Source organism: Fructilactobacillus florum DSM 22689 = JCM 16035, from assembly GCF_001436645.1.
GTDB classification, from domain to species: Bacteria; Bacillota; Bacilli; order Lactobacillales; family Lactobacillaceae; genus Fructilactobacillus; species Fructilactobacillus florum.
In genome coordinates this window covers 115,343-173,013 of the sequence record NZ_AYZI01000001.1, presented here as the reverse complement: position 1 = coordinate 173,013, position 57,671 = coordinate 115,343, and the positions used below count along the sequence as shown (strand labels likewise).

Sequence of the window (57,671 nt, the reverse complement as noted above, 5' to 3'; positions counted from 1 at the left end):
GATGCCCAGAATACTGATGAGATTTTGAAGCTGATGAATGACATTGCTAAGTCTGGCAAGTTAGTCATTGCGGTTACTCATTCACAAATCGTAGCCGACTATGGGACGCGAATTGTCCATCTGGCAAATGGAGTGATTGATAGTGATCATCAGCTAAAAGATCCATTCCCAGTTGTTCAAGAAAACAACTCATTCCATTCTAAGGTAGCTAGCTCATTCGCCATGTTCAGGATGGCCTGGGAACATTTTTGCTATAATCTGAAACGAAATATTTTGATTATGATTGGTGCAGCCATTGGTATTTTTAGTGTGATTATCATGTTGGGGCTGGGTAATGGAGCAAAGGGATATATTAACCATGAGATTTACTCGCAAATCAACCCTAACACGATTCAAGTGACTAAAAAAACGGGGGACGATCAGACAAAACAGATCAAACTAACCAACCAGGACCAGAAAAAATTAGAAAAAATTAAGCATGTAAAAAGTGTTTCAAAGGGTTATTTTGCAGTCACTGGTGGTCAGCTTCGCCAAGGCAACAAGAATATCCATCTGCAAACCATTCAAACTTACGATCACACCATCAAGACGAAGAATATCAAGACGGGGAAAATCCCCGGTAAAAATGAAATTCTCATTAGTAAGGGCGACGCCCAAAAAATCAACAAAAAGAATCCATACGCTGTTAAAGGAAACAAGCTGATGCTGTACATTAATGCAGGGGGCAGTCAGGCGCAACCTAAAATTTTACAGCAAGAAGTTACAATAAGTGGCGTTTCTGATAGCTTAAGTGGCACGCCAGCAGTGATTTCTTATGATACGTTGGCTTCGATGTATCGTGCCGGTGGGGTGGACTTTAGTCCAAACTTTTTGTCGGTTGATATTGCCGGCGGAGTAAAAAATGTGGAGCCGGTTCAAAATAAAATAAAAGCTTTACACAGTAGTACCGGCAAAGCTGATTTTCAAATTACTGGAGCTGGTAGCATTGTATCGACTTTGAATACGTATGTTAACATTGCAGTGGGAGTGTTGACTTCAATTGCTGCGATCTCATTATTAGTTTCTACCATTATGATCATTGTAGTTCTATATATCAGTGTTTCTGAACGAACCCAAGAAATTGGAATTTTACGGGCTTTGGGCTTTACTAAACGAAATATTCGGCACCTCTTTATTTTTGAGGCGGCCATCCTAGGATTTTTTGCATCACTTATCGCAGTGATTTTAGCCTATGTCTTAGAATTGGGGATTAATCATCTCACTAATTCTGGGATTCACTACTCACTAATGCAAATTAGTGTTGGAAATGTACTCTTTGGAGTAATTGTTTCGGTGGTAATTTGTTTACTGGCAGCGTTAGCACCTGCATTAAAGGCTGCGCGAGTTGACCCAGTGGTAAGCTTAAGTGCAGAATGATTTTAAAAAGGCTGAGATTAATCAGCCTTTTTTGTTTGGAAACAGTTTAACTAGAATAGACAACGATTTTAAAGTACAATTAGATTAGATTAATGATTGGACGGCAAAACAGATGACAGGGAAGCTTATCACATTTGAAGGTCTCGATGGCTCTGGAAAAACGACGGTAATGCAGCAGGTTGTTCAGGATCTAATTCCCCGATTGGGGGCGCAGCTGGTCACCACTCGGGAACCTGGCGGAGATCAACTGGCCGAACAGATTCGCTCTTTTATTTTTGATCACAATAACGCATTGGATCCACGGAGTACGGCACTCCTCTTTGCAGCAGCTCGCCGACAACACCTTACACGGCGGATTTTACCAGCGCTTCATAATAATCAACTGATTTTATGTGACCGATATCTCGATAGTTCACTAGCGTATCAAGGCGGTGGTCAGCAGCTGGGAATTGAAAATATCCTGGAAATGAATCAGTTCGCGACGGAGGGAGTGCTACCAACCTTGACTTTTTACTTAAAATTACCCGTTGCGGTGGCACTGGAACGCATTCAAACCCGAGAAACAAAGCAGCAAAATCAATTAGACCAGCAACAACGTGATTTTTATGTGCGGGTTCAGACAGCCTATGATAAAATTGCCGCTAATAATCCCCAGCGAATGGTTGTGATTGATGCCACGCAGCCAGTTGCAGTAGTAACTCAAAAAGTTTTAGCGGTAATTTCGCAACAGTTTGCATCCTATTTTTTGTAAAGGAGACGCTTATGAAACTTGTGGTAGCAATTGTTCAGGAAAAAGATTCTACCAAGCTACAAAATCAGCTTAACCACCAAAAAATCATTGCAACGCAGTTAGCAACTAAGGGTGGTTTTTTGAAGGCTAAAAATATCACGTATTTAATTGGAATTGAGGATCAACGGGTTAAGGAAGTCCTAGATACCATTAAGGAAGTTTGTCAGGCACGCTCACAGTACGTGACCCCACCGATTAACCTAGTCGGAAGTATTAGTGATACGTCATACCCGGTTGAAGTACAAGTTGGCGGAGCAACAGTCATGGTGCTGCCCATGGATAATTTTTATCATTTTTAGGAGACGAGACCATGAAAGCGGCTCAAGTGTTGACGGCAGTAGAAATGCAACAACCGGAGTTAGAGCATCACTTCTTACAAGTAATTGCTAAGCATGAGTTAAGTCATGCTTATTTGTTTAGCGGAACTAGTGGCGTCGGTAAAAAAAATTTAGCGTTGCTACTCACCATGCGACTATTTTGTAGTAATGTGCAAGCAACTGGGGTTCCTTGCGGTAAATGCAACGAATGTTTGCGAATTGCAGCCGGGGAGCATCCGGATGTTTTAATGGTGAAACCAACCGGGAGCAGTTTGAAAGTTGACCAGATTCGAGAGGTTCGCCGCGAATTTTCTAAGAGTGCGGTTGAAGGACAACAAAAGGTGTTTATTATTTCTGAAGCCGAAACCATGACGACGGAAGCGGCTAATAGTTTATTAAAGTCATTAGAAGAACCCCCCACGCACGTAACGGTCTTTTTGTTGACAAATAATTACCACCGCTTATTGCCAACCATTATTTCACGGACACAAGTAGTGGAATTAGCTGTTCAAGATCAAGCGGAGCTAAAAACTAAGTTAAAGCAGGGTCCCTTACCTCACAGTACAATCCAATTACTGTTAAACTTGACTAGTGATGCTCGACAAATTGAGCGACTCACAGAGGACGACTGGATTGTAAAGAGTAAGCAGGGGTTAGAGCGTTGGTTTCGCTGGCTGCTCCAGGGTGATTGGCAGGCTTTTTTAACGGTTCAAACCAATCTGGTGCCGCTGATGAGAGATCGTAATGATCAAGACGTTACAATTCAAATGATTTGTTTCCTCTTTCAAGAGGTCCTTCAAGTTAAATATCAAGGCACTGGTTCGGAACAGCTGGCTTTTGGTGATGATTACAAAATGATGCAGCAAGCAGCAAACTCCTTGTCTGATCAGCAACTAATCGCTATTATTGAAAATGTTTTAACCATTAGTCGTTTTCAGCAAAATAACGTTAGTTTTCAAAATATTTTAGAAGCAATTACGCTTAAAAGCCTTAGGGAATTTCAGTAATGTGAAAGGAATGACCAATTTTGCCGACTGAAAACACTGATGATTTAATAATGGAGTTCAAGCAGTTGACTGCCAATCTCGCAACCATGCAGCACCAGGTGGTGAAGATGTTGGCAGAAAATGAGGAGCTTCGGATTGAAAACCAGCACCTGCATGATTTATTGGATGCCCATGAAAAAAAGCATCAGGGTGTGCAAGTACTTTCCAAATCAAAGCAAAATTTAGAGAAACTTTATAATGACGGTTATCATATTTGTAATCAGTATTATGGTAAAAGCCGATTACAAAATGAAAGTTGTATCTTTTGTACGGAAATTATTTACGGGGAGCGATAGCTGATGACGCTTCAGACGCAATCTAGTTTTAAGTCCATGACGATGGGAACTTTATATTTAGTCCCCACTCCGATTGGCAACCTCGAAGACATTACCTTGCGGGCTTTACGGATTTTAAAATTAGTAGATTTAATTGCTGCAGAAGATACCCGCAACACGCAAAAGCTATTAAATCATTTTGAGATTAAAACTAAACAAATTAGTTTTCATGAGCATAACGCAACCACACGAACTCCAGAATTAATCCAAAAATTGAAAATGGGGCAGACGATTGCCCAAGTTAGTGATGCAGGAATGCCCTCAATCAGTGATCCAGGGCAGGATTTGGTGCAGCAATGTCTAACGCACCAAATCCCAGTGGTGAGCCTGCCAGGAGCAAATGCTGGATTAACGAGTTTAATTGCTTCCGGGTTGCCGGCGCAACCGTTTATGTTTTATGGTTTTTTAAAACGGAAACCCCGAGAGCAACGAACCGAGTTACAACACTTACAGTCGATTACAGCAACTTTGATTTTTTATGAGGCTCCCCATCGACTTAAGCAAACATTAAAGCAACTTCTGCAGGTTCTGGGAGATCGGGATGCAGCGTTGGGACGTGAACTTACTAAGCGGCACGAAGAATACGTGCGGGGAACCTTAAGTGAGCTCGTGGTCTGGAGTGAAGCGACTAACATTCGGGGTGAGTTTGTGATTTTGGTTGCAGGTAATTCTAATCAAGAACCGGATCAGCCGGTTAACCCGATGGCTAAACTGACCTTGAGAGCACAAGTGCAAGCATTAATTAACCACGGAGCAAAACCAAATGAAGCCATTAAGCAAGTAGCAAAGTTAAACCAGGTAGTTCGACAAGATGTATACAATGAATATCATCAGCTTACTTAGGAGCGTTAATGTATTATGGTAGCAAAAATTTTTTCAGAACCGGTTCAGGTTGCAAATTTTGAAACAGATCTTCATGGTGATATTAATCTGCAGTATTTAATTGATACCATTGTGCAAGTTTCTGAGGATCAGTCTAATGATTTGGCAGTTGGAATTAATCGAGTCCAACAAGCGGGGGCTACCTGGGTTGTAATTCAATACGACGTCACTATTATGCGCTTGCCACGCGCCAATGAACGCCTGGAAGTTTCAACCCAAGGCTCTGAATATACCAATAATTTTGCGCGGCGTAATTTTTGGGCTCGTACTACTGATGGTCAGTTGTTAGTTTCAGTTACTAGCCTTTGGGTAACGATGGATTTAAAAACTCGCAAGATGGTAAAAATAAATCCGGAGATGGTGACGCCATACGGCAGTGAACGAGTTCATCGAATTGGGCGGATGCAAAAGATCCAAAAATTACCTTCAGAAGAGGTTATTAGTACTAATTATCCGGTTCGATTTTCGGATATTGACTTTAATGGACATGTTAGTAATACTCATTATATTGGTTGGATGGTCGATACCCTACCGTTTTCATTTTTAAAAGCGCACCGGGCGGTCGGATTTAGCATTAAGTTTGCTGATGAAGTTCGTTATGGTGACGCGGTTACCAGCCGAGCAACAGTCCTTCCTGCTGAAACTGGTTATGATTGGTCGGTTCACCAAATACTAGTCCAAGAACAAGTTTCTGCGACAGCCCAAATTAAATGGGAAAACTTAGAATAAGAAGTGATAATGATGAAAGTATTGGCACTGGACACCTCCAACCGCCCGCTAACCGCGGCGGTGTTGGACGGCAACCAGCTATTAGCAACGACGACTATTACAACGGAACGAAAACATGCCGCATTTGCCTTGCCCTTAGTAGCAGAGTTGTTAGAGCGGGCGCACTTGCAGCCAACCGACCTTGATCGAGTCGTCGTAGCTAATGGACCGGGTTCATATACCGGTCTGCGGGTTGCAGTTACGATTGGGAAAGTACTAGCGACCACCCTTAAGATTCAATTAGTTGGAATTTCTAGTTTAGCCACTTTAGCGCTGAACTTTAGTGATACTAATCGTTTGATTGTTCCATTATTTGATGCGCGTAATGACTTGGTATTTTCGGGAGTTTACCAAACCGAACCAGCTGGTTTGAAAACGGTACTCCCTGATCGACATGTGGCATTCTCGCGGTGGATTTTAGAACTACAAAAATTCCATGATAACTTGTTGTTTGTCGGTCAAGATACGCTACATTTTGTGGATCAGATTAAGGAATCTTTTCCTACGGCAGTAGTAGTATCAGGACCAAAAGCCCTTCCCCAAGCTGGAGAATTGGGATTAGCCGGGCAGAAACAAGCAGTGGTTACCGATGTAGATCATTTTGTGCCAAGATACTTGCGATTGACCCAGGCGGAAGCAGATTGGCAACGAGAACATCCAGGAGAGGAACAGCACAATTATGTGGAGCACCTTTAAAGAATGGTATCGTAAAAACGTTAACGATCGTTTGGAAAACAAGATTGATAATGCGCTAGTTTTTAAAAATCGTCAGGTTGAAATCTGTGGGAATCATTATTTTTTAGGGAAAGGAACGCTAACGGATCTTCCAGACATTGTTAAGGTTAGTCGGGCAGCTGGCCGAGGACGTTTCAAATGGAGTCGCAAACGGTTTCAACTTGGATTACGTAACGATCATGATCGCTTTTATTTCATCTTACGGTATCATGATGAATTGGTAGGCTTTATCGATGCTGTGATCAAACGGGACCAACGGCTTTGTATCATTGATTCGTTGGCAATCTTACCAGAGTTCCAGCACCATGGCTTAGGTTACTTTTTAATTACCACTTGCATTGAACGCGCGCGTGAAATGGAGTTACAACAAGTTTTAGTTTGTTGTTCAGATGATGATGACAAAACTCAGGGTATTTTGACTGATTTGGGCTTTGTGACCAAGGAAGAAGCTAAACAGGATCGGGCTGAAACTGGGCTGACTGAATTTCAGTTGAACTTGGAAAAACGGAATGTTTTAGCTTCTAAAAATTTTGGTAGATAATGATTGTGAGTTGAAAATGAAGAGCAAAACAAGTTTAATTCTCGCCTTTGAAACAAGTTGTGATGAAACCAGCGTGGCCGTAATTCGTGATGGTCGAAAAGTGCTTGCTAACGAAGTGGCAACGCAGATTAAAAGCCATCAACGATTTGGTGGAGTAGTTCCAGAGGTCGCTAGCAGACATCACATCGAACAGATTACAATTTGTCTAGAGCAGGCGTTGCAAACGGCTCAGGTAGACTATGCGGATTTGAGTGCGGTTGCAGTTACATACGGACCGGGATTAGTGGGATCTTTGCTGGTGGGAGTTACAGCAGCTAAAACGGTGGCTTGGGCGCACCATCTACCACTTTTACCGGTAAATCACATTGCTGGGCATATTTATGCAGCTCAGTTTGTGCAACCAATTAAATTTCCTGCCATGGCGTTGGTGGTTTCTGGTGGGCATACGGAATTAGTATGGATGCCAACCGAGAACCAGTTTGAAATCATTGGTGAAACCAGAGACGATGCAGTTGGCGAGACCTATGACAAGGTTGGTCGGACGATGGGGTTGGCTTATCCAGCCGGACCCCAAGTCGATCAACTGGCACAGCAAGGTCATGATACTTTTGCTTTTCCGAGAGCAATGCAGGATGAAGCTGGCTATGATTTTAGCTTTAGTGGGCTGAAAAGCTCCTTTATTAACCGAGTTCATCATGCAGAACAGGTACACGAACAGCTTTCTCAAGTCGATTTGGCAGCTAGTTTCCAAGCAGCTGCAGTGGATGTCTTGGTTGATAAAACTGTCCGCGCACTCCATGAATATCCAGCACAGCAGTTGATCCTGGCTGGGGGAGTTGCGGCTAATCACGAATTACGTCAACGTCTCGCTAGCGCGGTAGCCAACCAAGTCCGATTGGTAATGGCGCCAGCACAGTTTTGTGGTGATAATGCTGCCATGATTGGTGCCGCTGGTTGGATGTTAGAAAAGCATCAGGTGCGAGCTGATCTAGACTTAAATGCTAATCCTAGCTTAGAATTTGAACGAATCCAATTAAAAAAACACTAGTCCAGCGGCTAGTGTTTTTCTTACGGAGGTTCAGAACGGCAGTAATTTTTTGAAAATATTTTCACAAAGAATTGTTTTATGTTAAAATAATTCTTATCAGGCTTTCGATAATAGTCAGGTGGAGGAAATTAAATGACAGAAACAAAGATTCCGCGTGCAACAGCCAAGCGGTTACCATTGTACTATCGCTACCTTAATATTTTGCATGATGGTGGGAAAACAAGGGTCTCATCGAATGAATTAGCAGATGCAATTCGAGTTGACTCAGCAACCATTCGGCGCGATTTTTCGTATTTTGGGGCTTTGGGCAAGCGCGGTTATGGTTATGATGTTGATAACTTGCTGGCATTTTTTAAGGATATTCTCGATCAGGATCGACTAACCAATGTTGCACTCGTCGGGGTTGGTAATCTGGGTCATGCTCTACTTAACTTTAGCTTTCATCAGGATAGTAACATCCGCATTTCGGCCGCTTTTGACATTAATTCTCAGGAGATTAATACGGTTCAGAGCGGGGTTCCTATCTATCCCATTGAGCAACTAGTGACGCAGTTACAGGATCAGCAAATTACGGTTGCAATTCTCACAGTTCCTTCGCGAGTAGCACAGGAGGTGGCGAATCAAGTCGCTGAAACTGGGGTGAAGGGGATTTTGAATTTCACGTCGATCCGGTTGTCAGTTCCAGATCGAATTCGCGTCCACAACGTTGATTTAACGAACGAGCTCCAAACTTTAATCTACTTTATTGACCACTACGATCAGAAATAAAAGGCGAACTGTCAGAGACAATTCGCCTTTTTTACTGAACAAAGTTCTTGCAATTTTAAGAAAAGCAGACTATATTAGAAAATGTAATTAGCACTTGAATAGTTTGAGTGCCAAAATTAATTTGTTGGAGGGATTAGCATGTTACAGCCAATTGGAGATCGAATTATTATTAAGGTTCAGGAACCAGAAAACCAACAAGTTGGTGGGATTGTTTTGGCAGATAATGCCAAAGAAAAACCGACGGAAGGCGAAGTAGTTGCAGTCGGAGCTGGAAAAGTCCTTGATGATGGGAAGACCGTTGCACCAGTTGTTAAAACTGGTGATCGGGTAATGTTTGACAAGTATGCAGGGACTAACGTCGACTATCAAGGGGAATCATACTTGGTAATGCATGAGAATGACTTGTTGGCAATTTTAAAATAGATTAAATCAGACTCAAAATAAATTTTTATGAGGTGAATTAAAATGGCTAAAGAAATTAAATTTTCTGATGACGCACGTAGCAAGATGCTAGATGGTGTTGATCAGTTAGCAGATACGGTTAAAACCACGATGGGACCAAAGGGTCGAAACGTAGTTTTAGAGGAAGCAGCTGGGGATCCAACGATTACTAATGATGGAGTAACGATTGCAAAAGCAATTGAACTTCCAGATCATTTCGAAAACATGGGAGCTAAGTTAGTTTCCGAAGTTGCTTCTAAAACTAACGATGTTGCCGGTGACGGAACTACGACAGCGACGGTGCTAACGCAGGCAATTGTTAAGGAAGGTATGAAAAACGTTACTGCCGGTGCGAACCCCGTTGGCGTTCGTCGTGGAATTGAAAAAGCAACTGAAGCAGCTGTGGCTGGATTACACAAAATGAGCCATCAAGTTGCTAGCAAGGATGATATTGCACAGATTGCTTCGATTTCATCTGCTAACGAACGAGTTGGTAGTTTGATTGCGGATGCAATGGAAAAAGTTGGTAACGATGGAGTTATCACGATTGAAGACTCCAAAGGTGTTGAGACCAGTCTTGATGTTGTTGAGGGAATGGAATTTGATCGTGGCTACATGTCACAATACATGGTAACCGACCAAGAAAAAATGGAAGCAAACCTTGATAATCCATACATTTTATTGACTGACAAAAAGATCAATAATATGCAAGACATCATGCCATTATTGCAGTCAGTTGTTGAACAAGGTCGTTCACTTTTGCTCATTGCTGATGATATTGGTGGTGAAGTATTGCCTACCTTAGTTTTGAATAAAATGCGGGGAACTTTCAACGTTGTTGCGGTTAAAGCACCTGGTTTTGGTGATCGTCGCAAAGCGCAACTAGATGATATTGCTGTTTTGACTGGCGGAACAGTAATTAGCGATGATTTGGGTCTAGATCTAAAAGACACGACCATTGATCAGCTTGGTCAGGCTAACAAAGTTAACGTGACGAAGGATAACACGACCATCGTTGAAGGCAAAGGTGGTCAGGATGCTGTTCAACAGCGTGTATCAGAAATCAAGAATCAGATTGCCGCTTCTAGCTCAGACTTTGATAAGGAAAAATTACAGGAACGGGTTGCTAAATTAGCTGGTGGCGTTGCTGTCATCAAAGTGGGAGCAGCTACTGAAACTGAATTGAAAGAACGTAAATACCGCATCGAAGATGCTTTGAACGCTACTCGAGCTGCCGTAGAAGAAGGCTTTGTTCCTGGTGGTGGGACTTCCTTCATTAACATCTTGGCAGATGTTGCAAACCTTGATGCTACTGGCGATGAGCAAACTGGAATCAACATTGTGCTGCGAGCTTTGGAAGCACCAGTTAAACAAATTGCAGAAAATGCTGGTGTTGATGGGGCAGTCGTGGTTGATCACCTGAAGAAAGAACAAGCAGGGATTGGTTACAATGCTGCCACTGGTAAATATGAAGATATGATTAAAGCCGGAGTGGTTGACCCTACCAAGGTTAGTCGTTCGGCACTACAAAATGCTGCTTCTGTTTCATCATTATTATTAACAACGGAAGCGGTAGTTGCTGACAAACCAGAAGAAAAAGCAGATGCCGGTGCTCCCGGACAAATGCCACAAGGAATGCCAGGAATGATGTAATTTAAATTAAGAAAAGCTCGCAATGGCGGGCTTTTTTTATTTTCTAAGCTTGTTGCCGCAAAATGAACGTAGTATAGTACAATGGAAAACAGGGATTAACCCAATTTAAAGCTAAAGTTATGGGAGTAAGGTTCATGTGGCGATATTTAAAAAGACTTATTATTGGTAGACCGCTCAAAAGTAGTGATGTTTCGGGACAATCACTAACTAAATTCAAAGGATTAGCATTATTATCATCTGATGCGCTATCTTCGGTGGCCTATGGAACTGAACAGATTACGGCGGTGCTGATTACGCTTTCAACTGCAGCATTGATGTATCAGATGTGGGTTGCTTTGCTGGTGCTCATCTTGTTAGCCGCCATTACCCTTTCTTATCGACAGATTATCTATGCCTATCCTTCTGGGGGTGGTGCATATGTGGTTGCTCGGACGAACTGGGGTGAGGGGGCTGGATTGGTAGCCGGCGGTTCATTGCTAGTTGACTATATGTTGACGGTTGCTGTGTCAACGACTTCTGGGACGGAAGCAATTACCTCGGCGATTCCGTCGTTGTATGCTTACCAGGTTCCCATTGCCATTTTTATTGTGCTCTTTATTATGGTCTTAAATCTTCGTGGAATGAGCGATTCAGCCTCTTTTCTAGTGATTCCAGTGTATCTATTTATTTTAATGATCCTGGTAATGATTGTTTGGGGTGGTTACAACATTCTGAGTGGAAATATTACTTATCGGGCAACTGCACCAGTTACTTCATCTGTCCAGGGAATGAGTTTACTACTCTTTTTTAAAGCATTTTCATCGGGGTCAGCTTCGTTAACTGGGGTGGAAGCGATTAGTAATGCGGTTCCCAATTTTAAGGATCCAAAGCGAAAAAATGCTGCCAATACGTTGGCGTTGATGGCAATTATTTTGGCGCTTTTCTTTGCTGGAATTACGTTTTTGAGTTATTACATGGGGATTGTACCAAGTGCGAAAGATACAGTTTTATCTCAAATTGGGATGGGCGTTTTTGGACACGGCTTTTTCTACTATGTATTGCAAATGGCAACTGCTTTGATCTTGGCAGTTGCTGCGAACACTGGTTTTTCGGCCTTTCCAATCCTGGCTTTTAACATGGCAAAGGACAAATATCTTCCACACGCATACCTTGATAAGGGTGATCGGTTGGGCTATTCCAACGGAATCATTTCTTTAGCAATTGGTGCGATTGTACTGATTTTAATCTTCAATGGGAAAACTAATTTATTGATTCCGTTGTATGCGGTCGGAGTCTTTGTTCCATTTACTTTGTCACAATCGGGAATGATTGTTCATTGGTTGCATCATCGAGATGGTTTTTGGCCCGGGAAAGCTCTGATTAATTTAGTCGGAGCTGCCATCTCGGCAATTTTAGTAGTCTTCTTGTTTATTCTTCATTTTGTAAACGTGTGGCCTTATTTGATCATTATGCCACTGATTCTCTACATGTTTAACTTGATTCATAATCATTATAAATTGGTAGCCGCACAGCTTCGAATTCGGAATTTGGATAGTAAACAGTTAGAACATCATTACGATGGTTCAACGGTAATCGTTCTAGTTGGCAACGTCACGCAGGTTACTCGTGAAGCGATTAGCTATGCCAAATCAATTGGTGACATGGTAATTGCCGTTCATGTCTCTTTTGATTCCAATCCAGAGCATGAGGTTAAAATTGAACAACGATTTCGGGATGAGTATCCGGACATTCGTTTCGTTAACTTGCATACTTCTTATCGCTCAATTAATGATCCGGTGTTGAGATTTTGTGATGTGATTTCACGAAAGGATACGGAGCAAAACTATTCCACAACGGTTTTGGTGCCACAGTTTGTTCCAAGACGACACTGGCAACATGTTTTGCATAATCAAACTGCTTTGCGGTTGCGGGCGGCCTTAAATTCACGCCAAGACATTATTGTTTCAACGTATAACTATCATTTAGATAATTAAAAAGTAGATAATTAAAAGGGGCTTGTTTAAACAGTAATCCTGTTTAAACAAGCCCCTTTTAATAATGATTACTTGTTTTTTATTAGTAGTAATGGTATAGTGACCTTAATTATAGAAAGATTAATGTTACTATGAATGTCTTGTTTTTTCGAGGTGATAAACATGAATTTTCAAAATGATAAAATCCATTACAAAATGTATAAAGCTAAAGGTAAGTGGGTTTATGCCGGGATAACTACCATGGTAGTAACTGGTGGATTTCTGTTTTTGAATCAGGGCGCCAAAGTCCATGCCGATCAAGCAAACCAAGCAACTGCCACCCAGCAAGATCAGTCTGATCGTAGCACGGTAAGCAATGATAGTTTAGCATCCACAAGTGTTGCGGCGGAACCTGATTCAGCAAATTTGTCGGTTCAATCACAAGCAACCACTTCCCAAGCAGCTACCTCGGAAGCAACCACTTCACAAACGACTGATTCAATTGGAAACTCGACTAGTACCGAGACTTCGTCCGTGTCAGCAAGCAAACCAAGCGAACAAGTTTCAAATGCTCCGGTAGAATCCGCACAGGTAGCACCGGTTTCACAAACTACAAGTTCACAAGCCTCAGTTGCTAGTGCCACTCAGTCAGAAGCGACGGGTTCGCAGGTAGTAACTTCTCAGCAACCACAAGTCAGCGAGAAGTCAGTAATGCCGTCGACAATGACCCTCGCAGCTGAAAATGGGGAAACCTTTAATGCAAATGTCACCGATCCGGATTATCCGGCAGGAAAGTGGCAGGATCCGAATTCAGATCATTATACGTTCGGTTATTTAAAAACTGATGGTACGAGTCAGCCGGTCGAAAACGTTGTCTTTTCGACCAATCGCAATGGTGATGGAACTGTTTATATTTATGAATTTGATGCGCAAAATAATTTATTAAATTCATATACACTAACTGGTGAAAAGGATTCGGTCACTTCAAAGAGTAATCCTGGAATTACTTACACAAAGTATAGTGAATACAGTGTTACTGCTAGTCAATCTGGGAGTGGTCGGTTTTCCAAAGACTGGTTTTATGATGATAACGTGATTAGTCCGCAGTATAGTAACATTGGTTTTTTCGTGCCTAAACGAATTAATCAAAAAGTTACGTATATCGATAAAGATACGAACCAAGTTGTTTCAACTCGAGATATTTCGGGGATGTCTGGTCAGGATTACTTGATTGACGGGATTCCAAAAGAAATTGTGGCGCAGGATTATGTTGTAAGTATTCCTGATAATCATCAGGGGTTAGTGTCTTCTTTTGGGATTCCAGGGACTAAGTGGACCAAGACCTTTGTAGGCGGAAAGTATACGTTGGTATACACCGAAGTTGACAGCAAGGGAACCATGGATGTCAATTTGTATGATGATGCCGGTAATAAAGTGGGGCAAACCTATCGAATTGATGCTAACTACCAAAAGAATGGGGATACTACTAATTATTACTATGATACCCCGGAAGGTCCAATTAACGTTCGATCAATTTACGTTCCCCAGTCTAATGACATCGTCTATTATGTAAATCGGCTGGCCAAGCTAGTCCCAGTGAATAAAGCGACCGGTGAGCCATTTAACAATGGTGATGACGACGTTCTCTATGAAACGGATCCAAATGATCGCACTAAAATTGTAGCACCAAAAATTCCGAACATTCCCGGTTTCTTAGCCTTAGATCCTCGCGATCCGTCAGGAAAAACGTACTTAAAACCAGGTGATCCCTATCCAGTTGCAATTGATGATCCCGGTACTGATACGCAGGTCCAGTATATTGAAGATCAGAGTAGTATTAGCGGTAATAATAAAACAATTACGGTTGGAGATGCGGTACCGACGGCTGAAGAATTAGGAGCAGCAGCGACTGACCCTGAGGGCAACCCAATTGCTGTAACCGTTGATACTTCACAAGTCAATAACCAAGTTCCTGGCGATTACCCCGTCACGATTACTTCAGCTGATGGTCAAACCAAGACGGTCACAGTTACGGTGGTACCAAATGAGCAAACCATTGACGGCAATAATGCTAAGATTGCAGTTGGCGATCGGGTGCCAACGGCTGCTGAGTTAGGGGCATCCGCGACTGATAAACATGGGAATCCGATTGATGTAACGGTGGACACTTCGCAGGTTAACAATCAGGTTCCTGGCGATTATCCGGTTACGATTACTTCAGCGGATGGACAAACCAAGACGGTCACGGTTACGGTGGTACCAAATGAGCAAACTATTGACGGCAATAATGCGACAATTACCGCTGGCGATCGCATCCCGACAGCTAGTGAGCTGGGTGTTTCAGCAACGGATAAATTTGGGAATCCGATTGATGTAACGGTAGATACTTCGCAAGTTAATAATCAGGTTCCTGGGGATTATCCAGTCACTTTAACAACCGCGGACGGACAAACTAAGACAATCACGATTACAGTGTTGCCAAATAAACAGAAAATTGACGGCAATAATGCGACAATTACCGTCGGCGATCGCATCCCAACGGCCAGCGAACTAGGTGTTTCGGCGACGGATAAGTTTGGCAATCCGATCGACGTAACGGTAGATACTTCGCAAGTTAATAATCAGGTACCTGGTAATTACCCAGTGACCCTAACAACTGCAGATGGACAAACCAAGACAGTGATAGTTACGGTGCTTCCCAAAAAGAATGATGTTAATCGTAACGGTCTGATTATTCATGGTAATAATGCTGTGATTAATGTTGGAAGTCGAGTGCCAACAGCTAGTGAGCTGGGAATTTATGTAACCGATCAATTTGGGAACCCGGTTCGATTTACCGCAGACTTTTCTCAGGTAAACCCATTAGTTCCAGGAACCTATCCAGTAATAATTACAACGGCTGATGGTCAAGTGTTCACGATTATGATTACAGTAGTGGGCACGACACCGGCGACCATAAATTCTAGTTTGCCGGTAAATCAACGCTTAGTAGCTCCAACAGCAACAAAATCAGCTTCAGGACAACAGCACTTACCACAGACTGGTCAAACTAATCAGGCTAGTCTCTGGCAACTATTGGGAACTGGATTCATCACGCTGGCTTCTTACCTCGGCTTTAGAAAACGGAAACATTCATAAAAATGAATTAATTAACAACAATAAAAGAGTCTCGATGATTAATCGAGACTCTTTTATTGTTGTTTGGTAAAAAATCTAGAGACCGACAATCTTGGCAAAAATTGGTACGATGACATCAACGACAATGGAAATAATTACAACGGAGATGGCAGCCATGGAACCTTCAATAGGTCCTCGCTCGAGTGCCTTGGCAGAACCTAAGGTATGCCCAGCTGTTCCCAGCCCAAGACCAATCCCGATCGGATTTTTTAGGTGGAAAATTTTAATAATCCAATCGGCTGCGGCATAAATAATGACGGCATTTAAGATGCAGGCCATGGCAGTGATGGCAGGAATCCCTTTGATCCCAGTAGCGATCGGCATAGCAACCGCTGTTGTTGCTGCTTGTGGTAACATCGATGCAATTGCCGCATGATTTAGTCCAAGTAATTTTGAAACGTAGTACATAATTATGAGTGAAATTAAGAGACCAATAATCAGTGCTAAAAGAATTTCAAGCCAATACTTTTTGACAACATCGTTTCGCCGATAGAGTGGCAGGGCAAAAGCAATGGTTGCTGGAAATAGAAACCAAAAGATGATGTCGCCACCAGGCTTATATAAATTTTTGTAAATCCAAGTAATTGGGAGGTTACTGCCCTTAGCTAGTAGCCAGAGTAAAAAAATACCTAAAATCATGCTGACAAATAATGGTTGAAAAAGAAAAAACCCATGTGATTTTTTGAACAACCACGTTCCAATTAGATAGACTACGAGGGAAAGTGCAATTCCAAACATTGGGGTGCCCAAAAATTTTAATAATTCTACCTGCATTTTAGTCCTCCTGCTGATCTTTAATTGGGAAGAATCGTTGTCGTAACCAAATTAAGCCGGTGGCAACCAGCGCTACCGAAACTAACATAACAACGGTGGAAATAATAATCATTACCACCAGTTGTAAGCCACTGTGCTTCATAATATCCAGAGAAGTGGCTAACTGAATTCCCGATGGAACAAAGAGAAAGGCCAGTAAGCTGATCAAAAAATTGCTTAGCGTTTCAATTTGTTGTGGTTTAATCAGACCGATGGTTAATAAGAAATAAAGGATTAGCAATCCAATTACGGGAGCCGGAACGGGGAAAGTAGCCGGAAATAGGTTTGACAAGCAGTATGACACGAATAAAATCACGGCGAAGATCCCCATTTGAGTGATAATAGGTGTTTTTTTCTGAGGATCTGACTGAATGTGCATAAAAATTACCTCCATATTGTGATGTTTTTCACTATGTATTATAGCAGAAACACCGCAAAATACAATCGGATTTAAGGTTGTGGAGGAGAGGTTAGATAACATTTCGCTCCCAGCTGGTAGTGGGCTTGACCGGTTAAACTTTCTGTGACACGGGCTTGAAATGTTGAAACCTGCGCAATGGGAACGGCAGTGGTGATCGTCACTTGTTCGGTATAGGTAGTCTTTAAAATCGGCAATTGTTGCTGGTTTAAAAATGAACGTAATTTATTAAGTTGTGGATAATCCAGACTGATGATAAGTTGCCGAGCTAAGGTTTTTTGGAATAGGGTTGTTTGAGCAACGGCGGCATTAGCAGCTTGCGCATAGGCACGAATTAATCCGCCAGCCCCCAGCTTAATTCCACCAAAGTAACGCGTTACTACAATCAAAGTATTTTCTAGTTGGTGATGGTGCAGAATTTCAAGCAGCGGTTTGCCAGCAGTGCCCACCGGTTCTCCGTCATCACTAAAGCGTTCTGCGGGTGGATTTTCGACCAGACGATAGGCATAGCAATGATGATTCGCCTTAGGAGTTGCAGCCGTTAACTGCGCTAGCATGCCCTTTGCGGTTGCTGCATTGCTGACGGGAGCAATGTCAGCAATGAACTTTGATTTTTTGATCACGTAGCTGGCACGCGCAGGTTGGCTGATCGTTAAAAACGTTGATTTCATAATGAGCTCCTTTTTATTTTGCGTATTATAGTGCGAGGTGAAAAAGATGGAACAAGAGTTGGCGTATGGGCGTTTGGTCCCTTGGCGAGGAACGGTTCCAGCTGATTGGGTAAACGTACAGTTGCAACCGGCACTACAAGTTAGTCAGCAGTCTGTGTACTGCAATCGGTGTCAGCAAGCGAGCGACACGAAGCTTACCCAATTGCCGAACGGCGCTTATTACTGTTATCAGTGTATTCAACTAGGACGACTTGATTCGCATATGCAATTGTTAACCATTCCTGAACCAAACCACTTTACCAGTTCACGGCAGCCGTTGAGTTGGTCAGGGCAGCTAACTAAAATCCAGGCTCGTGTGGCTGCAGAGGTTTTAACTGCGGTTCAGCAGGGACAAAACCATTTATTGTGGGCGGTTACTGGAGCTGGGAAGACAGAGATCACCTTTCCCACAATTGCTTGGGCGATGACGCAAGGATGGCGGATTGCAATTGCTAGTCCCCGCGTCGACGTATGTATAGAACTATTTCCGCGCTACCAAGCCGCCTTTCGTTCCATTGAAATGGTACTGCTTCATGGCACTAGTCCATTGAAGTATCGTTATTGTCAGCTAACGATTTGTACAACTCATCAGTTAATGCGGTTTGTTGCGGCATTTGATTTGTTGATTTTAGATGAGGTAGATGCATTTCCCTTTGCTAATAATACCATGTTAGAACTAGCAGCTCAGCGCTCGTTAAAAGCGACCGGGGTTCAATTATGGCTGACAGCTACGCCAAATCGCAAACTGCAACGGCAGAAATCCATTAGTTATTTGCCACGCCGTTTTCATGGAAAACCGTTACCGCAGCTACACTTAGAATTCTGCTGGGGTTGGAATCGTTGTCTATCTCGCCACAAGATTCCAGCCCGCTTGTTGCGCCTGATTCGGAAAAAAGTTGCTGCGGGACAGCGTTTTTTACTATTCGTCCCGCGAATTAAGGATCTTAGCGTTGTTGATCGAGTTTTGCGAATGCGCTTGAAAACGACCGCAAAGTGGGCGACCGTTTATGCCAATGATGAAGAGCGGGGGCTTAAGGTAGAAAAGATGAGAAGACAGCAAGTTCTGTTTTTAATTACCACTACCATCTTAGAACGCGGGGTAACTTTCCCTGGGATTGATGTAATTATTTTGGGTGCAGATGACCGGGTGTTTACGGCTGCTACCCTAGTTCAAATTGCAGGGCGAGTGGGACGTAGCAGCAGTCGTCCTACTGGAATGGTTCATTGTTTGTTGGGACATTACTCAACTGCACTTTGTGAAGCGACCGCCCAGATTGCATTTTTAAATCGAAAAGGGGCTCATTGTGAATAAACTTCAGTGTTTATGGTGTCAACGGTCGTTGAACTATGATTTCTCAGTTCACTTTTTAGTCAGTTTTAGTAGCGTAGCGCCTACGCGCTTATGTGCAGGATGTCTGGACCAATTTACACCGGTTGCCGCCCCGCATTGTCCTAAATGTGGTAAGTTTCAAGCTACTACGCAGCAATGCTCAGACTGCCGGCATTGGAACGATCGGATGAAGGCTCCTTTAATTAGTAATCGTGCTTTTTTTCCATATAAGGATCAGATCAAGGAATATATTAAGCAGTACAAACTACGAGGGGACTATCGGTTGCGCTTAATTATGGAACCGTTGTTTTCAAACCTAGCTCGAACCAATGAAATGCTGGTTTCTATCCCGGTAACAGCTACGACAATCGAACAACGGGGGTTTAACCAAGTTAGCGGTTGGTTTGGCTCGAACCAGCTGTTTCCAGCGCTACTGGCCCTGCCAAAAGATCGACCGCAGGCTGCCAAGGGACGTCATGACCGTTTAAGTGGTCCCCAACGGTTTGTCGTCAATGAAAAATTGCGGTCGGCGTGCTTAAACCGCGATATTTGTCTTGTAGATGACATCTATACGACTGGACGAACATTACATGAAGCTGCCTGGTTATTGCAGTCAGCGGGGGCTCGGCACATTCGAAGTGTAACCCTAGCTCACTGAGTAATTGTTATTTGGCGAATAATTCATTATAATGAAAATAATGATGGCAATAATTGGAATCAATACAAACATTTGGCAGTTAGCCAACTAGCAGGATGTTTGTCACCACAAATTAATGATCTCAGGCAGAGGTCATCAATCGGCTAATTGGTAAGCTAATAATCACTATATGAGAATTAAACAAGGAGAATTTCAGGAATGCCAACGAACGTTTTAAAGAAGTGGGTGGAGAGTGACCAGCGTCGGATTAAGCAGCTGGGAAAACTAGCTGATCAAGTTAGTGAGTATTCACAAGAATATCAAAAGCTCAGTGACACTGACTTACAAGCCAAAACACCAGAATTTCAACAGCGCTACCAAGCTGGAACCACGCTAGATGAATTGTTACCAGAAGCTTTTGCAGTTGCCCGTGAGGGAGCTCGTCGGGTGTTGGGACTGACGCCTTTTCGCGTTCAAATTATGGGAGGAATTGTCCTCCATGAAGGGAACATTGCGGAAATGAAGACCGGGGAAGGTAAAACTTTAACCGCGACGTTACCGGTCTATTTAAACGCCCTTTCAGGTAAAGGGGTGCACGTTGTAACCGTTAATGAATATCTTTCCGAGCGAGATGCCGAGCAAATGGGACAACTCTATAACTGGCTGGGACTCTCGGTTGGAATTAACAAGGCCGATCAAACTCCAGAAGAAAAGCGGGCGGCCTATCAAGCTGATATTACGTATTCGACAAACAGTGAGATTGGATTTGACTATCTTCGTGATAATATGGTGGTCTACAAAGAAGACCGTGTTCAACGACCGCTAAATTTTGCACTGGTAGATGAGGTTGATTCGATTTTGATTGATGAAGCAAGAACCCCGCTGATCATCTCTGGTCCCGCGCAAGGGTCTAACCAGTTATACCAACAAACAGATCAATTTGCTAAGACGCTTAAGCCAGAGACGGACTTCAAAGTTGATTTAGAAACTAAAACGGTTTCGTTGACGGAAACTGGAATCAACCGAGCCGACAAGTTCTTTAATCTAAAAAACATCTATGATACTGATAATACGGCGTTGACTCATCATATTGATCAGGCGCTTCGTGCGAATTATGTAATGGAGCGGGATAAGGATTATGTGGTTAAGGATGACGAGGTTTTAATTGTCGATTCGTTTACCGGACGAATTATGGACGGTAGGCGGTTCTCAGATGGGCTACACCAAGCTTTGGAGGCAAAAGAAGGTGTTACCATCCAGGAAGAAAGTAAAACGATGGCCAACATTACCTATCAAAACTTGTTTCGGCGGTATCGAAAACTAGCTGGGATGACCGGAACTGCTAAAACCGAACAGGAAGAATTTCGTGAGATCTACAATATGAACGCTGTTTCGATTCCAACCAATAAACCAGTGATTAGGTTGGATGAGGCTGACATCTTATATCCGACGTTACAAGCTAAGTTTGATGCGGTGATCGATCGGGTTAAGGAATTACACGAACGCCAGCAACCGATTTTGTTAGGGACAGTTGCGGTTGAAACTTCAGAATACTTAGCACAACGATTAACTCAGGCTCATATTAAACATGTGGTCTTAAATGCTAAAAACCATGCTAAAGAAGCGGATATTGTTGCAAATGCCGGTCAAAAGGGTGCAGTCACGATTGCTACTAACATGGCTGGACGAGGAACTGACATTAAATTGGGACCAGGAGTAGTTGCACTTGGCGGTTTAGCGGTTATTGGAACCGAGCGACACGAGTCCCGACGAATTGATAATCAGCTGCGAGGACGGGCTGGTCGCCAGGGTGATCCGGGATACTCACAATTCTACCTATCGCTGGAAGATGATCTGATGCGTCGCTTTGGTTCTGATCGGATCAAGACCATTTTGAAACGACTCCGAGTTGAGGATGATGATGCGGTGATTAGGAGCCGAATGATTACCAAACAGGTTGAATCCGCACAAAAACGGGTCGAAGGAAATAACTACGATTCTCGAAAAAATGTTTTGAAATACGATAATGTGATGTCAGAACAACGAGATGTGATTTATGGAGAACGAAACCGGGTCATTGAGGAGAACGAATCCCTGAAATGGGTAATTATGCCAATGATCAAACGAACGATTTCTCGAATCGTTGATTTGCATACGCAAGGTGACCAAAAGCATTGGGATTTAGATACGATTTTAGATTTCTCTATTAGTGCCCTAGTGAGTCCTAATGAAATTGGGTTAAGTAATCTTAAAAATAAGAGTGCGGCAGAAATTAAGCAATTTCTGAACTCCTTGGCTGAAAAAAATTATGATGCCAAGGGTCAAGAACTGGGTGATCCACAACAATTGCTAGAATTTGAAAAGGTTGTTGTCTTACGCGTGGTTGATTCCCACTGGACTGATCATATTGATGCGATGGATCGTCTGCGCGAAGGAATTGGGTTACGTGGCTATGGTCAACTTAATCCGTTGGTTGAGTACCAACGGGAAGGCTACCGAATGTTTGAAGAAATGATTGCGGATACGGATTATGATGTAACTCGTTTATTTATGAAAGCAGAAATTCGACAAAATATGCAACGGTAATTACGACGAAGGACTTCGGTTCTTCGCTTTTTACTAGTTAGGAGTAATTAAAATGGAAATTAATGCAGTTCAAGCACAGTTAAATAAATTACAAACCGCAATTGACGGTTTTAGGGGGTCTCTTTGACTTAGATCAGCTGCAAGAAAATATTGCGATCAACGAAGCAAAAATGGCGACACCTGATTTTTGGGAGAATCCTACCCAGGCGCAAGCACTGATTGCTGTCACTAATCATGATAAAGAACGGTATAATCAGTTGCAGTCCTTAGCAGAGAACTTGCATAGTTTGCAAGACACTTTGGAGGTCTTGGCGGAGCTTCCGGATGCAGAATTAGAGGCTGAATTTAACAAAGAGTTAGCAACAGAACAGGAAGCGGTCGATCAATACCGCCTCAGCTTATTATTAAATGGAAAGTACGATGCTAACAATGCAATTGTAGAAATTAATTCAGGAGCCGGGGGAACAGAAGCCTGTGACTGGACTGCCATGTTGTTGCGTATGTATACTCGCTGGGGGGAAAAAAATGGGTTTCAAGTTGCCGTGGTCGCTGATCAGCCCGGAGAAACGGCTGGTATTAGTCAGGTAACGCTCACAGTTACTGGTCATAATGCGTACGGCTATCTAAAATCGGAAAAGGGGGTTCACCGGTTAGTTCGGATCTCACCGTTCGATGCGGCTGGTCGGCGACATACTTCGTTTGCCTCGGTTGACGTGTTGCCGGAGTTAGATGAGACAGTACAGGTAACGATTAATCCGGATGATTTGCGAGTTGACGTGTTTCGTTCAAGCGGAGCGGGAGGACAACATATTAACAAAACGTCCTCGGCGGTTCGAATTACACATTTACCGACCGGGATTGTTACTAGTAGTCAGGCTCAGCGTTCCCAATTACAGAATAGAGTCACTGCAATGAATATGTTAAAATCGAAGCTGTATGAACTGGAACTGGAGAAACAGGCCCAGGAAAAAGCGCAACTAGAGGGGAAACAACTCGAAATTGGTTGGGGTTCACAAATCCGTTCCTATGTTTTTCATCCGTATACCTTAGTTAAGGATCATCGAACTAACTATGAAACTGCCAACGGAAAGGCAGTTATGGATGGGGACTTAAATCCATTTATCACGGCATATCTACAGTGGAATTTACAGCATAAAAATTTAAAATAGGTGAATAATTATGCAAGAAATATTTAATTTTGGTTTTTTTATAATTTCTCCGCTCTTTTGGTTAGGACTGCTTCATACGCAATATAAATACCGTCAGCGAGTTAAGCGGGAACGTCACTTGTATGAAAGTGCTATTAATCCTAAAAATTCCGAAATGCGGACGTTTTTTATTGCGATGATAGTATTAGGGATTGTTGGTTCACTGTGTTCGCTTGCGGTAGGGGTTGAAGTTTCATATACTTGGATTGTTTTTTATGAGCTGCTAGCAGTAGTAGCTTTGTTCTTACCAGGCACGACGCTTCCTTTTTTAGCGCTCTTTTTACCCATGATAATTGTGCAGTTGTTTGGAGATAAATTCTACACGCTATCTTTTATTGGTAAAAAACACATGGTTTTACAAAATCCCTTACCAGAAGGGATTGATTTTTTAGCACTTTTGACGATTTTGCTATTTCTACAATACCTATTTATTAAATTTAACCGTAAATCAGTTAATTCACCTGTGATTGGGAAAAATATTCGGGGGAACCGGGTGGCAACTTATTTGTTTGATAAGGTCTCGGTGGTACCGTTAGTGCTATTAGTTCCAGGTGATTTATTTGAAACCACCAGTCCTTTTTGGCCGGTTTTCAAAATTTTTGGAGTAAAGCTTTCGATTTTGATTGTGCCATTCTTAATTGGACTGAACTTTCGATTCATTGGCGAACAACCAGCAAAAATTATGCAACGGTTAGCAAATGCAATTGGTTGGTTAGCCCTTGCTTCTCTGGGAATTACCATCGATGCTTTTTTCTGGAAGAGTCCTTTATTTGAAGTACTAGCAATCGGATGTTTGGCAGTTGTTTATTGTTTAATTATGTATCATTTTCGTAAGGTCGATCGCAAGGATCAAAACCAGGTGGAAGAGGCCTTGGATGGCGTACGAGTGTTGGCAGTGAAACCACAAACCCCAGCTAGTAAAATGAAGCTGGAAATTGGAGATCTGATTCAAGTGGTTAATGGGATCCACGTTACCGATGAACAAAGCCTCTATCGAGCGTTACAGACCAGTCCAACCTTCTGTCGGCTAAAAATCAAGAATCGTCGGGGGGACTTGGAGTTAAAAGAGTCTTCGATCTTTGCTGGTGGACCCCATGAAATCGGGATTGTTACTTTTCCTAGTGATGAAAAATAGGAGGGTCTATGTGGTTATTTGGACGGATCTTACTTAATTTTTTGCTATTTATGGCATTTTCTGGAGTGTTTCCCGAAGCCTTTTTTGTCAGAAATTGGCAAACTGCTTTGCTGGCAGCGGTCGTATTGGTGATTTTTAATTTACTGGTTAGACCACTGTGTTTACTTTTGTTTTTACCGTTAAACTTGTTAACCGTTGGTTTGTTTACATTTGTGATTAATGCGGGAATGCTGTGGTTGACGTCCTTCGCTCTCGGCGATAAATTCCAGTTTTCATCACTGACAGCATTAGTGGGTATTTCATTATTGATGTCTTTATGTACTACCTTGTTTACTAAGGGATCATGGCAGAATTAAACTGCTAAAAGAAGAGGGGTTCGCATGCATAAGAGCGTAAGTGTTAAAGAATTAGTAGCAAATACTCATTTGAGTGTTTTGGCCGGTGGCGATAATCTTGACCGCCCGATTCCAACTAGTGATATTTCTCGACCGGGACTGGAGTTAACTGGCTATTTTTCTTACTATCCCTCAGAAAGAATCCAATTACTAGGGATTACAGAGATTTCTTTTGCCAAGCATTTGTCTGATCAAGAATTGGACGATTATATGACACGTTTGTGCCAGCCTGATACACCTGCCTTTGTGATATCGACAAGTCTAGAGCCGCCAATTCAGCTAGTGAAGGCCGCCCAGCAAGCGCAAATTCCAATCTTAACATCGAAATTAAATACATCACGGGTGCTGAGTAATATGACCGACTTTCTAGAAGCACGGTTAGCACCACGTAAATCCCTTCATGGGGTATTGGTAGAAGTTTATGGACTAGGGGTGCTGATTACTGGTGATTCCGGCATCGGAAAAAGTGAAACAGCGCTAGAGTTAGTTAAACGAGGTCATCGACTAATTGCGGACGATCGAGTTGATGTCTATCAGCAAGACGAACAAGCCTTGATCGGGCAAGCCCCCCAAATTTTAAATCACTTGTTGGAAATTCGCGGGATTGGAATTATTAATGTGATGACTCTGTTTGGGACTGGGGCAGTTCGCTCAGAAACCAAGGTTGATTTAATTGTTCATCTAGATATTTGGGAACAGGGAAAGAAATATGATCGTTTAGGAACTGGAACGGATGCAACCGAAATCTTTGATGTTCGCGTTAAAACGATTAATATTCCGGTTAAGCCCGGTCGAAACATGGCCGTTATCATTGAAACTGCGGCAATGAACTTTCGAGCCAATAGCATGGGCTATAATGCGACGGACGATTTTGATCGGCAATTAAATGGTTTGATTAAAACCAATTCTGAGCATGATCAAGAACATCCAGATCAAACTAAGAAACAATGAGGTACTTATGGTAATTAATAGCATTCTTAATCCGATTGCAATTAAAATCGGAGCGTTGCAAATTCGCTGGTATGGAATTTTTATTGCTACTGCTGTTTTATTGGCGGTATGGTTATCATTGCGAGAAGCACGTCGGCAAAAGTTAAACGAAGACCTACTCTATGACTTGATTCTGTGGTCGATTCCGCTGGCCATTATTTCGGCGAGAATCTATTACGTGGTTTTTCAATGGTCATACTATCAACATCATTTAGGTGAAATTGTTGCCATCTGGGATGGAGGCATCGCTATTTATGGCGCCTTGCTTGGCGGCGGCACCTTTATTTTCTGTTTTTGTCGGCGACATCAGCTATCGATTTGGCAAATTTTTGATATTGCCGCTCCAACGGTTATCATGGCCCAGGGAATTGGTCGCTGGGGCAATTTTATGAATCAAGAGGCTTATGGTGCCATAACATCACGAAACTTTCTTCAGCGATTACAGTTACCTAGTTGGTTAATTCAGCAAATGGAGATTAGCGGTTTTTATCGCCAACCTACCTTTTTATATGAATCCATGTGGGATTTGACAGGATTTGTATTATTGATGGTAATGCGACATTCTAACCAATTGTTTAAACGGGGAGAAGTTTTCTTAGCATACGTAATGTGGTATTCGTTTGGTCGGTTTTTTGTGGAAGGAATGAGGACTGATAGTCTCATGTGGGGTAGTTTACGAGTTTCCCAAGGGCTCTCAGTTTTACTGTTTATCGGGGCACTTGCCTTGATATGTTGGCGAAGAAGGCAACAACCCACATTGAATTGGTATTGGCCCAGCAAGCTTAAGGAGTAGAAAATGACAGAGAAAATTGCAGTTCTTGGTGCCGGTTCATGGGGGAGTATGCTGGCTAATATTTTGACTGAAAATGGACACGAGGTTCGAATCTGGTCATATAATCCGGACCAAGTTCAGGAGTTAAATGAACAGCATACTAATGGAAAATATTTAAAAGGTTTTCGGTTCTCAGAGCGTCTGCGGGCTGACACTGATATGAAAGCAGTGGTACAAGGAGCAGATGATGTTTTGCTCATTGTTCCCTCTCAAGTGACTCGGGCGGTAGCGAGTGATTTAAACCAAGTCCTGACAGAGCTAAACAGCAAGCCGGCTTTAATTCATGGAAGTAAGGGCTTAGAACAGCACACTTTCAAACGCATGTCAGAGGTAATTGAAGAGACGATTGCTAGTCAGTACCGTGCTTCTATTTCAGTAATTTCAGGGCCCAGCCAGGCCGAGGGAGTTGCTCGAAAAGACCCCACGTTGGTTACTGTTGCCAGTGAAGATTTACAGGCAGCCCGCCATTTCCAGCAATTATTTATGAATAATTATTTTCGCGTTTATACAAACCATGATATAATCGGGGTTGAGCTTGGTGGGGCGTTAAAAAATATTATTGCACTTGCTGCCGGGACGCTAGCTGGGCTCGGCTATGGCGATAATGCCAAGGCGGCGTTAATGACGCGTGGGCTTGCAGAGATTTCTCGCTTAGCGGTGTCATATGGTGCTAATCCGCTCACATTTTTAGGATTGTCTGGGGTTGGTGACGTGATTGTAACAGCGACCAGTCAAGACTCTCGTAACTGGCGAGCGGGCTACCAGCTTGGTCAGGGAAAAGCATTAGAAACAGTCATTAATAACATGGGAATGGTAATTGAAGGCATTGCAACCAGTCAGGCTGCTTATGAAATGGCACAGTTGACGGGAGTTGAAATGCCGATTACAGAAGCAATTCATGCTGTTCTGAACGGTGAAGAAACAGTAGCAGTTGCTATTCAAAAATTAATGACTCGCGAAGGCCGCGCTGAAATCGGCTAATAATACAGGAGATTCAAATTACGATGAAAAAAGTTACCAAAGCAATTATTCCGGCTGCCGGATTAGGAACTCGCTTTTTGCCAGAAACAAAGGCGATGCCAAAAGAAATGTTGCCAATTGTTGATACACCTACGATTCAGTATATCGTTGAAGAGGCCAAAGAATCAGGCATTACTGATTTAGTGATCGTGATTGGAAAAGGCAAGCGGGCGATTGAAGATCATTTTTCGCCGAACTATATGCTAGAGGCCAATCTAAAATCAAAAAATAAAACAGAAATGTTAGAAATGGTTCAAAAATCGAATGAAATGAATATTTATTTCATTCGGCAACCTTATCCCAATGGGCTTGGTGATGCTGTTTTAACTGCACAGAGTTTTATTGGCAATGATCCGTTCGTGGTGATGTTAGGTGACGATCTGATGCGTGATCAGGTGCCTTTGACGAAGCAACTAATTAATAGCTACGAAAAATCAGGAAAATCGACATTAGCAGTCACCCGGGTACCCCATCAAGAAACTTCAAAGTATGGAGTCATTGACCCAGTTAGTGAGATTGAAACGGGCTTGTATGATGTAAAGAGCTTTGTCGAAAAACCAGATCCAGAGGTTGCTCCTAGCGACTTAGCAATTATTGGACGATATCTTTTCACTCCCGAGATCTTTTCCGTGCTAGAGCATACGAAGCCCGGTAAGGGAAATGAAGTACAATTGACTGATGCGATTGACACGCTCAATAAAAGTGAAGACGTTTATGCGCATGAGTTTAAAGGACAACGATTTGATACTGGAAACAAGTTAAGCTGGCTTGAAACCAATATTGAATATGGGATTAACCATCCGGAAATCAAAGCTGATTTGCGGGCATACCTGCTAGAACTGGCGGAGCAGCTGAAAAAAGAAAACTAATCGATTATCGGGCGCCTGTTGTGCATGATGATTGAATCGAGCTTCATGAAGGCTAGCAATTGCTGGTCCATCATGGGCTTTTTTTTACGGCGGTCTTCGTCTTCTAGAGAGCCAATAAGCAAAATTACTGACTTATAGTAAGTAAGATGTTAGGATGAAAATACTAATTTATACATGAGAGGTGACTTAGATGACAATTAAGCTAGGTGGAATTCCAATTCAATGGCTAATGGGAAACCAGCAACCACAAGTGGGAGAAGAACTACCTAATTTCACTTTGCGTGATCAGGCGGGGAAGCAGCTTACAACGACAGATCTAATTGGGAAACCATTATTATTGAGCGTTGTCCCTGATTTGCGGACGAAAGTTTGTAGTTTAGAAACCGCCCAATTTAATCAAACGGCCAGTCAGTTTCGTGACGTCCGATTCGTGACGGTTTCTAACAATCCAGTTAAGTATCAAAAGAACTGGTGTGCAGCGCACGACGTTACGCAGATGGAAATTATGTCAGATGCCGAGGGGTCGTTTGGAAAAGCGACTCACTTGTATATTCCAATTTTTCGTCATCTAGCACGGGCGGTTTACTTAGTTGATGCTACTGGTAAGATTACATTTTGCCAAATGGTGTCAGAAATTTCTCATCAACCAGACTATCAACCGGTTATCAAAGCGCTACAACAGCTTTTAACTAATCCAAAATAATGAGGTAATCCTGATGACAAAAAAATATGATGTGATTGTAATCGGCGCGGGTCCAGCTGGGATGACAGCAGCCTTATATGCCTCTCGAGCAGAACTTTCGGTTCTGATGTTGGATCGGGGTGTTTTTGGTGGGCAAATGAACAACACAGCTGAAATCGAAAATTATCCTGGCTTTAAATCGATTTTGGGTCCCGATTTATCACAAGCAATGTATGATAGCAGCACCCAGTTTGGAGTGGAGTATGCATACGGTGAAGTAACGGGGATCACGACCGATGGCGCGACTAAATTAGTGAATACAGCTGATCAGCAATATGAAGCGGTCGCAGTTATTTTGGCAGCAGGGGCGGAGTATCGCAAACTTGGAGTTCCTGGCGAAGAAGAGTTCGGAGGACGAGGAGTTTCCTACTGTGCTGTTTGTGATGGGGCCTTCTTCAAACAAGAAGATGTGATTGTTGTTGGTGGGGGTGACTCAGCAGTTCAAGAGGCAACTTACCTATCAAACATCGCTAACCAAGTGACCGTAGTTCATCGTCGGGATCAATTACGTGCCCAGCCAATTCTGCAACAACAAGCATTTTCAAAAGACAACATTGATTTTGTCTGGAATAGTACGGTACAACACATTGATGGTGATGACAAAAAAGTCACAGGCGTAACGATTAAAAACCAACAAACCAATGAAGAGCAGCAGCTGGCAGCTAGTGGGGTATTCATTTATGTAGGAATTCTCCCGCTGACTACGGCCTTTCAGCAGTTAGGAATCACTGATGACCAGGGTTGGATTGAAACCAACGAACAAATGGCAACCAAAGTTCCTGGAATTTTTGCGGTGGGTGATGTGCGCCACAAACCGCTCCGACAAATTACCACGGCAGTTGGTGACGGTGGCATTGCCGGTCAGGCCGTCTTTGATTATGTTGAAGCTCAGAAATTAGAAAAATAATGGACGCTGATTAATTAAAATACCTTTAAAGTTACTGGTTCAAGTTAACTTTAGTGGTATTTTTTTATTGACTGTAGTTAACAAGTTATATCAACAAAATGGGTCTAAAAACCGAGGGATCAGCGAGCCTTTTCGAAAGTATGTTCGTATGCTAAGATTAATGTTATTACGAGGAATTACATCAAGAACTGGGGACAGGAGTTATCATGGTAACTAAATTAGAGAAAAAATTTAACTTGGTGTCTGATTATCAACCGACCGGAGATCAACCGGAAGCAATTAAGGCGCTGGATGCGGGGTTGAATGCTGGTGATAAAGAGCAAACCTTGCTTGGAGCAACCGGGACAGGAAAAACATTTACGATGGCTAACATTATTCGTGATCAAAATCGTCCCACGCTAGTGCTAGCTCACAATAAAACCTTGGCCGGACAACTCTATAACGAGCTAAAAAAATTTTTCCCGCAAAATGCGGTTGAATATTTTGTCAGTTACTATGATTTTTATCAACCCGAAGCCTATGTTCCTTCCAGCGATACTTATATCGAAAAAGATGCTTCGATTAACGATGAAATCGATCAATTGCGACATGCAGCGACCGCGGCGCTTCTAGCTCGAAATGATGTAATTGTAGTTGCCTCAGTTTCTTCAATTTTTGGACTAGGAAGCCCAGTTGAGTATCAAAATCATACGATTTCTTTACACGTTGGGCAGGAATTAGAACGAGATGTTTTACTGCGGCAACTAGTAAACATTCAATTTGAACGTAATGACATTGATTTTGATCGCGGTCGTTTCCGAGTCCATGGCGACACGGTCGAAGTTTTTCCCGCTGCCGGAACGCAGAATGCTTACCGCATCGAATTTTTTGGGGATGAGATTGATAAAATTACGGAAATAAATACCCTGACTGGGGAAGTGCTTGGACAGCCCGAAGTTGTGACGCTATTTCCCGCTACCCACTTTTTGACGAACGATGAGATTATGAAGGTGGCTTTGCCAGAGATTAAAGCAGACATGGACACTCAAGTTAAGCAACTAGAGCAGCACGGGAAGTTGCTAGAAGCCCAGCGCCTCAAGCAGCGAACCACTTATGACATCGAGATGATGCGTGAGATGGGATATACCAACGGAATTGAAAATTACTCGCGTTACATGGATCGGCGGCAGCCCGGTGAAGCTCCCTACACCTTGCTAGATTTCTTTCCAAAAGATTTTTTGATGTTTGTCGACGAATCGCACCAAACCATTCCGCAGGTTCGTGGGATGTTAAAAGGTGATCGAGCCCGTAAGACCCAGCTCATCGATTACGGATTTCGGTTGCCAAGTGCTTATGACAACCGCCCATTAAACTTTTCAGAGTTTGAAGGGCACATTCATCAAGTTATCTACATGTCTGCAACGCCTGGGGACTATGAATTAGACCATAGTAGCCAAGTGGTTGAACAAATTATTCGACCAACCGGTTTGTTAGATCCTACCGTGGAAGTCCGACCAACTAAAGATCAGATGGACGATTTAGTGGGTGAAATCAATCAACGAATTAAAAACCAACAGCGAACTTTTGTGACGACGCTAACAAAGAAGATGGCAGAGGATTTAACCGATTATCTTAAAGATTTAGGCATTAAGGTCCGATACTTGCATAGTGATATTAAAACGTTAGAAAGAACGAGAATTATTCGTGATCTGCGGTTAGGTAAATTTGACGTGTTAGTGGGGATTAATTTATTGCGAGAAGGCATTGACGTTCCCGAGGTTTCTTTGATTGCAATTTTAGATGCCGATAAAGAAGGTTTCTTACGAAACGTGCGCTCTTTAATTCAAACCATTGGTCGTGCTGCTCGAAATGCTGATGGACACGTGATTATGTATGCGGATCACGTGACCGATTCAATGCAGGCGGCAATGGACGAAACTAATCGTAGACGACAGTTGCAGTTAGACTATAATCAAGAACATCATGTGACGCCGAAGACGATTATTAAAGCGATTCCAACGGCAATCTCTGCCTATAAAGCGGATACAATTGAGCAGCCTGCTGATTCAGAGCATCCCTTTGCAGAATCAGATTTTGAACAGATGTCTGATCATGAACAGCACGAGATGCTTCAGAATCTTAGTGATGAGATGCAAACAGCAGCTCGGCAACTTGATTTTGAACAGGCAGCGGCGCTTCGGGATACGATCAAAAAGTTACGAAAACAAATGAAGTGAGGCATACCCAGTGCAAAATGATGTAATTAAAATTAGTGGGGCTCGAGAGCACAATCTTAAGGATGTAAATGTGGAGGTCCCCAAAAACAAATTAGTAGTGATGTCCGGGTTATCTGGATCCGGAAAAAGTTCATTGGCTTTTGACACTTTATACGCTGAAGGGCAACGCCGATATGTGGAAAGCTTATCTTCGTATGCTCGGCAGTTTTTGGGTCAGATGAATAAACCAGATGTTGATTCGATTACAGGACTTAGTCCGGCGATTTCGATCGATCAAAAGACGACCTCTAAAAATCCCCGATCGACCGTCGGCACGGTCACAGAAATAAATGACTATTTGCGGCTACTGTGGGCTCGGGTGGGAACGCCAATCTGTCCTAATGATGGGACCGTTATCAAGAGCCAGTCCGTTGACCAGATGATTGCTCGGATTAATGAGTTGCCAGATCGGACCAAAATGCAAATATTGGCGCCGATCGTTCGTGACAAACGAGGACAACATAAGAAAATATTTGCCCAGATTAAACGCGAAGGCTTTGTACGGGTGGTGGTCGATGGTAACATGGCGGACATTGGGGAAGAGTTTGATCTCGATAAAAACAAGCGCCACAGCATCAGTATTGTGATTGATCGGATTGTTGTGAAAGAAGGAATTAATGCGCGCCTATCAGATTCTTTGGAAACGGCGTTACGGCTGAGCGAAGGCTATGCCACAATTGATTTTCTGGGGGAAAGAGCGCCGTTGCTATTTTCTGAGCACTATGCTTGTCCGCGTTGTGGTTTTACTGTGGGTCAGTTAGAACCGCGCCTATTTTCGTTTAACTCTCCGCAAGGTGCTTGTCCGGCTTGTGATGGGCTGGGAGTGAAACTTGAAGTTGATGAAGACCTTGTTGTACCAGATCCCACTAAATCCTTGCGTGATGGGGCGTTAGAACCATGGAATCCCATTAGTTCCAAGTATTATCCCGAGATGTTAGCGCAGGCAGCTCAGGCTTTTAAAATTAATCTAGATACGCCTTATCAAAAACTTTCTCAATCGCAACGGGAGCTATTGTTGTACGGTTCTGGAGAGCGAACGTTTCATTTTCATTATGAAAATGATTTTGGTGGGGTTCGGGACGTGGATGCAGTTTTTGAGGGCGTTGTTAAGAATGTGGAACGTCGTTTTCGAGAGACCAATAGTGACTTTACTCGTGATCAGATGCGGAAATATATGCGCGAATTAACTTGTCAAGTTTGTCACGGATATCGTCTAAACGAAAAGGCGTTGGCAGTTCGGATTGGTGACCAGCACATTGGCATCGTTTGTGCCCAAAATATCGCAGCGACCAAGCAATTTTTCCAGCAACTAACTTTTAGTGAACAAAATGAGTTGATTGCCCGACCAATTTTAAAAGAAATTACAGATCGGTTAGATTTCTTGGTTAATGTTGGTCTAAGTTACCTGACTCTAGCTCGAGCAGCTCGGACCCTCTCTGGTGGGGAAGCCCAACGGATTCGATTAGCTACCCAGATTGGGTCTAATCTTTCTGGAATTTTATACGTTTTAGATGAGCCGTCGATTGGTCTGCATCAACATGATAATGCGCGTTTGATCAAATCTTTGAAACAGATGCGTGACCTTGGAAATACGCTTGTAGTTGTAGAACACGATCGGGATACAATGCTTGCTGCTGACTATTTGATTGATGTTGGTCCCGGCGCTGGTCAAAATGGAGGGCGGATTATGGCGACGGGAACTCCCGCACAGGTAGCTAAAAATCCAGCTTCGCTTACGGGACAGTACCTTGCTGGGAAAAAATTTATTCCGGTACCCCTCCACCGGCGCCATAGTCGAAAAAAATTAACCCTCAAAGGAGCCGCTGCTAATAATTTAAAAAATTTAACGGTTAGCTTTCCGCTGGGAGAATTAAATGTGGTCACAGGAGTTTCCGGGTCTGGCAAGTCAACGTTAGTGAATGATATTTTAAAGCGGGTGTTGGCGCAAAAATTGAACCATAATTCTGAAAAACCGGGCAAATATCGCTCCCTAACGGGCTACCAAAACATCGAAAAATTAGTGAGCATCGATCAAAGTCCCATTGGCAGAACTCCACGGAGTAATCCAGCAACGTATACGGGTGTTTTTGACGACGTTCGAACGTTGTTTTCTCAGACTAATGAAGCCCAGCTGCGGGGCTATCAGAAGGGGCGGTTTAGTTTTAATACGAAGGGTGGTCGTTGTGAAACTTGCCATGGTGATGGCATTTTAAAAATCGAAATGGACTTTTTGCCGGATGTATTTGTTCCTTGCGAAGTTTGTCATGGTAAGCGATATAATGCCGAAACTTTAGAGGTTGAATATAAGGGTAAAAGCATTGCAGATGTTTTGGATCTGACGGTTGCCGAAGCGCTAGAATTCTTTGCAGCCCTTCCCAAAATTACACGAAAATTGCAGACAATTGTTGATGTCGGACTTGGCTATGTAAAGTTGGGGCAACCAGCGACTACCTTATCTGGTGGTGAAGCTCAGCGGATGAAACTAGCGTCAGAACTGCATAAACGTTCTAGTGGAAATAATTTTTATATTTTGGATGAGCCAACTACGGGGCTGCATAGTGAAGATATTAAGCATTTATTAGCAGTGCTGCAACAGCTCACGGATGCGGGGAATACCGTTTTAATCATTGAACATAATATGGATGTGATTAAACAAGCAGATTATTTAATTGATCTAGGTCCAGAAGGCGGAGCTGGCGGTGGTCAAATCGTGGCAACGGGGACGCCCGAGCAGCTGGTTAAGGTAGCTGCTAGTTATACTGGACAGTATTTAGAGCCAATTTTAGTTGCTGATACGGCTAAAACTAAAGCAATGGCGAACCACGATCACGTTTAGTAGTGAGATGCTACTAGGCGTTTTTTAGTCGTTTGATTTATCGAATTAGCCGGGTGTGCTATACTAAAATAACGTTTGGAGGGAGTGCTTATGAAAAAAGATGACCGGTTTGTAGTAATTACCGGAATGAGTGGTGCCGGAAAAACAAAAGCAATTCAGACTTTTGAAGATTTAGGTTATTTTTGTGTCGATAATTTGCCAACCGCGCTCCTCCATAAATTTATTGATTTATTGCAGACTTCAACTGAAATTAATAAAGTTGCAGTGGTTATTGATTTACGATCACCAGGAACTAACCAAGAATTTGTAAATTCTTTGCGTTCACTGGCACGCAATCAACACGAACAAGAAAATGTGATTTTTTTAGATGCGGCAACCAACGTTTTGGTTTCCCGCTATGAGGAAAGCCGCAGAAATCATCCATTGGCTAGAAACGGTCGCATTGTTGATGGAATAGAAAAAGAACGTTCTGAGATGGCGGCAGTTAAGGCGGACGCCAATTTAGTGATTGACACGACGGATCTAACTTCGAATCAATTACGAGAAAAAATTATTGCGAGTTTTGAACAACATGGGTTTGATCCATTTCATGTTGAATTAATGTCGTTTGGGTTTAAATATGGGTTACCACTTGATGCTGACATGCTGTTTGATGTGCGATTTCTTAGTAATCCGTACTATTTGCCTGAACTACGCAACCAAACCGGTCGGGATGCGCCAGTCTATCAGTATGTAATGAATCAGCCGACGGCAGAAGGTTTCTTCACTAGATTAGCAGCACTGCTGGATTTTCAGCTTCCACAAATTAAAAATAGTTCTAAAGCGAGTGAGACGATTGCGATTGGATGCACGGGTGGACAGCACCGGTCGGTGGCAATGACGGAACGTTTAGCTCAGAACTTGCAACAAGCGGGCTATACTGTGAATGTTACGCATCGAGATATTGATAGACATGAGGGAATTGGTAAATGATAGCACGAAAGCAGCACCAATCTCGGCGACCTCGAATGGTAGTAATTGGTGGAGGAACAGGTCTCCCGGTTATTTTACGTAACTTAAAAAAACGTGCCGTTGACATTACTGCGATTGTGACGGTTGCTGATGACGGGGGCTCATCTGGGATCCTACGAAATTATATTAATGTTCTGCCCCCCGGGGATATTCGTAATGTTTTAGTAGCTCTGTCGAACTTACCCCAAATTGATCTGGATATTTTCCAATATCGATTTAAGTCTACAGATCGGTTCTTATCCGGTCATGCCATTGGTAACTTGATTATTACGGCGCTTTCTGAAATGGAGGGAGGATTTTTTGTAGCGGTTCAGGAGCTTGCCAAGATGATGCGGGTTCAGGGACATGTCTTTCCAGTTTGTGATGAAATTCTTGAGCTGCATGCCGAATTTCAGGACGGTACTCAACTTGCCGGAGAAGCCGAGATTACGGCTGCTGATAAAATGATTAAGCGCGTGTGGGTTGAATCAGCCGAAAAGCCGCACCAACCAGCAGCAGTTCCTGCAGTCGTTGAGGCAATCATGAATGCAGATCAGATTGTCCTGGGACCAGGAAGCCTGTATACCAGTATTCTACCGAATTTAATGGTCGGCAATGTTGGGCAAGCGGTTCGCACGACCAAAGCAGAAGTGATTTACATTTGTAATATTATGACCCAAAAAGGGGAAACAGATCACTTTACAGATGCTGATCACGTCCGCGTCCTCGATCGCCAACTGGGTAGTTCTTTTGTTGATACCGTATTAGTTAATGATCGACCGGTACCAGCGACTTATATTGACCATCAGCGGTGGGGGGACGAAGCTCAGCCAGTGGCAGCTGATTATCAGGGCTTACAAGAGCTTGGGTGTCGAGTGATTCCTTCCGATTTTCTTGAATTACGTGATCATGGTGCGTTTCATAATGGTAAATTAGTGACGGATGAATTGATGCGATTATTAAAACGAGCTAACAATCCTAATGAGGAGTGATTTTTCACATGTCATATGCCAGCGAGGTAAAAAAAGAGCTGACCCAGTTGGAGGTTCATCGACTAAACGCACAGGCGGAGTTAATGGCCTTGATTCGGATGAATGGTAGTCTAAAGCTAGCTAATGGTAATTTGACCTTGGAAGTCCAGTCGGAAAACTCTGTAATTGCGCGTCGTATCTACCAGCTTCTGCTTCATTTTTATCATATTGAAACCCGAGTGTTAGTGCGACGAAAAATGAAGCTACACAAAAATAATTTTTATGTTGTCCGTTTGCGTTCCCATGTATCAGAATTGTTGCAAGATTTAGGGATTTTTGCTGACAATCAGATTAAGGAGCGGGTTCCAGTTGAACTGCTTAAAAATGATCTGCAGGTGCGGTCTTACTTACGGGGAGCTTTTTTGGCAGGGGGTTCTGTTAATAATCCAGAAACATCGCGCTATCATTTAGAGATTTACTCTTTGTATCAGGAGCACAATCAAATGTTGTTGGAGATGATTAATCGTTACCAACTAGGGGCTAAACAAACGCAACGGCGGAGCGGGTACATCGTCTATCTGAAAGAAGCGGAAAAAATCGCTGATTTTTTGCAACTAATTGGAGCAACAAACGCGATGCTAAAATTTGAAGATATTCGAATTATGCGTGATATGCGGAATTCAGTTAATCGCTTAGTTAATTGTGAGAATGCTAATCTGAATAAGGTCGCTAATGCGTCAACCAAACAATTAGAAAACATTAAATTTATTGCAGCGACCGTTGGGTTAGCAGCCCTCCCAATTAAATTGCGAAATGTTGCGGAAACGAGACTCAAACACCAGGAAGTTAGTTTGAAAGAATTAGGTGAGTTAGTCGCAGATGGACCGATTTCAAAATCAGGGATTAATCACCGGTTGCATAAAATTAACGATTTTGCCCAGCAACTTCGCATTGAAAATCAGACTTTCCTCGAGCGTTAGTTAATTGAAGAAATAAAAAAGACGGATTCTAAAGAATTTAGAATCCGTCTTTTTTAATCAGGCACTAATTATTTTCGATCAGAACTGTTTTTCATAATTCCATCAATTAAACCATAGTCAACGGCGTCTTGCGCTGTTAGGTAATTGTCTCGTTCCGTATCGCGATCAATTTTTTCAAGTGGTTGTCCAGAATGTTCAGCGAGTAACTCGTTAATCATCTTGCGAGCTTTGAGAATCTCTTTTGCAGCGATCTCAATCTCCGTTTGTTGACCCTGTGCTCCACCGGAAGGTTGGTGAATCATGATCTGAGAGTGAGGTAAAGCAAACCGCTTCCCCTTGGTCCCGGCAGTTGCCAAGACACTGGCCATTGAAGCAGCCATTCCCATCACAATTGTTTGAACGTCAGATTTAATGAAGTTCATAGTATCATAGATAGCCATTCCGGAAGTAATTACCCCGCCGGGAGAATTAATGTATAAATAAATATCTTTATCTGAGTCTTGAGCATCCAAGAATAGTAGTTGGGCAATGATGGCGTTAGCCATATTGTCTTCGATTTGACCAGACAGCATGATAATCCGATCTTTTAGTAATCGAGAATAAATATCGTAGGCACGTTCACCTTGGGGCGAGTTTTCAACAACTGTAGGAACTAAAGGCATAATAACTTCGCTTCTTTCATAATTAGATTGAATTATTAAATTCGTATTCTTATCATACAACCTTGGTCAAATAAGGTCAATTTATTGGCTTGTTTTAGATAATTTCCAATGGGACTAGTTTTATAGTAGTTAATATATTAAAATATAAATAGTACTTAAGCTATAAATAGTATAATCAAATCTATTGTAAGAACGGAGAATAAATATGATTACATGTTCCAAGTGCCATACTCTCAACAATCCGCAAGCAAAATTTTGTAAGAATTGTGGAGCATCTTTGGATTTAAGTCAACAATCAGATAGTGTCAAAACAAGTACGGCAGTTAATTCGCAAGCAAGTCTTGCTGCTAGCCAATCAGTCAGTTCGATTAGTAGTTCTGAAACCAGTGGTAGCATGGTAAGCTCGGCAACCTTGAACGAATCCATGGAGCCAAGCAAAACTAAGGTAACAAAATGGTGGAATCGTTGGTTTGCATCTATTAAGCACCCGCTAAGCTATCAGCCGAATTCAAAGTCTAATTTTGGAATTATTGCATTAATCATTAACGGAATACTGATTTTTTCAATACTTATGTTAATTATGCAAGTTACTGTTAATAAATCGCTTCTGCGAGGATTAGATGATCAACTGACTAAAATGCTTGGTGAGTTTGTAATCATTATGGTGGTGGGTGCCCCACTACTTTTATTTGTGATCCTTCGCTTAGTGATGAAAAATCAGTTATCACTTTTGGCTATGCTTAATCAACTCGCAACATTTTTGAATCTTTCTTCCTTGTTGTTTGTTGTATCGCTGATTTTTCTGATGGGACCGATCGGAATAAATGTTTTATCTATAAGCACCCTATTACTGATGATCGGTTTGGGGGTTAACTTTTTAGGTGCGGTTAGCATGTTGTTTACAAATAAAAATTATGGTCGCCTCGACAAGTTTTACGTAACGGTTGGGTTTTGGTTATCATCGTCCATATTATATTCAATGGATTTTTATTATGTAATTTATAGTCCAATTTTTAATTATTTTAAGAGACTATTTTTTTGATAAAATAAATCCAGTTGAGATAAATGGTTACAATAAAAAAGAGGCGTTGGTGATTATCAACGCCTCTTTTTTATTGATGCACTCCCCCGGAGTCGAACCGGGATCTCAAGAACCGGAATCTTACGTGCTATCCATTACACTAGGAGTGCAAACAAACTACGGTTAATACTATACAGGAAACTTGATTATCTGGCAAGCAGTTTTTGCTAGATTGAAACAATGCTAGTGGTTCGAAACGGGTGGGCAACTAAGTCGATTGAAATCACTGACAAATCGGTTGCGAAGTGCTAAAATAACTACTGTATTATATTAAAGTATTTGAGGGAGGAAACCTTTTATGACTACAAAGATTGGTATTAATGGTTTCGGAAGAATTGGTCGTCTAGCATTTAGACGCATTAGTCAATTAAACTCCGAGGGGATTGAAGTTGCCGCAATTAACGACTTAACGACCCCTTCAATGTTAGCTTACCTATTGAAGTATGACTCTGTTCATGGTCGTTTTCCTGGCAAAGTAGAGTCCACTGAAGATGCAATCATCGTTGATGGCAAACGAATTCCAGTTTATGCTGAACGTGATGCCAAAAACATTCCATGGGTTAAGAACGATGGTGTCGACTTTGTTCTTGAATGTACTGGTTTCTACACTTCTAAAGACAAGGCACAAGCACATTTAGATGCTGGTGCTAAACGGGTACTAGTTTCTGCTCCAGCTGGTGCAATGCGGACGGTTGTTCCTGGCGTTAACTTAGACACTTTGGAACATGATGACAAGATCGTTTCTGCTGGTTCTTGTACTACGAGTTGTTTAGCTCCAATGGCATACTGGTTGAACAAAGAATTTGGGGTTAAGCTGGGTACGATGACTACGATTCATGCCTATACTGCTTCTCAGTCATTACAAGATGGTCCTCGCAGTGGCAAGTTCCGTAACAATCGGGCTGCTGCTGTGAACACGATTCCACATTCATCAGGTGCTGCCAAAGCTATTGGTTTGGTTATTCCAGAACTTGACGGTGTTTTACAGGGACACGCACAACGTTCTCAAGTTGTTGATGGTTCTTTGACGGAATTAGTTTCCGTATTAGACAAAAACGTAACTGCTGATGAAATCAATGAAGCGATGAAGAAACACGAAAGCGATTCATTTGGTTACACTGATGATGAGATTGTTTCAAGCGACATTATCGGCGACGATCACGGTTCTGTCTTTGACCCTAGCCAAACTGAAATCACTGAAAATGGTGATTTGCAATTAGTTAAGACAGTTGCTTGGTATGACAACGAATGGGGCTTCACTTGTAACATGGTTCGTACGTTACAAAAATTTGCTACAATCTAAGTTTTTGAATCTTGATTTGAGAAGGCGGAGGAGGGAAAACCTCCCCCGCCTTTCTTATTTAGCAGAGAAGTTGGAGGAACCACGATGGATAAATTAATTGTTAATGATTTAGATGTTAAGGATAAAAAAGTCCTCATGCGGGTTGATTTTAATGTTCCCATTAAAGATGGGGTAGTTGGTGACGATAATCGAATTGTTGCTGCGATTCCGACGATTAAGTGGGTCACTGATAATGGTGGGAAAGCGATCCTGTTTTCACACTTAGGAAGAATCAAATCTGAGGCCGACAAGCCGGGGCTATCCTTGCGTCCCGTTGCTGAAAAATTAGCCAAACTAATTAATAAACCAGTTACCTTTGTGCCGGTGAACGAGGGTCCTCAGCTCGAAGAGGCCATTGCTCAGCTTCAAGATGGACAAATCTTGCTAGCTGAAAACACGCGGTATCAAGATGTGGTTGATGGTGAACAGGTTAAGCGCGAGTCTGGCAACGATCCTAAGCTTGGGGCTTATTGGGCTTCACTTGGTGATATGTTTGTTAATGATGCTTTTGGGACTGCGCATCGAAGTCATGCTTCCAATGTCGGAATTGCAACTGCCATGGAACAGGAACACAAACCAGTTGCTGCGGGCTTTTTAATGGAGAAGGAAATCAAGTTCTTAGGGAATGCTGTTGATCATCCCAAACATCCCTTTGTGGCAATTTTAGGTGGTGCCAAAGTTTCTGACAAGATTGGCGTAATCGACAACTTACTTGAAAAAGCTGACAAAATTATTATCGGTGGGGGAATGACCTACACTTTCTACGCTGCCAAGGGGATTGGGATCGGAAATTCATTGGTTGAAAATGATAAGATCGCAGTTGCAAAAGAAATTTTGCAAAAAGGTGGCGATAAGATCGTTCTACCAGTTGACTCCGTCATCGCTGATAAATTTGATAATGATGCCAACCCTGAAGTAGTCGATGGTTCAATTCCAAATGGAATGATGGCGCTTGACATCGGACCAAAATCGATTCAACTTTTTGAACGAGTGTTGGCAGATGCTAAGACGGTCGTTTGGAATGGACCGATGGGCGTCTTTGAAATGCCAAAATTTGCTGAAGGAACCTTATCAATCGGTCGTTTCTTAGGAACGCTCGATGATGCCACGACGATTGTAGGTGGAGGCGATTCGACAGCAGCAGTTAAACAGTTAGGGGTGGCTGACAAGTTAACCCATATCTCGACTGGTGGGGGAGCTTCTTTAGAATATCTTGAAGGAAAGACGCTTCCAGGAATTGCTTGCATTTCAAATAAATAGTAACAAAATAAACTGTCAAAAAGTTGGCAGTTTTTTTGTTAAGACTGGTACTTTTGGAAGCAATCAATTAGAATTAAGTTACTAGATGTGGTCAAGAGGTGAGCTTGCAATGACAAGAATTCCGTTTATTGGTGGCAATTGGAAAATGAATTTAACTCCGACAGCTGCTGTTGCCTTTGTGCAAAAAATTCAACCAAAATTACCGCCACGTTCGGCGGTTGAAACCGTAATTGCGGCATCTCCGCTTTTTTTGACTTCCATGCAGGCAGTTCAAGGAGACGGTCCGGTACAAATTGCTGCGGAAAATTGTTTTTATCGTGACGAAGGGGCCTATACTGGAGAAGTAAGTCCCAAAGCTTTACGAGAACTTGCAATTCCCTATGTGATTGTTGGTCATTCGGAGCGGCGTAAGTATTTTAATGAAACCGATGATATCATTAATAAGAAAGTCCAAGCGGTGTTTAAAAATCAAATGACGCCAATCTTGTGTTGCGATGAAACGATGGGCCGCTTTGAAAACGGTGATCGGGTTTCATGGGCAGTTGGGCAAGTTACAGCAGCCCTTCGAGGAGTGTCAGCGACGGATGCTAGCAAGCTAATAATTGCCTATGAACCGAGCTGGGCAATTGGTACTGGTCACAGTGCCCCTAGTCAAGAAGCGGAGGATGGTTGCTACTTAATTCGGCAGACGGTAGCGGATCTTTATTCGGATGAAGTTGCTGATCAAACTCGAATTCTGTATGGCGGTAGCGTTACTGATGAAAATATTAAAGATTTGATGGCTGAACCCAACATCGATGGAGTACTAGCAGGAAAGGCTAGTGTGAATCCGGCTGAGTTCTTAAAATTAGCCAACTTTGAAACGCTGAAATAGGCGGTTTTAGATTGCAAAGCCGTTTTAAAAAATGTAAAATTAGAGTGGATTTAGGAAAAGTTTTAAAAAACTACTAAGGAGACGTACTTATGTCAATTATTTCTGATATTTATGCCCGCGAAGTTTTAGATTCTCGTGGTAACCCGACGGTTGAAGCTGAGGTTTATACTGAAGACGGAGCGATGGGTCGTGGCATTGTGCCATCTGGAGCTTCGACTGGTGAGCATGAAGCCGTTGAACTACGTGATGGCGATAAAAGTCGTTTCATGGGAAAGGGCGTTACCAAGGCCGTTGCCAATGTAAATGACAAGATTGCTAAAGAAATCATTGGCTACGATGTTACTGATCAATTGGGAATTGACCAGGCAATGATCAAATTGGATGGGACTCCTAACAAAGCTAAGTTAGGCGCTAATGCAATTTTGGCAGTTTCCATTGCAGCTGCACGAGCTGCTGCTGACGAACTAGGCACTCCTTTGTACAATTATCTTGGCGGTTTTGATGGTCATGTTTTACCAACCCCAATGATGAACGTTATTAATGGTGGGAAACACGCAAATAATAAAGTTGATTTTCAAGAATTTATGATTATGCCGGTTGGTGCTGACTCGATGCGCGAAGCTGTTCGGATGGGTTCAGAAACTTTCCACAACCTTAAAAACATTTTGAACGAACAAGGTTACTCAACGGCAGTTGGTGATGAAGGTGGTTTTGCTCCTAATCTAAAAAATAACGAGGAACCATTTGAAATCTTAGTTGAAGCTATTAAACGAGCTGGTTATGTTCCTGGTAAGGATATCTGCATTGCCTTTGATTGTGCTGCTTCTGAGTTTTATGATGCTGAAACTAAAAAATATAACTTAGTTGGTGATGGTAAATCATATAGTGCTACCGAATTCATCGATTTGTTAGATTCGCTCGTTGACAAATACCCAATCATTTCAATCGAAGACCCGCTAGATGAAAACGAATGGGCTGATTGGCAACTAGCAACCGAGAAGCTGGGTAAAAAGGTTCAGTTAGTTGGTGATGATTTATTTGTTACCAACACTTCATATCTTGAAAAGGGAATTGATATGCACGTTGCCAACTCCATTTTGATTAAACTTAACCAAATTGGAACTTTAACCGAGACTGTCAATGCGGTTAACATGGCGAAGGAAGCTGGCTACACTGCAATTATTTCCCATCGTTCTGGAGAAACCGAAGATACGACGATTTCCGACTTGGTAGTGGCCATGAACGCTGGTCAAATCAAGACAGGCTCTATGAGTCGTGGCGAACGAATTGCGAAATACAACCAGTTAATGCGGATTGAAGATCAGTTGGGTTCAGTTTCTGAATACAAAGGAATTCATTCTTTCTACAATCTTGATCGGCAACAGCGAGAAAACATCATCAAGAAATAATTCAAAAAGCCTTCAGAACTGAAGGCTTTTTTATTTTGAATAATTATTAACATTTGGGCAAATGAGAGAAACCGTAGAAGAAAATAATGGGTTGTGTTACAATCATAGACAGGAGTTGTATGGTCTTTGACTAAGTAGTTAGGAGGAATATTGTGGCTAACTTCTTAATGGTGGCACTTTGGATTGTCAGTGTTTTGATTATTATGGCAGTGCTAATGCAGCCTTCTAAAAATAACGATGCAATGTCATCTTTTTCGGGTGGAGCAAGTGATTTGTTCTCGGAGTCAAAATCACGAGGCTTTGAGTCCTTCATTCAAAAAGTTACGGTGGTACTGGGTATTTTGTTTTTTGCAATCGCATTACTGTTAATGATGATGGCACAACGCTAATTATGAAACTCCTGTAACTACAGGAGTTTTTTTTATTAAAAGTAAAACATGATAATTGGAAAATTAAGAATAATAAGAGGAAATAATTGTGCATGATAATGAATTAAAGTATGAACTAGAAACGGAGCTGCGGGCTCATCCTGAACGAAGTTATACAGTGGAAAAATTGGCGGACGCCCTTGGATATCATGGATCAGCGGCCTTCAAACTGATTATTCAAGAACTGGCTGATTTAGAGCGTCAAGCACTTGTGCTAGTTACAGGTGATGGAAGTTTTAAACTAAATCCGGCTGAGCTGAAATTTGAAGGAGTCTTTCATTCAAACCCTAAAGGCTTTGGGTTTGTGGCATATGACGAAGAACAGCCGGATGCTTTTGTTGCCCCTGATTTGACGTTACGGGCAATGAACTTGGATCGGGTTGCAATGCAAGTGCTGAAACCAGCTGATCAAAAAACGGATCGCGGGCCTCAGGGACAGGTAGTTAAAATTCTGGAACATCACTACGATCACGTGGTGGGCGAATTTTTTAAAACCAATAACGACCTAGGTTTTGTGGGTCAAATTAAATTAAAAGATAAAAAACTAGCTGGTTATCGCTTTTACGTTGCCGATGCTGGTTTGCATCCAACTCCTGGTGAGGTAGTTACTTGTGACATCACTGAGTATCCAAGCAATGAGCATCCAGAATACCTAGTCGGGGTGGCTAAACAAGTTATCGGAAGTGTCGATGATCCGGGAATTGATATTTTACAGATTGTTTATGCTAATGATGTTCCATCCCAATTCCCTGAGGATGTCATGGAGGAAGCCGATGCCATTCCTGACCATGTCTTACCAGAAGAAATGAAAAACCGCGAAGACATCACTGACCAGCAATTGGTGACGATTGATGCTGAAGAATCCAAAGATTTGGATGATGCGGTCACTGCGTGGAAATTACCGAATGGGAATTATCATTTAGGAGTTCACATTGCCGATGTGAGTCATTATGTTAAACAAGGGAGTCTGTTGGATCGCGAAGCCTATAAGCGAGGCACGTCGGTTTATTTAACCGATCGAGTGATTCCAATGCTCCCGCGGCGCCTCTCAAATGGAATTTGTTCGTTAAATGAGGGTGAATTACGTCTCTGTATGAGTTGTGAGATGGAGATCAATCCTCAGGGGAAAGTGATTCGATCACGAATTCATCCTAGTGTGATGCGTTCGACTAAACGAATGACTTATAACGCTGTTAATGCCATCTTGGAAACTAAAGACGCCGCTGTTCGGAAGCAATATGAAGATTTGGTGCCAATGTTTGATGCGATGGGTGAGCTTCATCGCATCTTATATCGTTCACGCCGACGTCGAGGCGCCATTGATTTTAATGATGATGAAGCCAAAATTATTGTCGATCAAAATGGTCATCCCATTGACATTCAGTTACGGAATCGTGGGGTAGCTGAGCGCTTAGTGGAATCATTCATGTTAGCTGCTAATGAAACCGTGGCCGAGACTTATCATAAGGCAAAGGTTCCGTTTATTTATCGAATACATGAAAATCCAGATGCAACTCGCGTCAAGTCATTTTTTGAATTTTTAACTGCATTTGGGATTAACGTTAAGGCTGATCCTGATCATCTGCAACCGAAGACGTTACAAAATGTGTTGACTAAGGTTGCCGGGACACCGGAAGAAAGCATGGTATCCGTGATGTTATTACGGAGCATGCAACAGGCTAAATATGCCGACAAATGTGTAGGTCATTTTGGGCTAGGGGCTCAGTACTATACGCACTTTACCTCACCAATTCGGCGGTATCCGGATATGTTTATTCATCGTCTGATTCACTATTATTTGGATCATGGAATCAACGATACTACGAAGCAGACCTATGCAGAGGTGGTAAATGAGATTGCCGCCAACTGTTCTGATAATGAACGGCGTGCGGTTACCACAGAGCGCGACGTTGATGCCATGATGAAAGCCCAGTACATGAGCGATCGGATTGGAGAAGAATTCGACGGAGTAGTCAGTTCTGTGATGAAGTTTGGAGCTTTTATTGAATTGCCAAACACGGTTGAAGGTCTGGTGCATATCAGCCGAATGAAAGATGATTACTATCAGTATGTTGATAAATATATGGCATTGGTTGGTAGTAATACCAAACGAACTTATAAAATTGGTCAGGATATCCAAGTGAAGTGTGTGGCGGTGGATGTTGATCAAAGTACAGTTGATTTTGAAATCTTACACCCCGAAAACACCCCGAAAACAGATTTATTACCAACGCGCTCGCATGCTTCTCATCATGGAAGTCAAGGCGAACGGCGCCATCAATCGCCAGTTAAGCAGAAACATGGCAAACAACTTGGAACTAGACACCGTTTTACTGTTCAAAAAAGAAAATAAAAGGGTGAATTGGAATGGCGAAAAAACGTCACAATCAGGCAGACACCAATGTGATGGCAACCAATCGCAAAGCGCGGCATGATTATTTTATCGAACAGACCTATGAAGCCGGAATTGCGCTGACTGGAACTGAGATCAAATCAGTTCGTAATCGACGTTTAAATCTTAAAGATGGGTTTGTCGCAGTGCGGGCTGGGGAAGCTTATTTAATGAATGTTCACATTAATGAGTACACCGAAGGAAATCAGTTTAACCATGACCCGCTCCGGCGAAGAAAGCTACTCTTACACAAGCAGGAGTTGAAGCGGTTGGCAACAGCGGTTCAAACCAAGGGTGTAACAGTGGTTCCGTTAAAAGTATACCTCAAGCACAATTTTGCAAAGGTTTTAATTGGAGTTGCCAAAGGAAAACATGTCTATGACAAACGAGAAACGCTTAAAAAGCGTGATCAAGAAAGACAAATTGAGCGTGTTATGAAACATTATTGAGCAGATGCGGAAACTCGCACTGCTTTTTCTTTTGATATGATAAAATATGCACGAGGTGAAATCATGAAACAATTTATTGCTAACGACTGGTGGCCGGTGCTCGAGCCGGAATTTGAAAAGCCATATTATCAAGAACTCCGGCGTTTTTTGGTTACTGAGTATAATCAGCACCAAGTTTATCCAGCTATGCAACATATCTTTCAAGCGTTTGAGTGGACACCCTTTAGTAAAACAAAGGTAGTTATCCTGGGGCAGGATCCCTATCATGAACCACAACAAGCAATTGGGCTTAGCTTTGCTGTGGCACCGGGAGTTTCGATCCCGCCATCGTTGCGCAATATTTATCTCGAACTTGAACATGATTTGGGGATTAAGCCCGTTCAGCATGGTTATCTAAAAAGTTGGGCGGAACAAGGAGTGCTCCTCTTAAATTCGGTACTCACCGTTCGTCAGGGACAAGCCTATTCTCATCGCAATCATGGCTGGGAAGCACTGACTGACTATGCGATTGCCAAATTGTCACAACGAGCTGAACCGGTAGTCTTCATTTTATGGGGACGAGCGGCACGTGCTAAGATCAAACTAATTGATACAAAAACCAATGTCGTCATTCAATCGGCGCACCCTAGTCCGCTATCAGCTAATCGTGGTTTCTTTGGCTCCCGCCCCTTTTCAAAAACAAACGCCGCGCTGACTGCAATGGGGGAAACTCCGATTAATTGGCAACTGCCAGCAACGATTACTAAGCAAGCATAGGAGAAATAGTATGGATTTATTTGCAGGACTACAAAACAAATTACATGGTCGTGAAATTAAGTTGGTGTTTCCAGAGGGGAACGATCCTCGCATCATTGAAGCAGCCAGTCGCCTACAGCAGGAACAGCTAGCGCTACCAGTATTATTGGGAAAAACAGCTGAGATTCAGCAAGCTGCTGCAAATGGCAACTTTGACTTAACCGGAATCAAGTTAATCGATCCAGAAACTACTGACGCAGAGCAATTACAAGCAATGGTACAGTCAATTGTTGATCGGCGTTCCGGAAAGACGGATGCCATGCAAGCCTTAGAGTGGTTAAAAGATGCTAATTATTATGGAACGACGATGGTTTATCGAGGCGATGTCGATGGGATGGTTTCTGGGGCAGTCCATGCAACTGGTGAGACGGTGCGACCAGCGCTTCAGATTATTAAAACGAAGCCAGGGGTGCAACTGATTAGTGGTTCATTTGTCATGCAACGCAATAACCAACGCTACTTATTTGCAGATGCAGCAATTAATATTGATCCAACTGCAGAACAGTTAGCAGAAATTGCTTTACAAAGTGGAGAAACAGCTCGACTCTTTGGCATTGATCCCAAGGTAGCCCTTTTGAGTTTTTCTACCGCTGGTTCGGCAGCAGGAGCAGCCGTTGAAAAAGTGCAACAAGCAACACGGGCAGCTCAAGCAGCACACCCAGATTTTCCAGTTGATGGTGAATTACAATTTGATGCAGCCTTTGTACCAACGGTTGCAGCACAAAAAGCACCTGATTCACCCGTTGCGGGGCAGGCTAATGTGTTTGTGTTTCCGGAACTACAATCAGGGAACATTGGGTATAAAATTGCGCAACGTTTAGGCGGATTTGAAGCAATTGGTCCAATTTTGCAGGGTCTAAATAAACCAGTTTCTGACTTGTCACGGGGCTGTAATAGTGAAGATGTCTATAAAGTGGCTTTGATTACGGCCGCTCAGGCACTCTGATCCGATGAAAAGTAAAGAAATTATCACGCATAGTGCTGCGGAAACTCAACAAGTGGGGGAACAGTTAGCTCAGCGACTCCCCAAGGGAACCGTTATTTTACTTGATGGGGATTTAGGTGCCGGAAAGACCACGTTTACGAAAGGATTAGCAACGGGCTTAGAAATTAAGCAACTGGTTCGGAGCCCAACCTTTACAATCATGCGAGAATACCATGATGGACGCCTGCCACTTTATCATATGGATGCTTATCGGTTGGAAAACGGAGGCGGGGCTGATTTGGGTCTTGAAGAATACTTTGACAGCGACGGAGTATTAGTCATCGAGTGGTCGCAATGGATTGCTGACTTGTTACCAGCTGATTACTTGCGGGTAAGTTTAAAACGAGCTGATCAGGAAGACGAAGCGACCCGTACTCTAACCTTGACTGCGCATGGAACCTTGTTTGTCCAGCTAGTTGCGACTTTAAAACGACCAGCTGATGAGTGAAGTTACGTTGCGCGCCGCCGATGCCAACGATGCAGTAGCAGTATTGAGTTTACTTAAACAACTTACAGCAGAAACTTCCCAATTTCGAGTGGCTAATCTGAACCAGTCAGTAGCGCAACTAGCGGCTGATTTACAAACCATTAAATATTCTAGCAGGGCGGTATTGATCGTGGCCAAGTGCTCAGATCAGTTTGTTGGGCTAGTTTCAATTGTGGCGACTACTCCTACCAGCGGTGAGCTGGGCATTGCAGTCCGGGCGGTTGATCAGCAACTTGGCATTGGAACGGCGTTGATGGCGACCGCGCTCGATTGGTTTTTTTCCCAAAGCATGCTTACTTCTGTTTGGCTAGAGGTTTATCGAAGTAATCAGACTGCTCGGCATCTTTACGAAAAATTTGGATTTCAAATTACGCAAAGCACGCCTACCACGGTCGTGATGCAAATAAAAAAACGATCCAGTGGGAACCAAGCAAAGAAAGTTCGCTAATTAGGACTTTGCAATTGGAAACCAGGATCGTGATTTAGATATTGGTGATGAAAGTGGCCAGCGTCGGGCTGCTAAACTGGTGTTCTTCTTCTAATAAGATTTTGGCACAAGCTCGACTATCATCAAGGGCGTTATGATGGTGGTGTAACTCGATTCCTAAGTGCTTGCTGACGGTGTCTAGTTTATGATTTGGAAGTTCAGGATAAAATTTCTGAGAGGTCTGCACGGTGTCAATGGTTTGATAGTGAACGGCTGGCAAGTGATAGCGTTTTAGACTGCTAGTCAAGACACTGTTATCAAAGCGATTGTTATGGGCAACGATTAGCCGATCCGGTCGAAAAAGCGGGCGAATAATCTCCCAGACGGCGGGAAATGTTGGTGCTGTAGCTACGTCAGTTGCGTGAATGCCATGAATCTGAACGTTGCGCCAGAAAAACTCTTGCTCTGGATTAATCAATGAATAAAATTCATCGACAATCTGATCTTGACGGACAACGGTTAGGGCGATCGAACAAGCACTAGCCCGTTGCCCAGCTGCTGTTTCAAAGTCAATAGCAACGAAGTTCACGATTAAAGGCCCCCTTAGGCAGATAGTTTGATAGACAATTAAGTTGGTCAAGTTGCTTTTAGTATATCATGATTTCGTGGTTTTCATGGGGTTCGCGTGCTAAAATAGGGGTAATGCGTGAAAGGAACTAATGACAATGACAACAGATATCGCGACCTTACTACCCACAATTAAGATTTTAAAAGATGAGCCGTTATCACATTACTCGTGGACCAAAACTGGTGGTCCAGCTGATTTTTTAGCGTTTCCGCGTTCGGTTGCGGAAACTCAGCAACTCATAGAAACTGCACGAAACTTGGAACTGCCAGTGACCGTCCTGGGAAACTCCAGCAATTTGATTGTTAGAGATGGTGGCATTCGGGGGTTAACCATGATCTTAACCAAGATGGATCAGATTAAAACTACTGATGAACGGGTGATAGCTGATGCAGGGGCTGCTTACATTGCAGCTACTAAGGCGGCGCAACGAGCAGGATTGACTGGATTAGAATTTGCTGCAGGGATTCCCGGAAGTGTTGGTGGAGGGGTCTACATGAATGCGGGAGCTTATGGTGGTGAAACCGCACAAGTGTTAGAAAGTGCTCTGGTGTTAACTGAACAGGGCGAACTTAAGCGGTTAGACAATGCCGAATTAGATTTTTCATATCGCCACAGTGCAGTGCAAGCCTCGCAAATGGTGGTTTTGCAAGCAACCTTTCGCTTGTGGTCAGGAATTCGGAACTTGATTCAGCAAGAAATGGATCACCTAAATTATTTGCGAAAATCAAAACAACCACTCGAGTATCCTTCATGTGGCAGTGTTTTTAAGCGCCCGAAGGGGTATTTTGCGGGAAAACTTATTCACGAAGCTGGATTACAAGGATATCAGTCGGGAGGAGCAGCGGTATCACGAAAGCACGCAGGTTTTATTGTGAATGTTAACCAAGCAACTGCCACAGATTATCTGAACGTGATTGCGCATGTCCAACAGACCGTCTATAACCAGACTGGGGTGAAGTTAGAAACAGAAGTCCGCGTGATTGGTGTAGAACCAGAGTAGTACTCGTGATTTGATCCGATAGTTAAATTTAAAAAACTAACAGAGCCGTCTCACTGGGATTAATCTCCAGTGAGACGGCTCTTCTTTAAGCAAATTAATCTTGTTGGGCAGCGGTAATGAGAGTATAGATCCAGTAAATTACTAGTTGAATAATGGTCATCATGATGACGAAAATAATCATTTGCCGGTTCCACATGTTAAGAAAGAGGTCGACGTAAAATTTTGGCTTGATAATTAAATAGACCGTATGAACTCTCAGAAAACGACCAATATAAAGTCCAATTGAAGTTAGAAAGATCAAACCACAGGTGGTAAGAAAGCCAAATAGCTCTGAGCTTAAGTGCAAGCGATTGTCCAGTGAGCGAGCAACATGGAGTAATCCCCAGAACCCGATAAAGGCACAGGTGAGAGCACTAATTAGCAAGCAAGTATATAAGAACCAGATGTGACCATCAAGTTTTAACATCCCGTTTAAATCATTTGGATTCAACCAGGATAGGTGTAGGAGATCAGTTAGGATGTATGGAGCATTAGGATAGAATAACAGCCAAACAATGGTTAGGGGCCAAAAGACCAGCGCTGATTGTTGTTTAGAATTGGTTTTAATGTGAAAACTCAGTTCGATTGGAATGTAACCTAGAAACGTATTTAGCAACAGAAATCCAAACAATGACTCTCTAATAAACAGTTTGATAAAAATGAGCCAGATAAGAAAGAAAATTCGGATCTGCCACTTTTTGCTAATTGTCATTTTCAGCACCTCATGATGTTTTACTTAAATTAAACCGCAAAAGTTAATAAAAAACTATCATTTTATCTAATTTATTCTGATTGAGCTCGCTCGCTTACCTATAAATCAATGGGTCGGGCGTGCTATAATAAACTGAGAAACTAGTTGAAAGGAAACTTTGGAATGGGAATTGCATGGGATCGACTCCTGACACTACATAACTTAAGCAATTTGATTGATATTTTAGTAGTCTGGATTTTAATTTATGAACTAATTATGTTGCTGCGCGGAACCCGTTCAATTCAGCTGTTGCGCGGAATTATTATTTTAATTCTGGCGCGGGTAGCAAGCTGGTATCTAGGACTCACCATGACCTCATGGATTTTGGATCAAGTGATTAATTGGGGAGTTATTGGCTGTATCGTGATTTTTCAGCCTGAAATCAGACGGGGCTTAGAGAAATTAGGACAACGCTCCGTGTTTAATCAGCTGCAACAAGAACAGGTTCAGACGGAAAAAATGATTCAAGCTTTGGATAGTGCGATTCAATATATGTCAAAACGACGGATTGGGGCCTTGATAGCGATCCAGATGAAAACCGGGTTAGAAGAGTATATCGAAACCGGGATTCCATTGGATGCTGATATTTCAAGTCAGCTTTTGATCAACGTTTTTATCCCGAATACCCCACTACACGATGGCGCAGTGATTATTCAAGACGGTCGGGTGGCGGCGGCCGCAGCCTATTTGCCACTTTCTCAAAGTAATTTAATTCCAAAGGAACTTGGAACGCGACATCGAGCAGCAGTTGGTATTTCTGAGGTGACGGATGCGATTACCATTGTAATTTCAGAAGAGACGGGAGAGGTTTCAATTACGCGAAACAACGAATTATTGCGTGGCATGACGCAAGCTGATTATCTAAAATATTTGCGTAGTCAACTGATTCGAAAAGCGCAAAAACCCCATCGTTCGCTGCTGGCAGAGGCCGTTGATTTTGTCCGCACTCATTTTCGGGGTGATAAGCAATGAAGCATTTTTATGATAGCAAGACCTTTGCATTGATTGTATCTTTCTTAATTGTAATGGGTCTGTTTTTTATGGTACATGATGATAAGTTAGGAAATACCTATCATACCCCGAGCCAAACTAGCAGAAAGATTTCTGCAGTGACTCGGAAAACGGTGGAGGTACCATTGCAATTAAACGTAAATTCCGACCACTACTTTGTGATTGGCTATCCAGACAAAGTCAAGGTAACTCTTCAAGGGCCAGCAGCTTTGGTGACAACGACTGCCAACACCCAAAACTTTAAAGTTAATGCCAATTTAGTTGGTTTGACACCAGGAAAGCATGTTGTTAAACTGCAACCAGCTGGGCTTAATTCAGAGATTAATGCTAAAATTAATCCAGATAAAATTAAAATTAACTTGCAAAAACGAGCAACCAAAACCTATGCGGTTAAACCTGCCTATGATAAAAATCAAATTGCCACGGGACATCACGTTGTAAAAACCAGCCAGCAGGTCCAGCAAGTTCATATCACGGGACCGATCGATGAAATCGAACGGATTAAGCAAGTGGTAGCACAGGTTAACCTTCAAAAACCAATTAATAAAACAACGCTGACGACGGCGGTAATTGATGCCCAGGATCTTCATGGAAAAACGGTGAACGTTGTGATCTCGCCCTCGACGACCAAGGTGAAACTTGAAATCGCTAAGGATGATCAAACCACAGAAGTCCCCAAACAAGCTGAAAAAAATGAACAATAATTCGAATGGAGAGCGACTATGAAGTATTTTGGAACAGATGGAATTCGTGGAATTGCCAATCAGGATTTAACGCCCGAACTGGCTTTTCGAGCCGGACGAACGGGAGGATATGCACTGACTAAGCGGAGTGCCACTGACCACCAGCCCCGAGTGTTGGTCTCTCGAGATACCCGAATTTCCGGACAGATGCTTGAAGATGCTTTAGTCGCTGGATTACTATCGGTTGGAATCGAGGTTATTCGGTTAGGAATCATCACGACTCCAGGAGTTGCTTATCTCGTTCGGGATCAAAATGCTGATGCGGGAGTAATGATTACCGCCTCACATAACCCGGCAAAATACAACGGTATTAAGTTTTTTGGTGGAGATGGTTATAAGTTATCAGATGAGATTGAAGCAGACATTGAAGCGATGTTAGAGAGTCCCACGGATGATTTACCGCGTCCGGCTGCAACCGGATTGGGAGTTGCCGATAATTATACGGAAGCTGGACAAAAATATTTACATTTTCTAGCCCAGACAATCCCAGATAATCTTAAGGGTCTCAAAGTGTGTGTTGATGCAGCTAACGGGGCTGCTAGTGCGCTTGTTCCTCGTTTGTACGCTGATGTTGATCTTGATTTTACGACCAATGCCACGACTCCTGATGGGATCAACATTAACCAGCAGGTTGGATCCACGCATCCAGAACAATTACAAAAGCAGGTAGTTGCCGAAGGAGCACAGCTGGGCATTGCTTTTGATGGTGATGGTGATCGATGCATTGCCGTTGATGAGCAGGGAAACCTTGTTGATGGCGACCAGATTATGTACATTTGTGGGAAATATTTTGATGATCATGGTCGACTAAAACAAGATACGATTGTGACTACGGTAATGAGCAATCTCGGGATGTATAAAGCCATGGAAGCCCATGGTTTGCAAAGTGTCAAAACTAAAGTTGGTGATCGGTACGTAGTCGAGGCGATGAAAGCTGATGGATATAACTTAGGTGGGGAGCAGTCAGGACACATTGTTTTCCTCGATTTTAATACTACAGGCGATGGAATGCTGACCAGCTTGCAATTAATGTCCATCATGAAAGAGACGGGTAAATCCCTATCTGAACTGGCAGCCGAAGTACAAAAATATCCTCAAAGTTTAGTAAACGTGACGGTTACTGATAAAGAACAAGCCCTGCACCATCCAGAAGTCCAACAAGCAATTGATCAGGTTGAAACTGAAATGAATGGTAATGGTCGGGTTTTGGTTCGCCCGAGTGGGACGGAACCATTACTGCGGGTTATGGTTGAGGCGCCAACTCAAGAGGAAAGTCAACGGTACGCTGAAAAAATCGCACAGGTGGTTAAACAATTAAATTAGCTTTTTGGAGAACAGTTTTTTAACTGTTCTTTTTTAACCAGTAGACCAATTTGGCAAAATGTTTGACAACAATCTCACAAAATACTACCATTGTAGTGGTTGTTAAACTTAAAAATTAAAATATACATCTATACCAATTTGAAATGAGGATACAATTATGTGTGGAGTAGTAGGCGTTGTCGGCAATCAAAAGGCGACTGATATTTTAGTGCAGGGACTGGAAAAATTACAGTACCGGGGCTATGATTCTGCGGGAATCTTTGTTGAAACGGCTGATCAACAGACTCATCTAGTTAAAACTACTGGTAGTATTAATGATTTACAAAAAAAACTCACTGCTGCTGATCAAGGTTCTACTGGGATTGGTCATACGCGCTGGGCAACGCATGGTGGCGTTACGGTTGAAAATGCGCATCCGCAGTATTCTGACGATGAACGATTTTATCTGGTACATAATGGAGTGATCGAAAATTTTCAGGAGCTCAAAGATCAGTACCTACAAGGAGTGAGTTTTAAAAGTCAGACTGATACCGAAGTGGTTGTACAGTTGGTTGACAAGTTTGTGACGATCGATCACCTATCAACTAAAGATGCTTTTTTTAAGGTAATTAGTTTGTTGAAAGATTCATCGTATGCAATGGTAATGATGGATCGAAAAGACCCAACGGCTCTTTACGTGGCGAAAAACAAGAGCCCACTGTTAATTGGACGGGGAACCAATTGTAATGTGATTTGTTCTGATTCGATTGCGATGCTGGATGTAACGCATCAATTTGTGGAAATTGAGGACGGAGATGTTTGTGTGGTTAAAGCTGACCAGCTGCAAATCTATGATTCAAAGCGGCAACTGGTTACTCGCCGGGAATTTACGGTCAATGTTGATCCAAGTGCTTCTGATAAAGGGACATATCCTTATTACATGTTGAAAGAGATCGATGAGCAGCCCAACGTGATGCGACGTCTTTCCGCTAAATACCTTAGTCAAGATGGACAAACAGTCCTTGACCCGAAGTTACTGAAAGCAATGGCAAATGCCGATCGAATCTACTTAGTAGGAGCAGGGACAAGCTACCATGCAGGTTTAGTCGGGAA

At 42.6% G+C, this 57,671-nt stretch carries 55 protein-coding genes and 1 tRNA gene (2 of these 56 running past the window's edge); 49 read left to right on the top strand and 7 right to left on the bottom strand.

The genetic code is table 11. The annotated features are described in order from the left end of the window. The 15 genes from FC87_RS00865 to FC87_RS00795 all read left to right on the top strand — a co-directional run. A protein-coding gene (locus FC87_RS00865; protein ID WP_056961345.1) for an ABC transporter ATP-binding protein/permease crosses the window boundary here: on the top strand, nucleotides 1-1,416 show its 3' portion. It extends 522 nt beyond the left edge of the window; 1,416 of the gene's 1,938 nt are visible here — the last part of the coding sequence; the start codon falls outside the window, past its left edge; the stop codon is at nucleotides 1,414-1,416. 112 nt (nucleotides 1,417-1,528) lie between these two features. Next, on the top strand, nucleotides 1,529-2,167 hold the full coding sequence (tmk, locus tag FC87_RS00860) for a dTMP kinase (RefSeq protein ID WP_035422048.1): 639 nt from the start codon (nucleotides 1,529-1,531) through the stop codon (nucleotides 2,165-2,167). Nucleotides 2,168-2,178: 11 nt separating this feature from the next. Beyond that, a complete protein-coding gene (locus FC87_RS00855) occupies nucleotides 2,179-2,505 on the top strand; it encodes a cyclic-di-AMP receptor (RefSeq protein WP_009167394.1) in 327 nt (108 codons plus the stop codon). A gap of 11 nt (nucleotides 2,506-2,516) precedes the next feature. Next, nucleotides 2,517-3,530 carry a DNA polymerase III subunit delta' gene (holB, locus tag FC87_RS00850; protein WP_009167393.1) on the top strand — a complete coding sequence of 338 codons (1,014 nt, stop codon included), beginning with the start codon at nucleotides 2,517-2,519 and terminating at the stop codon, nucleotides 3,528-3,530. Nucleotides 3,531-3,550: 20 nt separating this feature from the next. Beyond that, nucleotides 3,551-3,865 carry a DNA replication initiation control protein YabA gene (locus tag FC87_RS00845; protein WP_009167392.1) on the top strand — a complete coding sequence of 105 codons (315 nt, stop codon included), beginning with the start codon at nucleotides 3,551-3,553 and terminating at the stop codon, nucleotides 3,863-3,865. 3 nt (nucleotides 3,866-3,868) lie between these two features. Next, complete coding sequence (rsmI, locus tag FC87_RS00840; RefSeq protein WP_009167391.1) at nucleotides 3,869-4,747, top strand: 16S rRNA (cytidine(1402)-2'-O)-methyltransferase; 879 nt, start codon at nucleotides 3,869-3,871, stop codon at nucleotides 4,745-4,747. Between the two features lie 15 nt (nucleotides 4,748-4,762). Then, complete coding sequence (locus FC87_RS00835) at nucleotides 4,763-5,515, top strand: acyl-[acyl-carrier-protein] thioesterase (protein ID WP_009167390.1); 753 nt, start codon at nucleotides 4,763-4,765, stop codon at nucleotides 5,513-5,515. 9 nt (nucleotides 5,516-5,524) lie between these two features. Continuing rightward, entirely contained in the window at nucleotides 5,525-6,250 is a 726-nt protein-coding gene (tsaB, locus tag FC87_RS00830) for a tRNA (adenosine(37)-N6)-threonylcarbamoyltransferase complex dimerization subunit type 1 TsaB (RefSeq protein WP_054689835.1), read from the top strand. Beyond that, nucleotides 6,234-6,830 (top strand): GNAT family N-acetyltransferase, encoded by a 597-nt coding sequence (locus tag FC87_RS00825; protein ID WP_056961343.1) that lies wholly within the window; start codon nucleotides 6,234-6,236, stop codon nucleotides 6,828-6,830. Before tsaB ends, FC87_RS00825 begins: the two co-directional genes overlap by 17 nt. Before the next feature lie 16 nt (nucleotides 6,831-6,846). Further along, complete coding sequence (gene tsaD / locus FC87_RS00820; RefSeq protein WP_054690050.1) at nucleotides 6,847-7,878, top strand: tRNA (adenosine(37)-N6)-threonylcarbamoyltransferase complex transferase subunit TsaD; 1,032 nt, start codon at nucleotides 6,847-6,849, stop codon at nucleotides 7,876-7,878. A 132-nt stretch (nucleotides 7,879-8,010) separates the two neighbouring features. After that, nucleotides 8,011-8,646, top strand: a complete 636-nt coding sequence (locus tag FC87_RS00815; protein WP_009167386.1) for a redox-sensing transcriptional repressor Rex — start codon at nucleotides 8,011-8,013, stop codon at nucleotides 8,644-8,646. Between the two features lie 138 nt (nucleotides 8,647-8,784). Beyond that, a complete protein-coding gene (groES, locus tag FC87_RS00810) occupies nucleotides 8,785-9,069 on the top strand; it encodes a co-chaperone GroES (protein WP_009167385.1) in 285 nt (94 codons plus the stop codon). Nucleotides 9,070-9,111: 42 nt separating this feature from the next. Continuing rightward, on the top strand, nucleotides 9,112-10,740 hold the full coding sequence (gene groL, locus FC87_RS00805; RefSeq protein ID WP_056961341.1) for a chaperonin GroEL: 1,629 nt from the start codon (nucleotides 9,112-9,114) through the stop codon (nucleotides 10,738-10,740). Between the two features lie 134 nt (nucleotides 10,741-10,874). Continuing rightward, complete coding sequence (locus FC87_RS00800; RefSeq protein ID WP_009167383.1) at nucleotides 10,875-12,713, top strand: APC family permease; 1,839 nt, start codon at nucleotides 10,875-10,877, stop codon at nucleotides 12,711-12,713. 162 nt (nucleotides 12,714-12,875) lie between these two features. Next, a complete protein-coding gene (locus FC87_RS00795; RefSeq protein WP_056961339.1) occupies nucleotides 12,876-15,830 on the top strand; it encodes an LPXTG cell wall anchor domain-containing protein in 2,955 nt (984 codons plus the stop codon). Between the two features lie 75 nt (nucleotides 15,831-15,905). Here the strand turns inward: FC87_RS00795 and lrgB are convergent, their stop codons facing one another. The 3 genes from lrgB to FC87_RS00780 form a co-directional block, all read right to left on the bottom strand. Then, entirely contained in the window at nucleotides 15,906-16,643 is a 738-nt protein-coding gene (lrgB, locus tag FC87_RS00790; protein ID WP_009166953.1) for an antiholin-like protein LrgB, read from the bottom strand. Between the two features lies 1 nt (nucleotide 16,644). Beyond that, nucleotides 16,645-17,061 carry a CidA/LrgA family protein gene (locus tag FC87_RS00785; RefSeq protein WP_009166952.1) on the bottom strand — a complete coding sequence of 139 codons (417 nt, stop codon included), beginning with the start codon at nucleotides 17,059-17,061 and terminating at the stop codon, nucleotides 16,645-16,647. Nucleotides 17,062-17,132: 71 nt separating this feature from the next. Continuing rightward, nucleotides 17,133-17,771, bottom strand: coding sequence for a YigZ family protein (locus FC87_RS00780; RefSeq protein WP_056961338.1), 639 nt, complete (start codon nucleotides 17,769-17,771; stop codon nucleotides 17,133-17,135). A gap of 46 nt (nucleotides 17,772-17,817) precedes the next feature. On the opposite strand from FC87_RS00780, the gene FC87_RS00775 reads away from it, so the two are divergent. The 17 genes from FC87_RS00775 (at nucleotide 17,818) to whiA (ending at nucleotide 38,493) form a co-directional block, all read left to right on the top strand. After that, nucleotides 17,818-19,122, top strand: a complete 1,305-nt coding sequence (locus FC87_RS00775; protein WP_054689853.1) for a DNA/RNA helicase — start codon at nucleotides 17,818-17,820, stop codon at nucleotides 19,120-19,122. Beyond that, nucleotides 19,115-19,798, top strand: coding sequence for a ComF family protein (locus FC87_RS00770; protein WP_156656512.1), 684 nt, complete (start codon nucleotides 19,115-19,117; stop codon nucleotides 19,796-19,798). Before FC87_RS00775 ends, FC87_RS00770 begins: the two co-directional genes overlap by 8 nt. Nucleotides 19,799-19,996: 198 nt before the next feature. Beyond that, complete coding sequence (secA, locus tag FC87_RS00765) at nucleotides 19,997-22,363, top strand: preprotein translocase subunit SecA (protein ID WP_056961334.1); 2,367 nt, start codon at nucleotides 19,997-19,999, stop codon at nucleotides 22,361-22,363. A gap of 52 nt (nucleotides 22,364-22,415) precedes the next feature. Further along, a protein-coding gene (gene prfB / locus FC87_RS00760; RefSeq protein ID WP_235804426.1) for a peptide chain release factor 2 occupies nucleotides 22,416-23,532 on the top strand; the annotation gives its coding sequence in 2 pieces (ribosomal slippage) (nucleotides 22,416-22,487 and nucleotides 22,489-23,532; 1,116 coding nt in all). 10 nt (nucleotides 23,533-23,542) lie between these two features. After that, nucleotides 23,543-24,706, top strand: coding sequence for a PDZ domain-containing protein (locus FC87_RS00755; RefSeq protein ID WP_056961333.1), 1,164 nt, complete (start codon nucleotides 23,543-23,545; stop codon nucleotides 24,704-24,706). Between the two features lie 8 nt (nucleotides 24,707-24,714). Then, nucleotides 24,715-25,062, top strand: a complete 348-nt coding sequence (locus FC87_RS00750; protein ID WP_035422074.1) for a phage holin family protein — start codon at nucleotides 24,715-24,717, stop codon at nucleotides 25,060-25,062. 24 nt (nucleotides 25,063-25,086) lie between these two features. Beyond that, nucleotides 25,087-26,052, top strand: coding sequence for an HPr(Ser) kinase/phosphatase (hprK, locus tag FC87_RS00745; RefSeq protein ID WP_054689864.1), 966 nt, complete (start codon nucleotides 25,087-25,089; stop codon nucleotides 26,050-26,052). 7 nt (nucleotides 26,053-26,059) lie between these two features. Continuing rightward, nucleotides 26,060-26,884, top strand: coding sequence for a prolipoprotein diacylglyceryl transferase (lgt, locus tag FC87_RS00740; RefSeq protein WP_054689868.1), 825 nt, complete (start codon nucleotides 26,060-26,062; stop codon nucleotides 26,882-26,884). Nucleotides 26,885-26,887: 3 nt separating this feature from the next. Next, nucleotides 26,888-27,904: an NAD(P)H-dependent glycerol-3-phosphate dehydrogenase gene (locus tag FC87_RS00735; protein WP_056961331.1), complete on the top strand. Its 1,017-nt coding sequence runs from the start codon at nucleotides 26,888-26,890 to the stop codon at nucleotides 27,902-27,904. Nucleotides 27,905-27,927: 23 nt separating this feature from the next. Continuing rightward, nucleotides 27,928-28,812, top strand: a complete 885-nt coding sequence (galU, locus tag FC87_RS00730) for a UTP--glucose-1-phosphate uridylyltransferase GalU (RefSeq protein ID WP_035422078.1) — start codon at nucleotides 27,928-27,930, stop codon at nucleotides 28,810-28,812. 190 nt (nucleotides 28,813-29,002) lie between these two features. Then, entirely contained in the window at nucleotides 29,003-29,515 is a 513-nt protein-coding gene (locus FC87_RS00725) for a thiol peroxidase (protein WP_054689872.1), read from the top strand. 13 nt (nucleotides 29,516-29,528) lie between these two features. Beyond that, nucleotides 29,529-30,461, top strand: coding sequence for a thioredoxin-disulfide reductase (gene trxB / locus FC87_RS00720; RefSeq protein WP_009166939.1), 933 nt, complete (start codon nucleotides 29,529-29,531; stop codon nucleotides 30,459-30,461). Between the two features lie 206 nt (nucleotides 30,462-30,667). Next, nucleotides 30,668-32,677, top strand: a complete 2,010-nt coding sequence (gene uvrB / locus FC87_RS00715) for an excinuclease ABC subunit UvrB (protein ID WP_009166938.1) — start codon at nucleotides 30,668-30,670, stop codon at nucleotides 32,675-32,677. 10 nt (nucleotides 32,678-32,687) lie between these two features. Next, nucleotides 32,688-35,552 carry an excinuclease ABC subunit UvrA gene (gene uvrA, locus FC87_RS00710; protein ID WP_035422085.1) on the top strand — a complete coding sequence of 955 codons (2,865 nt, stop codon included), beginning with the start codon at nucleotides 32,688-32,690 and terminating at the stop codon, nucleotides 35,550-35,552. A 90-nt stretch (nucleotides 35,553-35,642) separates the two neighbouring features. After that, on the top strand, nucleotides 35,643-36,524 hold the full coding sequence (rapZ, locus tag FC87_RS00705; protein WP_009166936.1) for an RNase adapter RapZ: 882 nt from the start codon (nucleotides 35,643-35,645) through the stop codon (nucleotides 36,522-36,524). Then, nucleotides 36,521-37,534: a gluconeogenesis factor YvcK family protein gene (locus FC87_RS00700; protein WP_035422087.1), complete on the top strand. Its 1,014-nt coding sequence runs from the start codon at nucleotides 36,521-36,523 to the stop codon at nucleotides 37,532-37,534. The genes rapZ and FC87_RS00700 overlap by 4 nt, the downstream gene beginning before the upstream one ends. Nucleotides 37,535-37,542: 8 nt before the next feature. Beyond that, complete coding sequence (whiA, locus tag FC87_RS00695; protein WP_056961329.1) at nucleotides 37,543-38,493, top strand: DNA-binding protein WhiA; 951 nt, start codon at nucleotides 37,543-37,545, stop codon at nucleotides 38,491-38,493. Between the two features lie 68 nt (nucleotides 38,494-38,561). Here whiA and clpP read toward each other — a convergent pair whose 3' ends face one another. After that, nucleotides 38,562-39,155: an ATP-dependent Clp endopeptidase proteolytic subunit ClpP gene (gene clpP, locus FC87_RS00690; protein ID WP_035422089.1), complete on the bottom strand. Its 594-nt coding sequence runs from the start codon at nucleotides 39,153-39,155 to the stop codon at nucleotides 38,562-38,564. 277 nt (nucleotides 39,156-39,432) lie between these two features. Between clpP and FC87_RS00685 the strand changes: the two genes are divergently transcribed. After that, nucleotides 39,433-40,197 carry a hypothetical protein gene (locus tag FC87_RS00685; protein WP_035422092.1) on the top strand — a complete coding sequence of 255 codons (765 nt, stop codon included), beginning with the start codon at nucleotides 39,433-39,435 and terminating at the stop codon, nucleotides 40,195-40,197. Nucleotides 40,198-40,274: 77 nt separating this feature from the next. Here FC87_RS00685 and FC87_RS00680 read toward each other — a convergent pair. Continuing rightward, nucleotides 40,275-40,346 (bottom strand) — tRNA-Arg (locus FC87_RS00680). Nucleotides 40,347-40,534: 188 nt separating this feature from the next. On the opposite strand from FC87_RS00680, the gene gap reads away from it, so the two are divergent. From gap to FC87_RS00625, 11 genes are all read left to right on the top strand, one after another. Continuing rightward, nucleotides 40,535-41,539 carry a type I glyceraldehyde-3-phosphate dehydrogenase gene (gene gap / locus FC87_RS00675; RefSeq protein WP_009166931.1) on the top strand — a complete coding sequence of 335 codons (1,005 nt, stop codon included), beginning with the start codon at nucleotides 40,535-40,537 and terminating at the stop codon, nucleotides 41,537-41,539. Between the two features lie 84 nt (nucleotides 41,540-41,623). Continuing rightward, a complete protein-coding gene (locus tag FC87_RS00670; RefSeq protein WP_009166930.1) occupies nucleotides 41,624-42,838 on the top strand; it encodes a phosphoglycerate kinase in 1,215 nt (404 codons plus the stop codon). Nucleotides 42,839-42,947: 109 nt separating this feature from the next. Beyond that, a complete protein-coding gene (gene tpiA, locus FC87_RS00665) occupies nucleotides 42,948-43,712 on the top strand; it encodes a triose-phosphate isomerase (RefSeq protein ID WP_009166929.1) in 765 nt (254 codons plus the stop codon). 89 nt (nucleotides 43,713-43,801) lie between these two features. Then, nucleotides 43,802-45,121: a phosphopyruvate hydratase gene (gene eno / locus FC87_RS00660; protein WP_035422094.1), complete on the top strand. Its 1,320-nt coding sequence runs from the start codon at nucleotides 43,802-43,804 to the stop codon at nucleotides 45,119-45,121. A 152-nt stretch (nucleotides 45,122-45,273) separates the two neighbouring features. Continuing rightward, a complete protein-coding gene (gene secG, locus FC87_RS00655; protein WP_009166927.1) occupies nucleotides 45,274-45,510 on the top strand; it encodes a preprotein translocase subunit SecG in 237 nt (78 codons plus the stop codon). Nucleotides 45,511-45,598: 88 nt separating this feature from the next. Continuing rightward, complete coding sequence (rnr, locus tag FC87_RS00650; RefSeq protein WP_156656510.1) at nucleotides 45,599-47,902, top strand: ribonuclease R; 2,304 nt, start codon at nucleotides 45,599-45,601, stop codon at nucleotides 47,900-47,902. 14 nt (nucleotides 47,903-47,916) lie between these two features. Beyond that, nucleotides 47,917-48,390: an SsrA-binding protein SmpB gene (gene smpB / locus FC87_RS00645; RefSeq protein WP_009166925.1), complete on the top strand. Its 474-nt coding sequence runs from the start codon at nucleotides 47,917-47,919 to the stop codon at nucleotides 48,388-48,390. A 63-nt stretch (nucleotides 48,391-48,453) separates the two neighbouring features. Then, nucleotides 48,454-49,146, top strand: a complete 693-nt coding sequence (locus FC87_RS00640) for a uracil-DNA glycosylase (RefSeq protein WP_054689881.1) — start codon at nucleotides 48,454-48,456, stop codon at nucleotides 49,144-49,146. Nucleotides 49,147-49,156: 10 nt separating this feature from the next. After that, entirely contained in the window at nucleotides 49,157-50,131 is a 975-nt protein-coding gene (pta, locus tag FC87_RS00635) for a phosphate acetyltransferase (protein WP_009166923.1), read from the top strand. 4 nt (nucleotides 50,132-50,135) lie between these two features. Continuing rightward, on the top strand, nucleotides 50,136-50,618 hold the full coding sequence (gene tsaE / locus FC87_RS00630) for a tRNA (adenosine(37)-N6)-threonylcarbamoyltransferase complex ATPase subunit type 1 TsaE (RefSeq protein WP_054689884.1): 483 nt from the start codon (nucleotides 50,136-50,138) through the stop codon (nucleotides 50,616-50,618). Next, entirely contained in the window at nucleotides 50,611-51,105 is a 495-nt protein-coding gene (locus FC87_RS00625; RefSeq protein ID WP_054689887.1) for a GNAT family N-acetyltransferase, read from the top strand. Before tsaE ends, FC87_RS00625 begins: the two co-directional genes overlap by 8 nt. 34 nt (nucleotides 51,106-51,139) lie before the next feature. Here the strand turns inward: FC87_RS00625 and FC87_RS00620 are convergent, their stop codons facing one another. Continuing rightward, a complete protein-coding gene (locus tag FC87_RS00620) occupies nucleotides 51,140-51,673 on the bottom strand; it encodes a 3'-5' exonuclease (RefSeq protein WP_009166920.1) in 534 nt (177 codons plus the stop codon). Nucleotides 51,674-51,809: 136 nt separating this feature from the next. Between FC87_RS00620 and murB the strand changes: the two genes are divergently transcribed. Next, nucleotides 51,810-52,712 carry a UDP-N-acetylmuramate dehydrogenase gene (gene murB, locus FC87_RS00615; RefSeq protein ID WP_156656509.1) on the top strand — a complete coding sequence of 301 codons (903 nt, stop codon included), beginning with the start codon at nucleotides 51,810-51,812 and terminating at the stop codon, nucleotides 52,710-52,712. A gap of 94 nt (nucleotides 52,713-52,806) precedes the next feature. Here murB and FC87_RS00610 read toward each other — a convergent pair whose 3' ends face one another. Further along, on the bottom strand, nucleotides 52,807-53,463 hold the full coding sequence (locus FC87_RS00610; protein ID WP_009166918.1) for a DUF1361 domain-containing protein: 657 nt from the start codon (nucleotides 53,461-53,463) through the stop codon (nucleotides 52,807-52,809). A 162-nt stretch (nucleotides 53,464-53,625) separates the two neighbouring features. Here FC87_RS00610 and cdaA point away from each other — a divergent pair, with 162 nt between their 5' ends. From cdaA to glmS, 4 genes are all read left to right on the top strand, one after another. After that, entirely contained in the window at nucleotides 53,626-54,474 is an 849-nt protein-coding gene (gene cdaA / locus FC87_RS00605) for a diadenylate cyclase CdaA (RefSeq protein WP_082619186.1), read from the top strand. Then, complete coding sequence (locus FC87_RS00600) at nucleotides 54,471-55,217, top strand: CdaR family protein (RefSeq protein WP_054689893.1); 747 nt, start codon at nucleotides 54,471-54,473, stop codon at nucleotides 55,215-55,217. The genes cdaA and FC87_RS00600 overlap by 4 nt, the downstream gene beginning before the upstream one ends. A gap of 18 nt (nucleotides 55,218-55,235) precedes the next feature. Further along, a complete protein-coding gene (gene glmM, locus FC87_RS00595) occupies nucleotides 55,236-56,579 on the top strand; it encodes a phosphoglucosamine mutase (RefSeq protein ID WP_054689897.1) in 1,344 nt (447 codons plus the stop codon). Between the two features lie 157 nt (nucleotides 56,580-56,736). Further along, nucleotides 56,737-57,671, top strand: the 5' portion of a protein-coding gene (gene glmS / locus FC87_RS00590) for a glutamine--fructose-6-phosphate transaminase (isomerizing) (RefSeq protein ID WP_056961324.1). It continues 883 nt past the right edge of the window; only the first 935 of its 1,818 coding nucleotides appear in the window; the start codon lies at nucleotides 56,737-56,739; its stop codon lies beyond the right edge, outside the window.

Bases quoted from the DNA above. Each gene is read 5' to 3' on its own strand.
- lrgB (WP_009166953.1), bottom strand. From the start codon at position 16,643: ATGCAGGTAGAATTATTAAAATTTTTGGGCACCCCAATGTTTGGAATT.
- tsaE (WP_054689884.1), top strand. From the start codon at position 50,136: ATGAAAAGTAAAGAAATTATCACGCATAGTGCTGCGGAAACTCAACAA.
- FC87_RS00640 (WP_054689881.1), top strand. From the start codon at position 48,454: ATGAAACAATTTATTGCTAACGACTGGTGGCCGGTGCTCGAGCCGGAA.
- FC87_RS00610 (WP_009166918.1), bottom strand. From the start codon at position 53,463: ATGACAATTAGCAAAAAGTGGCAGATCCGAATTTTCTTTCTTATCTGG.
- holB (WP_009167393.1), top strand. From the start codon at position 2,517: ATGAAAGCGGCTCAAGTGTTGACGGCAGTAGAAATGCAACAACCGGAG.
- FC87_RS00625 (WP_054689887.1), top strand. From the start codon at position 50,611: ATGAGTGAAGTTACGTTGCGCGCCGCCGATGCCAACGATGCAGTAGCA.
- tpiA (WP_009166929.1), top strand. From the start codon at position 42,948: ATGACAAGAATTCCGTTTATTGGTGGCAATTGGAAAATGAATTTAACT.
- rapZ (WP_009166936.1), top strand. From the start codon at position 35,643: ATGAAAAAAGATGACCGGTTTGTAGTAATTACCGGAATGAGTGGTGCC.
- cdaA (WP_082619186.1), top strand. From the start codon at position 53,626: ATGGGAATTGCATGGGATCGACTCCTGACACTACATAACTTAAGCAAT.
- uvrB (WP_009166938.1), top strand. From the start codon at position 30,668: ATGGTAACTAAATTAGAGAAAAAATTTAACTTGGTGTCTGATTATCAA.
- pta (WP_009166923.1), top strand. From the start codon at position 49,157: ATGGATTTATTTGCAGGACTACAAAACAAATTACATGGTCGTGAAATT.
- glmM (WP_054689897.1), top strand. From the start codon at position 55,236: ATGAAGTATTTTGGAACAGATGGAATTCGTGGAATTGCCAATCAGGAT.
- murB (WP_156656509.1), top strand. From the start codon at position 51,810: ATGACAACAGATATCGCGACCTTACTACCCACAATTAAGATTTTAAAA.
- gap (WP_009166931.1), top strand. From the start codon at position 40,535: ATGACTACAAAGATTGGTATTAATGGTTTCGGAAGAATTGGTCGTCTA.
- FC87_RS00780 (WP_056961338.1), bottom strand. From the start codon at position 17,771: ATGAAATCAACGTTTTTAACGATCAGCCAACCTGCGCGTGCCAGCTAC.
- FC87_RS00755 (WP_056961333.1), top strand. From the start codon at position 23,543: ATGCAAGAAATATTTAATTTTGGTTTTTTTATAATTTCTCCGCTCTTT.
- FC87_RS00775 (WP_054689853.1), top strand. From the start codon at position 17,818: ATGGAACAAGAGTTGGCGTATGGGCGTTTGGTCCCTTGGCGAGGAACG.
- FC87_RS00750 (WP_035422074.1), top strand. From the start codon at position 24,715: ATGTGGTTATTTGGACGGATCTTACTTAATTTTTTGCTATTTATGGCA.
- smpB (WP_009166925.1), top strand. From the start codon at position 47,917: ATGGCGAAAAAACGTCACAATCAGGCAGACACCAATGTGATGGCAACC.
- FC87_RS00835 (WP_009167390.1), top strand. From the start codon at position 4,763: ATGGTAGCAAAAATTTTTTCAGAACCGGTTCAGGTTGCAAATTTTGAA.
- groES (WP_009167385.1), top strand. From the start codon at position 8,785: ATGTTACAGCCAATTGGAGATCGAATTATTATTAAGGTTCAGGAACCA.
- FC87_RS00725 (WP_054689872.1), top strand. From the start codon at position 29,003: ATGACAATTAAGCTAGGTGGAATTCCAATTCAATGGCTAATGGGAAAC.
- FC87_RS00825 (WP_056961343.1), top strand. From the start codon at position 6,234: ATGTGGAGCACCTTTAAAGAATGGTATCGTAAAAACGTTAACGATCGT.
- lgt (WP_054689868.1), top strand. From the start codon at position 26,060: ATGGTAATTAATAGCATTCTTAATCCGATTGCAATTAAAATCGGAGCG.
- FC87_RS00670 (WP_009166930.1), top strand. From the start codon at position 41,624: ATGGATAAATTAATTGTTAATGATTTAGATGTTAAGGATAAAAAAGTC.
- FC87_RS00795 (WP_056961339.1), top strand. From the start codon at position 12,876: ATGAATTTTCAAAATGATAAAATCCATTACAAAATGTATAAAGCTAAA.
- rsmI (WP_009167391.1), top strand. From the start codon at position 3,869: ATGACGCTTCAGACGCAATCTAGTTTTAAGTCCATGACGATGGGAACT.
- FC87_RS00600 (WP_054689893.1), top strand. From the start codon at position 54,471: ATGAAGCATTTTTATGATAGCAAGACCTTTGCATTGATTGTATCTTTC.
- whiA (WP_056961329.1), top strand. From the start codon at position 37,543: ATGTCATATGCCAGCGAGGTAAAAAAAGAGCTGACCCAGTTGGAGGTT.
- secA (WP_056961334.1), top strand. From the start codon at position 19,997: ATGCCAACGAACGTTTTAAAGAAGTGGGTGGAGAGTGACCAGCGTCGG.
- tsaD (WP_054690050.1), top strand. From the start codon at position 6,847: ATGAAGAGCAAAACAAGTTTAATTCTCGCCTTTGAAACAAGTTGTGAT.
- groL (WP_056961341.1), top strand. From the start codon at position 9,112: ATGGCTAAAGAAATTAAATTTTCTGATGACGCACGTAGCAAGATGCTA.
- FC87_RS00700 (WP_035422087.1), top strand. From the start codon at position 36,521: ATGATAGCACGAAAGCAGCACCAATCTCGGCGACCTCGAATGGTAGTA.
- hprK (WP_054689864.1), top strand. From the start codon at position 25,087: ATGCATAAGAGCGTAAGTGTTAAAGAATTAGTAGCAAATACTCATTTG.
- FC87_RS00800 (WP_009167383.1), top strand. From the start codon at position 10,875: ATGTGGCGATATTTAAAAAGACTTATTATTGGTAGACCGCTCAAAAGT.
- trxB (WP_009166939.1), top strand. From the start codon at position 29,529: ATGACAAAAAAATATGATGTGATTGTAATCGGCGCGGGTCCAGCTGGG.
- tsaB (WP_054689835.1), top strand. From the start codon at position 5,525: ATGATGAAAGTATTGGCACTGGACACCTCCAACCGCCCGCTAACCGCG.
- FC87_RS00785 (WP_009166952.1), bottom strand. From the start codon at position 17,061: ATGCACATTCAGTCAGATCCTCAGAAAAAAACACCTATTATCACTCAA.
- eno (WP_035422094.1), top strand. From the start codon at position 43,802: ATGTCAATTATTTCTGATATTTATGCCCGCGAAGTTTTAGATTCTCGT.
- galU (WP_035422078.1), top strand. From the start codon at position 27,928: ATGAAAAAAGTTACCAAAGCAATTATTCCGGCTGCCGGATTAGGAACT.
- clpP (WP_035422089.1), bottom strand. From the start codon at position 39,155: ATGCCTTTAGTTCCTACAGTTGTTGAAAACTCGCCCCAAGGTGAACGT.
- tmk (WP_035422048.1), top strand. From the start codon at position 1,529: ATGACAGGGAAGCTTATCACATTTGAAGGTCTCGATGGCTCTGGAAAA.
- FC87_RS00735 (WP_056961331.1), top strand. From the start codon at position 26,888: ATGACAGAGAAAATTGCAGTTCTTGGTGCCGGTTCATGGGGGAGTATG.
- FC87_RS00815 (WP_009167386.1), top strand. From the start codon at position 8,011: ATGACAGAAACAAAGATTCCGCGTGCAACAGCCAAGCGGTTACCATTG.
- FC87_RS00855 (WP_009167394.1), top strand. From the start codon at position 2,179: ATGAAACTTGTGGTAGCAATTGTTCAGGAAAAAGATTCTACCAAGCTA.